This window comes from Rhizobium azibense (assembly GCF_004342325.1).
Classification (GTDB): Bacteria; Pseudomonadota; Alphaproteobacteria; order Rhizobiales; family Rhizobiaceae; genus Rhizobium; species Rhizobium etli_B.
Genome location: NZ_SMBJ01000007.1, coordinates 1 through 56,975 on the forward strand (window position 1 = coordinate 1; position 56,975 = coordinate 56,975).

Annotated in this window: 52 protein-coding genes (1 of these 52 running past the window's edge); 27 read left to right on the forward strand and 25 right to left on the reverse strand. The window is 59.2% G+C overall.

Annotation, left to right across the window (positions count from 1 at the left end):
* Positions 1-592: 592 nt before the first annotated feature.
* The 4 genes from lhpI (at position 593) to EV130_RS18140 (ending at position 5,982) form a co-directional block, all read left to right on the forward strand.
* Complete coding sequence (gene lhpI / locus EV130_RS18125; protein ID WP_132552231.1) at positions 593-1,540, forward strand: bifunctional Delta(1)-pyrroline-2-carboxylate/Delta(1)-piperideine-2-carboxylate reductase; 948 nt, start codon at positions 593-595, stop codon at positions 1,538-1,540.
* A 3-nt stretch (positions 1,541-1,543) separates the two neighbouring features.
* The gene (gene hrpB, locus EV130_RS18130) at positions 1,544-4,000 is read left to right on the forward strand and encodes an ATP-dependent helicase HrpB (RefSeq protein ID WP_132660966.1); all 2,457 of its coding nucleotides are present in this window, start codon (positions 1,544-1,546) and stop codon (positions 3,998-4,000) included.
* A gap of 23 nt (positions 4,001-4,023) precedes the next feature.
* Complete coding sequence (locus tag EV130_RS18135) at positions 4,024-5,334, forward strand: ActS/PrrB/RegB family redox-sensitive histidine kinase (RefSeq protein WP_074059683.1); 1,311 nt, start codon at positions 4,024-4,026, stop codon at positions 5,332-5,334.
* 72 nt (positions 5,335-5,406) lie between these two features.
* Entirely contained in the window at positions 5,407-5,982 is a 576-nt protein-coding gene (locus tag EV130_RS18140; protein ID WP_074062989.1) for an ActR/PrrA/RegA family redox response regulator transcription factor, read from the forward strand.
* Between the two features lie 6 nt (positions 5,983-5,988).
* On the opposite strand, the gene EV130_RS18145 is transcribed toward EV130_RS18140, so the two are convergent.
* A complete protein-coding gene (locus EV130_RS18145) occupies positions 5,989-6,483 on the reverse strand; it encodes an MmcB family DNA repair protein (RefSeq protein WP_074059682.1) in 495 nt (164 codons plus the stop codon).
* Positions 6,484-6,661: 178 nt separating this feature from the next.
* Here EV130_RS18145 and EV130_RS18150 point away from each other — a divergent pair, with 178 nt between their 5' ends.
* A complete protein-coding gene (locus EV130_RS18150) occupies positions 6,662-7,342 on the forward strand; it encodes a L,D-transpeptidase (RefSeq protein WP_074059681.1) in 681 nt (226 codons plus the stop codon).
* A 73-nt stretch (positions 7,343-7,415) separates the two neighbouring features.
* Here the strand turns inward: EV130_RS18150 and EV130_RS18155 are convergent, their stop codons facing one another.
* The 6 genes from EV130_RS18155 to hslV all read right to left on the reverse strand — a co-directional run bounded on the left by EV130_RS18155 (position 7,416) and on the right by hslV (position 14,616).
* Positions 7,416-9,587, reverse strand: a complete 2,172-nt coding sequence (locus tag EV130_RS18155; protein ID WP_074059680.1) for a malate synthase G — start codon at positions 9,585-9,587, stop codon at positions 7,416-7,418.
* Positions 9,588-9,688: 101 nt separating this feature from the next.
* Positions 9,689-11,089: a cytochrome P450 gene (locus tag EV130_RS18160; protein WP_132660969.1), complete on the reverse strand. Its 1,401-nt coding sequence runs from the start codon at positions 11,087-11,089 to the stop codon at positions 9,689-9,691.
* A gap of 47 nt (positions 11,090-11,136) precedes the next feature.
* A complete protein-coding gene (locus EV130_RS18165) occupies positions 11,137-12,084 on the reverse strand; it encodes a DUF1402 family protein (protein ID WP_074059678.1) in 948 nt (315 codons plus the stop codon).
* 189 nt (positions 12,085-12,273) lie between these two features.
* Positions 12,274-13,581, reverse strand: coding sequence for an ATP-dependent protease ATPase subunit HslU (gene hslU / locus EV130_RS18170; protein ID WP_074059677.1), 1,308 nt, complete (start codon positions 13,579-13,581; stop codon positions 12,274-12,276).
* Positions 13,578-14,102, reverse strand: coding sequence for a GNAT family N-acetyltransferase (locus EV130_RS18175; protein ID WP_074059676.1), 525 nt, complete (start codon positions 14,100-14,102; stop codon positions 13,578-13,580). The genes hslU and EV130_RS18175 overlap by 4 nt, the downstream gene beginning before the upstream one ends.
* Entirely contained in the window at positions 14,089-14,616 is a 528-nt protein-coding gene (hslV, locus tag EV130_RS18180) for an ATP-dependent protease subunit HslV (protein ID WP_132660971.1), read from the reverse strand. Before hslV ends, EV130_RS18175 begins: the two co-directional genes overlap by 14 nt.
* A gap of 176 nt (positions 14,617-14,792) precedes the next feature.
* Here hslV and hisB point away from each other — a divergent pair, with 176 nt between their 5' ends.
* Genes hisB through coaA form a run of 7 tightly spaced genes read left to right on the forward strand, consistent with a single transcriptional unit; the run spans position 14,793 to position 19,456 of the window.
* Positions 14,793-15,401 carry an imidazoleglycerol-phosphate dehydratase HisB gene (hisB, locus tag EV130_RS18185; RefSeq protein ID WP_132552237.1) on the forward strand — a complete coding sequence of 203 codons (609 nt, stop codon included), beginning with the start codon at positions 14,793-14,795 and terminating at the stop codon, positions 15,399-15,401.
* 24 nt (positions 15,402-15,425) lie between these two features.
* Positions 15,426-15,911: a DUF2628 domain-containing protein gene (locus EV130_RS18190; protein ID WP_074059673.1), complete on the forward strand. Its 486-nt coding sequence runs from the start codon at positions 15,426-15,428 to the stop codon at positions 15,909-15,911.
* Complete coding sequence (gene hisH / locus EV130_RS18195) at positions 15,911-16,561, forward strand: imidazole glycerol phosphate synthase subunit HisH (RefSeq protein ID WP_074059672.1); 651 nt, start codon at positions 15,911-15,913, stop codon at positions 16,559-16,561. Before EV130_RS18190 ends, hisH begins: the two co-directional genes overlap by 1 nt.
* A gap of 30 nt (positions 16,562-16,591) precedes the next feature.
* The gene (gene hisA / locus EV130_RS18200) at positions 16,592-17,341 is read left to right on the forward strand and encodes a 1-(5-phosphoribosyl)-5-[(5-phosphoribosylamino)methylideneamino]imidazole-4-carboxamide isomerase (RefSeq protein ID WP_074059671.1); all 750 of its coding nucleotides are present in this window, start codon (positions 16,592-16,594) and stop codon (positions 17,339-17,341) included.
* Positions 17,338-18,126, forward strand: a complete 789-nt coding sequence (gene hisF, locus EV130_RS18205) for an imidazole glycerol phosphate synthase subunit HisF (protein ID WP_132660974.1) — start codon at positions 17,338-17,340, stop codon at positions 18,124-18,126. The genes hisA and hisF overlap by 4 nt, the downstream gene beginning before the upstream one ends.
* Positions 18,127-18,140: 14 nt before the next feature.
* The gene (locus tag EV130_RS18210; protein WP_074059669.1) at positions 18,141-18,464 is read left to right on the forward strand and encodes a phosphoribosyl-ATP diphosphatase; all 324 of its coding nucleotides are present in this window, start codon (positions 18,141-18,143) and stop codon (positions 18,462-18,464) included.
* Positions 18,461-19,456 carry a type I pantothenate kinase gene (gene coaA / locus EV130_RS18215; RefSeq protein WP_074059668.1) on the forward strand — a complete coding sequence of 332 codons (996 nt, stop codon included), beginning with the start codon at positions 18,461-18,463 and terminating at the stop codon, positions 19,454-19,456. Before EV130_RS18210 ends, coaA begins: the two co-directional genes overlap by 4 nt.
* Positions 19,457-19,462: 6 nt before the next feature.
* Here the strand turns inward: coaA and EV130_RS18220 are convergent, their stop codons facing one another.
* The 3 genes from EV130_RS18220 to EV130_RS18230 all read right to left on the reverse strand — a co-directional run bounded on the left by EV130_RS18220 (position 19,463) and on the right by EV130_RS18230 (position 22,214).
* Positions 19,463-20,074, reverse strand: a complete 612-nt coding sequence (locus EV130_RS18220; RefSeq protein ID WP_132552240.1) for an alpha-ketoglutarate-dependent dioxygenase AlkB family protein — start codon at positions 20,072-20,074, stop codon at positions 19,463-19,465.
* Position 20,075: 1 nt separating this feature from the next.
* Positions 20,076-20,510 carry an alternative ribosome rescue aminoacyl-tRNA hydrolase ArfB gene (arfB, locus tag EV130_RS18225; RefSeq protein ID WP_074059666.1) on the reverse strand — a complete coding sequence of 145 codons (435 nt, stop codon included), beginning with the start codon at positions 20,508-20,510 and terminating at the stop codon, positions 20,076-20,078.
* A gap of 93 nt (positions 20,511-20,603) precedes the next feature.
* Positions 20,604-22,214, reverse strand: a complete 1,611-nt coding sequence (locus EV130_RS18230; protein WP_132660976.1) for a phosphoenolpyruvate carboxykinase — start codon at positions 22,212-22,214, stop codon at positions 20,604-20,606.
* A 342-nt stretch (positions 22,215-22,556) separates the two neighbouring features.
* Between EV130_RS18230 and EV130_RS18235 the strand changes: the two genes are divergently transcribed.
* From EV130_RS18235 to trxA, 12 genes are all read left to right on the forward strand, one after another.
* On the forward strand, positions 22,557-23,288 hold the full coding sequence (locus EV130_RS18235; RefSeq protein WP_207900888.1) for a response regulator transcription factor: 732 nt from the start codon (positions 22,557-22,559) through the stop codon (positions 23,286-23,288).
* Between the two features lie 76 nt (positions 23,289-23,364).
* Positions 23,365-25,158, forward strand: coding sequence for a sensor histidine kinase (locus EV130_RS18240; protein ID WP_074059663.1), 1,794 nt, complete (start codon positions 23,365-23,367; stop codon positions 25,156-25,158).
* Complete coding sequence (locus EV130_RS18245; protein WP_074059662.1) at positions 25,155-25,607, forward strand: HPr kinase/phosphorylase; 453 nt, start codon at positions 25,155-25,157, stop codon at positions 25,605-25,607. The genes EV130_RS18240 and EV130_RS18245 overlap by 4 nt, the downstream gene beginning before the upstream one ends.
* Before the next feature lie 153 nt (positions 25,608-25,760).
* Positions 25,761-26,162 (forward strand): PTS sugar transporter subunit IIA, encoded by a 402-nt coding sequence (locus EV130_RS18250; protein WP_074059661.1) that lies wholly within the window; start codon positions 25,761-25,763, stop codon positions 26,160-26,162.
* Complete coding sequence (locus EV130_RS18255; RefSeq protein WP_132660981.1) at positions 26,162-26,455, forward strand: HPr family phosphocarrier protein; 294 nt, start codon at positions 26,162-26,164, stop codon at positions 26,453-26,455. The genes EV130_RS18250 and EV130_RS18255 overlap by 1 nt, the downstream gene beginning before the upstream one ends.
* A 164-nt stretch (positions 26,456-26,619) precedes the next feature.
* A complete protein-coding gene (ahcY, locus tag EV130_RS18260; RefSeq protein WP_074059660.1) occupies positions 26,620-28,020 on the forward strand; it encodes an adenosylhomocysteinase in 1,401 nt (466 codons plus the stop codon).
* Between the two features lie 202 nt (positions 28,021-28,222).
* Positions 28,223-30,811 (forward strand): PAS domain-containing sensor histidine kinase, encoded by a 2,589-nt coding sequence (locus EV130_RS18265; RefSeq protein WP_074059659.1) that lies wholly within the window; start codon positions 28,223-28,225, stop codon positions 30,809-30,811.
* A complete protein-coding gene (gene tsaE / locus EV130_RS18270) occupies positions 30,808-32,310 on the forward strand; it encodes a tRNA (adenosine(37)-N6)-threonylcarbamoyltransferase complex ATPase subunit type 1 TsaE (protein WP_196776298.1) in 1,503 nt (500 codons plus the stop codon). Before EV130_RS18265 ends, tsaE begins: the two co-directional genes overlap by 4 nt.
* A 24-nt stretch (positions 32,311-32,334) precedes the next feature.
* The gene (locus EV130_RS18275) at positions 32,335-33,069 is read left to right on the forward strand and encodes a nucleotidyltransferase family protein (protein ID WP_074059658.1); all 735 of its coding nucleotides are present in this window, start codon (positions 32,335-32,337) and stop codon (positions 33,067-33,069) included.
* 3 nt (positions 33,070-33,072) lie between these two features.
* Positions 33,073-36,267 (forward strand): double-strand break repair protein AddB, encoded by a 3,195-nt coding sequence (addB, locus tag EV130_RS18280; protein ID WP_132660983.1) that lies wholly within the window; start codon positions 33,073-33,075, stop codon positions 36,265-36,267.
* Positions 36,260-39,811 carry a double-strand break repair helicase AddA gene (gene addA, locus EV130_RS18285; protein WP_132660985.1) on the forward strand — a complete coding sequence of 1,184 codons (3,552 nt, stop codon included), beginning with the start codon at positions 36,260-36,262 and terminating at the stop codon, positions 39,809-39,811. Before addB ends, addA begins: the two co-directional genes overlap by 8 nt.
* 75 nt (positions 39,812-39,886) lie before the next feature.
* A complete protein-coding gene (trxA, locus tag EV130_RS18290) occupies positions 39,887-40,207 on the forward strand; it encodes a thioredoxin (RefSeq protein ID WP_074059655.1) in 321 nt (106 codons plus the stop codon).
* 45 nt (positions 40,208-40,252) lie between these two features.
* Here trxA and EV130_RS18295 read toward each other — a convergent pair whose 3' ends face one another.
* The 9 genes from EV130_RS18295 to EV130_RS18335 all read right to left on the reverse strand — a co-directional run bounded on the left by EV130_RS18295 (position 40,253) and on the right by EV130_RS18335 (position 49,137).
* Positions 40,253-41,605, reverse strand: coding sequence for a bifunctional folylpolyglutamate synthase/dihydrofolate synthase (locus EV130_RS18295; protein WP_074059654.1), 1,353 nt, complete (start codon positions 41,603-41,605; stop codon positions 40,253-40,255).
* 31 nt (positions 41,606-41,636) lie between these two features.
* Positions 41,637-42,539, reverse strand: a complete 903-nt coding sequence (gene accD, locus EV130_RS18300) for an acetyl-CoA carboxylase, carboxyltransferase subunit beta (RefSeq protein WP_074059653.1) — start codon at positions 42,537-42,539, stop codon at positions 41,637-41,639.
* 39 nt (positions 42,540-42,578) lie between these two features.
* A complete protein-coding gene (gene trpA, locus EV130_RS18305) occupies positions 42,579-43,418 on the reverse strand; it encodes a tryptophan synthase subunit alpha (protein WP_132660988.1) in 840 nt (279 codons plus the stop codon).
* A gap of 3 nt (positions 43,419-43,421) precedes the next feature.
* Positions 43,422-44,642, reverse strand: coding sequence for a tryptophan synthase subunit beta (trpB, locus tag EV130_RS18310; RefSeq protein WP_132660992.1), 1,221 nt, complete (start codon positions 44,640-44,642; stop codon positions 43,422-43,424).
* 2 nt (positions 44,643-44,644) lie between these two features.
* Positions 44,645-45,313, reverse strand: a complete 669-nt coding sequence (locus EV130_RS18315) for a phosphoribosylanthranilate isomerase (RefSeq protein ID WP_074062986.1) — start codon at positions 45,311-45,313, stop codon at positions 44,645-44,647.
* Between the two features lie 76 nt (positions 45,314-45,389).
* Positions 45,390-46,154, reverse strand: coding sequence for a M48 family metallopeptidase (locus EV130_RS18320; RefSeq protein WP_074059650.1), 765 nt, complete (start codon positions 46,152-46,154; stop codon positions 45,390-45,392).
* Between the two features lie 89 nt (positions 46,155-46,243).
* The gene (locus tag EV130_RS18325) at positions 46,244-46,678 is read right to left on the reverse strand and encodes a DUF2852 domain-containing protein (protein WP_132552246.1); all 435 of its coding nucleotides are present in this window, start codon (positions 46,676-46,678) and stop codon (positions 46,244-46,246) included.
* Between the two features lie 144 nt (positions 46,679-46,822).
* Positions 46,823-48,094, reverse strand: a complete 1,272-nt coding sequence (locus EV130_RS18330) for a polyhydroxyalkanoate depolymerase (protein ID WP_074059648.1) — start codon at positions 48,092-48,094, stop codon at positions 46,823-46,825.
* Between the two features lie 200 nt (positions 48,095-48,294).
* Positions 48,295-49,137, reverse strand: coding sequence for a fumarylacetoacetate hydrolase family protein (locus tag EV130_RS18335; protein ID WP_132660995.1), 843 nt, complete (start codon positions 49,135-49,137; stop codon positions 48,295-48,297).
* A 233-nt stretch (positions 49,138-49,370) separates the two neighbouring features.
* Between EV130_RS18335 and EV130_RS18340 the strand changes: the two genes are divergently transcribed.
* Positions 49,371-49,964, forward strand: a complete 594-nt coding sequence (locus EV130_RS18340) for a nitroreductase family protein (protein WP_074059646.1) — start codon at positions 49,371-49,373, stop codon at positions 49,962-49,964.
* Positions 49,965-50,017: 53 nt separating this feature from the next.
* Here the strand turns inward: EV130_RS18340 and gyrB are convergent, their stop codons facing one another.
* The 5 genes from gyrB to EV130_RS18365 all read right to left on the reverse strand — a co-directional run bounded on the left by gyrB (position 50,018) and on the right by EV130_RS18365 (position 55,340).
* Positions 50,018-52,453 carry a DNA topoisomerase (ATP-hydrolyzing) subunit B gene (gene gyrB, locus EV130_RS18345; protein ID WP_074059645.1) on the reverse strand — a complete coding sequence of 812 codons (2,436 nt, stop codon included), beginning with the start codon at positions 52,451-52,453 and terminating at the stop codon, positions 50,018-50,020.
* A 133-nt stretch (positions 52,454-52,586) separates the two neighbouring features.
* Entirely contained in the window at positions 52,587-52,964 is a 378-nt protein-coding gene (locus EV130_RS18350; RefSeq protein ID WP_074059644.1) for a helix-turn-helix domain-containing protein, read from the reverse strand.
* Complete coding sequence (locus EV130_RS18355; protein ID WP_074059643.1) at positions 52,961-53,524, reverse strand: Smr/MutS family protein; 564 nt, start codon at positions 53,522-53,524, stop codon at positions 52,961-52,963. Before EV130_RS18355 ends, EV130_RS18350 begins: the two co-directional genes overlap by 4 nt.
* A complete protein-coding gene (gene mltA / locus EV130_RS18360; RefSeq protein ID WP_132660998.1) occupies positions 53,524-54,642 on the reverse strand; it encodes a murein transglycosylase A in 1,119 nt (372 codons plus the stop codon). Before mltA ends, EV130_RS18355 begins: the two co-directional genes overlap by 1 nt.
* Entirely contained in the window at positions 54,639-55,340 is a 702-nt protein-coding gene (locus tag EV130_RS18365) for a Tim44/TimA family putative adaptor protein (protein WP_074059641.1), read from the reverse strand. Before EV130_RS18365 ends, mltA begins: the two co-directional genes overlap by 4 nt.
* A gap of 126 nt (positions 55,341-55,466) precedes the next feature.
* Here EV130_RS18365 and EV130_RS18370 point away from each other — a divergent pair, with 126 nt between their 5' ends.
* Together EV130_RS18370 and secB are read left to right on the forward strand one after the other, a co-directional pair.
* On the forward strand, positions 55,467-55,976 hold the full coding sequence (locus EV130_RS18370; protein WP_132661001.1) for an FxsA family protein: 510 nt from the start codon (positions 55,467-55,469) through the stop codon (positions 55,974-55,976).
* 81 nt (positions 55,977-56,057) lie between these two features.
* Positions 56,058-56,534: a protein-export chaperone SecB gene (secB, locus tag EV130_RS18375; RefSeq protein WP_074059639.1), complete on the forward strand. Its 477-nt coding sequence runs from the start codon at positions 56,058-56,060 to the stop codon at positions 56,532-56,534.
* A 51-nt stretch (positions 56,535-56,585) separates the two neighbouring features.
* Here the strand turns inward: secB and dnaQ are convergent, their stop codons facing one another.
* Positions 56,586-56,975, reverse strand: partial view of a DNA polymerase III subunit epsilon gene (gene dnaQ, locus EV130_RS18380; RefSeq protein WP_132661004.1) — the 3' portion only. 324 nt of this gene lie beyond the right edge of the window; 390 of the gene's 714 nt are visible here — the last part of the coding sequence; its start codon lies off the right edge, out of view; it ends in the stop codon at positions 56,586-56,588.

The following is a 56,975-nucleotide window of genomic DNA, read 5'->3' on the forward strand; positions in this document are numbered from 1 at the left end:
CCTGTCTTCTAAACGCCATGCCATAAACACAGCGCCAAAAACCAGTGTAACTTCTCTTGATAAAACGTGACCGCCAAAGTCTCTTTCAAAGAACCGGTATCGCTACCAGTCCCCGCAAGCTCCGCCGCCCACGTTTCTCTTTCTTCTCATCTTCAATTGTCAAATAACCGACCAGAACAATCCAGTCACAAGCTCCGCCGAAACCCGAAAGTCCCAGCCCCAATCAGCAATGCAGCCAATCCGGAAACCCAAGAGCGAAGGACATCGTCGCCAGCAGCGCCGCCGCCCTCGTTCAGTGACGCGGCTTATACGGCTAACCCTCAGACATAGTCAACACCGACAATCCAACTTTTTTGACATTTTTGTAACACACTGTTTTCGCAGGTGATTTTGTGGCGATGTCAAAAGCTGGGCTGGTTTCCGTCCAATTTCGGACTGACGGGGGTTTTCGTTTTTCTATTCCGTCGTCTCGGCATCGGATTTCAGCGCTTAAGGTATATAGGAAGCGTCGTCGTCACTTTCCAGATCTGCTTGCGCAGCTTCGCTCAATCGCTAGTTTGGCGTCTCGGATGCTCGGTTTACGGAGATTGGAATGCTTGTCCTCGATGAAGCACAAACGCGCGCGGCACTTCCCTGGACAAAGCTCATCGAAGCGATCGCGGCGATGTTTGCCGGCGAATGCGTCATGCCGGTGCGCCATCATCACGACATGCATGTCCCCGGCGAGGAAAACGCGACCCTGCTTCTGATGCCTGCCTGGGTGCCCGGCCGCTATGCCGGCGTGAAGATGGTCTCGGTTTTTCCGGGGAACGCCAGGCGCGCGCTGCCGGCGATCTTCGGAACCTATCTGCTTTCGTCAGGCGCAACGGGCCAGATGCTTGCCGCGATCGACGGGGGCGAGCTGACGGCCCGGCGCACTGCTGCGACCTCGGCATTGGCTGCACGCTATCTGGCGCGGCCTGATGCAACCGAGCTCCTTGTCTGCGGAACCGGCCGCCTCTCGCTCAACCTGCTGCAGGCGCATGCGGCCATCCGGCCGCTCAAGCGCATCCATATCTGGGGGCGCAATCTTGCAGGCGCAGAAAAGGTGGCCGCCGAAGCCCGAAAGGTCGGGCTCGCCGCCGAGGCAGTCTCCGATATCGAAGCGGCGGCGCGAACCGCCGATATCGTCTCATGCGGCACACTTTCAAGCGAGCCGCTCATTTGCGGCGCATGGCTGAAACCGGGCGCGCATCTCGATCTCGTCGGCGGCTTCAAGCCAAGCATGCGCGAGACCGACGACGAGGCAATCCGCCGTGCGTCCGTCTTCGTCGATACGCGCGCGGGTGCGATGAAGGAAGCGGGTGATATCGTTCAGCCGCTCGAAAGCGGCGTGCTCAAGGAAGGCGCGATCAAGGCAGAACTCGCAGAACTCGTTCGCCGCACGCGAGGCGGCCGCAGCGGGCCAGATGAGATCACGCTTTTCAAATCCGTGGGCGCCGCGCTCGAAGATCTCGCCGGGGCAATTCTCGCCTATGAAACCGTCACCCGCGGGAAATAAGCGATGCCCGTTCTGCCGGAACTTCCGGTTTCTCACGTTCTGCCCAAGATCGCAACCGCACTTGCCGAAAGCGGACGAGCCGTTCTTTCCGCGCCACCCGGCGCCGGCAAAACCACGCTTGTGCCGCTCTTTCTGCTGGATCAACCATGGCGCAACGACGGCCGGATCATCCTGCTGGAGCCACGCCGGCTGGCAGCGCGGGCTGCGGCGAGCCGCATGGCCTTTCTGCTCGGCGAACAGGTGGGCGAAACGGTCGGTTATCGCATGCGTCTCGACAACCGCATTTCCGGCAGGACCCGGATCGAAGTGGTCACCGAAGGCGTCTTTGCGCGCATGATCCTCGATGATCCGGAACTTTCGGGGGTTTCTGCGGTCATTTTCGACGAGTTTCACGAGCGTTCGCTCGATGCGGATTTCGGATTGGCATTGGCGCTCGACGTGCGCTCGGCACTGCGTACCGATCTGCGGCTTCTGGTGATGTCGGCAACGCTCGATGTCGAGCGTGTCGCAGCACTCCTCGGCAATCCGCCGGTCATCGAAAGCATGGGCCGGAGCTTTCCGATCGACGTGCGCTATCGGGATCGTTCGGCCGGCGAACGCATTGAAGACGCCGCTACAAGGACAATCATCGAGGTCCATTCGAGCGAGACGGGATCGATCCTCGCTTTCCTGCCCGGACAGGCCGAGATCACCCGAACGGCGGAAAGGCTTGAAGGGCGGTTCGGGCCGGACACGCTGATCGCCCCGCTTTACGGAAACCTCGGCCAGAAGGAGCAGGATGCTGCGATCCGGCCGGCGGCGAAGGGCACGCGCAAGATCGTGCTTGCGACGTCGATCGCCGAGACCTCGATCACCATCGACGGCGTGCGCATCGTAGTCGACAGCGGGCTGCAGCGGCTGCCGGTGTTCGAGGCTTCGACAGGTATCACACGGCTGGAGACGGTGAGGGTGTCGCGGGCTTCGGCCGACCAGCGCGCCGGGCGCGCAGGCAGAACGGAACCTGGCATCGCGATCCGCCTTTGGCACCCGGGGCAGACGGCCGCCTTGCCTGCTTTCACACCGCCGCAGATCCTGGCGAGCGATCTTTCCGGACTCTTGCTCGATCTGGCCCATTGGGGCGTTCGAGATCCGGCATCGCTTGCCTTCGTCGATCAGCCCCCGGCGACGACGCAGAAGGAGGCGAGCGCGCTGCTGCAGGAACTCGGCGCAATTGACAAGAATGGAATCTTGACTGCGCGCGGACGGACGATGCGCGAGCTCGCGCTTCCTCCGCGTCTGGCAGCCATGGTTGTTTCGGCCGGGGAAAGCGGGCAGGCAAAGGAAGCTGCGATGCTTGCCGTTCTTTTGACGGAACAGGGCCTCGGCGGCAAGAGCATCGACATCGAGGACCGATTGCGGCGCTTCAAGGTGGAGAAAGGGGAAAGGCCGGATGCTGCGCGGCGCCTTGCCGCACGGCTCGCACGCGGGCTCGACAAGGTTTCCTCAAGCACGCCACGACCTGCCGGACAGCTGCTGCTGCACGCCTTTCCCGATCGGATTGCCCTGCAACGCGGCGGGCGGGGACGTTACGTGATGGCCAACGGCCGTGGCGCCGAACTGCCGGAGACGGAACGTCTGGCGGGCAGTCGGATGCTGGTGATCGCCGATCTGACCGGACGTGCGATGCAGGCACGCATCCTCGCGGCGGCGGAGATCTCGCGTAGCGATGTCGAAGTCGAGCTTCCTGGCTTGATCAAGACCGACGAGCAGACCTATTTCGACCTGCCGAGCCGGCAAGTCAGAGCCCGGCGAGCGACAAGGCTTGGGGCGATCATATTTGATGAAACGCCGCTGCCACGGCCGTCCGGCGAGCCTGTTGCCGCAGCGCTCGCCGACGGCATACGGCAATTGGGGCTTAGCGCCCTGCCCTTTTCCAAGGACGCCATCCAGCTGCGCGAACGGCTCGGCTTTCTGCATCGAACGATCGGCGCGCCATGGCCCGACGTCAGCGACGCGGCGTTATTCGAACGGCTGGACGACTGGTTCACACCCTATCAGAGCGATGCGCGCGGGCTTTCGGATATTTCCGCCGGATCGCTCACCAGCGGGCTGATGGCCCTCGTGTCGAACGAACTGCAACGTGACCTCAGCCGGCTTGCACCGACGCATTTCGAAGCGCCGACAGGCCAGCGGCATCCGATCCAGTATGACGGCGAGGAGCCGCTGCTGACGATCCGGGTACAGGAGCTCTTCGGATTGAAGCAGCATCCAACGATCGGCGGCGGACGGCTGCCGCTTCTTCTCGAGCTGACGTCGCCGGCGCACCGGCCGATCCAGACGACGCGCGACCTGCCAGGATTCTGGGCCGGTTCCTGGAAGGACGTGCGTGCCGAAATGCGGGGCCGCTATCCCCGGCATTCCTGGCCGGAGCGGCCAGAGGAAGCCTTGCCGACGACACGCGCCAAGCCGCGTGGTACATAAGCGCCCGGGCGAGGAGCTCACCAATGGCCGATGACGTCAACAACAAACCTCAGAACGACCGGCACAGCAGCCGCAGGCTGCGCCTGCAGACGCTCGTACGTTTGCGCTGGCTGGCGGTCGGCGGACAGGCGGCGACGGTTTTCATCGTGGCCTTCTGGCTGAAATTCCCGTTGCCGCTGCTCGCCAGCAGCTTGCTGATTGCAGCGCTTGCCTGGGTCAATTTCTTTCTGACGATGCGCTATCCACCGACGCATCGCCTGGAACCACCGGCTGCCTTGGCACTGCTTGGGCTGGATCTGCTGCAGCTCTGCGCGCTGCTATTCATCACCGGCGGCCTGGCGAACCCTTTTGCAGCGCTCGTCTGCGTGCCGGTCATCATTTCCTTTGCCTCCCAGCCGATCCGCTACAGCGTTGCACTCTTACTCTTTGCAATGGTCTGTATCACGATCCTCGCCTTCTCGCCCTTCCCGCTTCCATGGTTCAATGGTGCCGAGATCGATGTGCACAATGTCATGCAGTTCGGTGTCTGGTGCTCGATTGCTTCGACCATGGTCTTTGCAGCTTTTTATGCCTATCGCGTTTCGATGGAAGCGAGCCAGCTGGCCGATGCACTGGCGGCGACCGAACTCGTGCTGCAAAGGGAAAAGCACCTTTCGCAACTCGACGGTCTGGCCGCCGCGGCGGCACATGAGCTCGGAACCCCACTTGCGACGATCAGCGTCGTCGCAAAGGAGATGGAGCGCGAGCTGAAGGACGACGACCGGTTCCGAGAGGACGTGCAACTGCTGCGCAGCCAGAGCGAACGTTGCCGCGATATCCTGAAGCGACTGACGAGCCTTTCGGCAGAGGGCGATGCGCATATGCGGCGGCTGCCGCTGTCTTCGATGATCGAGGAGATCATTGCGCCCTATCGCGAATTCCCGATCGAAGTCGAGCTGATCGAGAAAAGCCCGCGCAAGGGTGAACCGGTGACGGAGCGCAATGCCGGGATCATGTATGGGCTTGGCAATCTCATCGAAAATGCCGTCGACTATGCTCGCGAGAAGGTGACGGTCACGGTCGAACATGACCACAACAAGGTGCTGATCGTCATCGAGGACGACGGCATCGGCTACGCACCCGATATTCTCACCCGTATCGGCGAGCCTTACGTCACCAAAAGGCAGAAGGAGGATACGGCAGGCGGGCTGGGGCTTGGACTTTTCATCGCCAAGACGCTGCTTGAACGTTCCGGTGCGGCGCTGATTTTCCAAAACCGCGATCCCGAAAGTGAAGGAGCCCGTATCCGTGTCGAATGGCCGCGCATGCTCATCGATGCAAATTCGACAAAATGACTTTATCGGCATAATGAAGATATGTGCGACTGGCACAATAAGGCGGGTTGCAAAACGCCAGGATCGAAGACCATGACCGAACAAAGCCACGAAACCCTTACTGCCGGCGAACACGACATCGGCCCCGACGCAAGCCTGTTGATCGTCGACGATGATGGGCCTTTCCTGCGACGCCTGGCACGCGCGATGGAGACACGAGGCTTCCAGGTCGAAACCGCCGAATCGGTTGCGGAAGGTGTCGCCAAGTCGAAGGGCCGTCCGCCGAAATATGCGGTGGTCGACCTGCGGCTCGGCGATGGAAACGGCCTCGACGTCATCGAGGCAATCCGCCAGCGCCGAGACGACACGCGCATCATCGTGCTGACGGGCTATGGCAATATCGCGACGGCGGTGACGGCCGTGAAGCTGGGAGCTGTCGACTATCTCGCGAAGCCTGCCGATGCGGACGACGTGTTCGCAGCCTTGACTCAGCGGCCAGGCGAAAAGGCGGAACTTCCCGAAAACCCGATGTCGGCCGACCGGGTTCGCTGGGAACATATCCAGCGTGTCTACGAAATGTGCGAGCGCAACGTGTCCGAAACAGCGCGACGGCTCAACATGCACCGCCGCACCCTGCAGCGAATTCTTGCCAAACGGGCTCCGAAATAACCGCTGCTAGATTTCGTCGGCGGCAAGCGGCTTGCCATTCGCCCATTCGGCCAGCATCAGTCTCTGCGCGGCGGCACGGCAGAAATTCAGCGTGACCGACTTGCGCGTTGCCGGTGCAAGGCGGTGTTCGGGCGCTTCGCGGATCATATGCGCACCATAGCCGTCCGATAGGAACAGACCGCATTCCTCCGGGAAGATATCAAGCGGCACGTCCTTGTGCGTCGCAAAGAAAAGCCGGTCGCAATGCAGCCGGTATTCCGGCCATTTGCGATCAACGCGAAAATCCTCGATCGAAGTCTTGATCTCGATAATCCAGATCTCGCCCTTTTCCGACATGGTGATCAAATCGGCGCGCCGACCGCTCGCCAGCGGCAGTTCAGGCAGAACCGCATGGCGCATGTCGTGAAGTAATATCTGAGTCCCCCGGCGCACGAGCATAGCTCTGTCCGATTGCCGACCGTCTATTAAGGGATTGTTATTGTAAACGCTCAAAATCGTCATGGATAACCGTTTGCGAACATCCTGCTCTGTTGCAAAAAAACCATGCGGTTCTACTTTGCCGCTGCGGGTAACTCTCGTCGCACTGCAACATCTTGCAAAGGCGAAGTTAATCGAAAATAAACCATAATCAAAGATGGTTCCAAGACCGTTTCCTCACTGCCAATCCTAAGAGATATTCATGCGCATTCGCAATGCATTTCCTGTGTTCGGCCTGATCGCAACCCTCGCTCTGGCCGGCTGCTCCACCAATTCCGATCGCGCTTCCCTCGAAAACAGGGCCGCCGGCCCGACTGTCCAGACGGCACAGATCTTCGATGACGCCTACGGCGTGAGGACCGATGCCGGATACGCGCTTCCCGCCATCCCGATCCAGCGCGTCAAGCCGGAGTTCCGCCGCCAGATCGTTTCCTACGAGACCAGCGAACGTCCGGGCACGATCATCGTCAACACCCGCGAACGCCACCTTTACTACATCCTGCCAGGTGGCAAGGCGATGCGCTACGGCATCGGAGTCGGCAAGCAGGGCTTTGCATGGGCCGGTACGGCTTACGTCGCCTGGAAGCAGGAATGGCCAACCTGGCATCCACCGAAGGAAATGGCTGTCCGCAAGCCCGACATTGCAAAATACGTCGAGGACGGCATGGGCCCGGGTCTCACGAATCCGCTGGGCGCACGCGCCATGTATCTCTTCAACGAAAAGGGTCAGGACACGCTTTTCCGCCTTCACGGCACGCCCGAATGGGCCTCCATCGGCACTGCGGCTTCCTCGGGCTGCATTCGCCTGATGAACCAGGACGTTATCGACCTCTACAGCCGCGTTCGCCCGGGCAAGGCGACCAAGGTCATCGTTATCCAGTAAGCGAACAAGCGGACCGGTATAGAAAAAGCCAGCGGAATTTACTTCCGCTGGCTTCTTTGTCAGATCATGGGCCTCATGCGGCCTGCCTGCCTTTGAGCTCAAGACGGCGGCGATGAAGAACCGGTTCCGTGTAGCCATTCGGCTGCTCCCTGCCCTTCAAGACAAGATCGACGGCAGCCTGAAAGGCGATCGAGCGCTCGAAATTCTCCGCCATCGGCATATAGGCAGGATCGCCGGCATTCTGCTGATCGACGACTGCGGCCATGCGCTTCATCGTTTCGATGATCTGCGCTTGGCTGACGACCTTGTGGTGCAGCCAGTTGGCCATGTGCTGGGCGGAAATGCGAAGCGTTGCGCGGTCTTCCATCAGCCCGACATTGTTGATGTCGGGGACCTTTGAGCAGCCGACACCCTGATCGACCCAACGGACGACGTAGCCGAGGATGCCCTGCGCATTATTGTCGAGCTCTCGCTGGATTTCTTCTGCTGTCCAGTTGGGCCGGGTGGCAACCGGGACAGAAAGGATATCGGAGAGCTTGGCGCGAGCACGATCCTTCAATGCGCGCTGAACATCGGCCACGTTGATCAGGTGATAATGCGTCGCATGCAGCGTTGCTGCAGTTGGCGAGGGAACCCAGGCGGTGTTGGCGCCGGCCTTCGGATGAGCGATCTTCTGCTCCAGCATGGCCGCCATCAGGTCAGGCATCGCCCACATGCCCTTGCCGATCTGCGCACGACCGGACAGACCGCATTCGAGGCCGATATCGACGTTCCAGTTCTCGTAGGCGGAAATCCAGGCCGCCTGCTTCATGTCACCCTTGCGGATCATCGGGCCGGCTTCCATCGAGGTATGGATCTCGTCTCCGGTGCGGTCGAGGAAGCCAGTATTGATGAAGACGACACGATCGCGGGCAGCACGGATGCACTCCTTGAGATTTACCGTCGTGCGGCGCTCCTCATCCATGATTCCCATCTTCATCGTATTCTTCGGCATGCCGAGCAGCTCTTCGACGCGGGAGAAAATCTCGACGGCGAAGGCTACTTCCTCAGGCCCATGCATCTTCGGTTTGACCACATACATCGATCCGGTGCGCGAGTTCTTGTGGAGGCCGCTGGGGCCGATATCGTGAAGCGCGATCAGGCCCGTAATGGCGGCATCCATGATGCCTTCGGGAACTTCCCGGCCGTCACGGTCGAGGATGGCCGGATTGCTCATAAGGTGGCCGACATTGCGCACGAGCATCAAGGAGCGGCGGTGCAAGTCAAAGGCAGAACCGTCAGGAGCCTGATAGGTGATGTCGGGATTGAGCGTGCGGACGAAAGTCGCGCCCCCCTTGCTCACCTCCTCCTGCAGGTCGCCCTTCATGAGGCCCAGCCAGTTGCGATAAACCACGACCTTGTCCTCGGCGTCGACGGCGGCAATCGAATCTTCACAGTCCATGATCGTCGTGATCGCAGATTCGAGCCAAACATCGCAGATCTGCGCTGGATCGCCCTTTCCGATCGGCGTCGAGCCATCGATGATGATCTCGATGTGAATGCCGTTGTTTTTCAAGAGAAGATGTGTCGGCATTTGCCCATCGCCTCGATAACCGGCGAAATGCCGATGATCCCTGAGGGCCAGGATTTCGCCGTCCGTCGAGGTCAGCGCAAGATTGCCACCGTCGACTTTGAAGGCAGCAACGTCCTTCCAGCTCGCGCCTTCGAGCGGCGCGGCGCTGTCCAGAAAATCGCGAACCCAGGAGATGACCTTCTCGCCGCGTTTCGGATTGTATCCCTTGCCTTTTTCCGCTCCGTCGCTTTCGGGAATGGCATCCGTGCCGTAGAGCGCATCATAAAGCGAGCCCCAGCGCGCATTTGCGGCGTTCAGCGCGTAACGCGCATTCATGACGGGAACGACGAGCTGCGGTCCTGCAATCGAAGCGATCTCGGGATCGACATTCTCGGTCGAAACCTGGAAATCCGAGCCTTCCGGCAGCAGGTAGCCGATTTCGCGCAGGAAGGCCTGATAGCTTTCCATGTTCGACGGGGCACCGTTCTGGCGATACCATTCGTCAATAAGCGCCTGCAGGTGATCGCGTTTGAGAAGCAGTTCGCGGTTCTTCGGCGCGAGGTCATGAACGATTGCCGAAAAGCCGGCGAAGAACGCATCCGCGTCAACCGAAAGGCCGGGAAGCACTTCGTTGACGATGAAGTCATGAAGGACGGTTTCGATGGAAAGACCGTTCTTTTCGATGCAGCTCATGCAATTCTCCTCCCCGCGAAAGGCGGCGTTTTCACATGCTGTCACTTTGCGCCGCCAACATTCATAGTCAATTCTGCAATAGTTCGAAAGATTTATGCCAATCAGGAACAGGTACGCCTTGTGACGCGCATCGGCAGACCGTTCTGCGGTTGGGTCGTCAGCTTTTGCACCGGCCAGGGATTGGTCTTTTCCGTCACATCGAATCGGAAACGGTTCATCAATATGGCCAGCGCGATGACCGCCTCCTGCAGGGCGAAGGTGGCGCCGATGCAGACGCGCGGACCCGCACCGAATGGCAGGAACTGGAACCGGCCGATCTTGGTGCGGTTTTCCGGCAAAAACCGCTCGGGCATATAGGCACGCGGTTTCTCCCAATAGAGCTCATGCCGGTGAAGCGTCCAGGGCATGATGAGCACCGTCATGCCGGCATGGATATCGACCTTCTCGCCCTTGGAATCTGTCCAGCTGTCGTCAGAGATCGCCGCCCGGTTGATCGACGGCGCCGGCGGATAGAGCCGCAGGGCCTCTTCGAAGGCGGCGCGGGTGAAGAACATCCGATCGAGCCATTCGACAGGCTCGGCGCCACTTGCGAGGACGCGGCCGATCTCTGCCTCCATCGCGTCACGGATATGCGGACTGTTCGCCACGCAATAGAGCGTCCATGCGAGCGCTCTTGCCGTCGTTTCGTGACCCGCGCCGATGAAGGTCAGGATATTGTCTTCGATTTCATCATTGGTGAGGCCACCCGTCGCTGCCCGGTCAAGCAACAGAGTCAGAAAATCTTCCGGCACCGAGCCCCGATCGGCAGCCATGCGCCGCAGCCTGGCATCCATCGTCTCGCGCACGATGTTGCGGAACTTGTCGAGAACCTTCCGGCCACCAATGCGTGTCAGCCGCGGCACCCATGACGGCGCTCTTAGGAGATCCATGGGATCGACACGGCCCATACGGTGCAAAAGCGCGTTCACATCGTCGGCAAAGCTGTCTGATGAGGTGACGATCTCACCCGAAAACAGCGTATCGGCGAGGATCGCAAAGGTGAGCTCGGTCATGTCGCTGGCAATTTCGAAGTCTTGTCCGTCGCCGGCCGCTTCGTATTTTTTTGCATAGGCTTCGGATTGCCTGAGCATCTGGCCTGCAAAACCGTGGGCGTGGCGAGGCGTGAAGACGGGAGAAACCGCCTTGCGCGATCGCTTCCAGACCTCCCCTTCAGCCGTCAGCAAACCATCGCGCAATATGGGTCGCAATATGAGCTGGCGGACATCCGACATGCGGTAGTTGGCGGCGTTGTCGACCAGCACATGTTTGATGAGACCCGGATCGTTGACGATGATCGTGCTGTCGTGGAAGAAGCAGGTCTTGACCCAGGGAAGCGTGTAGGACGGCTCGCCCCAGAGCTCCAGCGGATTGCGAAATATCGTGCGCATCATCTCCAACCGCGATGGCGGCACAGAGCGCGGCAGCGGTGCGGGTGGAACGAATGGTTCCGGTCGCATGTCCATGGAAACGACCTTTCGCGGAGGATTGCAGCCTTCCGCCAAGGCGAAGGTTAGAGCAGGCCCTCAAGCTCGTCCAGCTTGTCGTTGATCAGCCAGCCGTAATAATTCTCCTCCGGCCAGACGATCGCACCTGCGGCCCGATTTTTCGCGGCGAGAGCCATAGCGCGCTGGCGTGAATTGCCGACATTGTAGAGCGTCGCGGTCAGACCAGGATTCTTCGAAATATCCATCCCGGCAATCTGCTTGTAATCTTCGATGGATTCGCGGATCGAGGCTGCAACGAAGGCGAGCGAGATATCCGGCTCCATGATGGCGCGATAGACGGCGCCGGCGTCCTTTTCATCCAGTCTCGGATAGCCAGAAACACGGCTGACCAGATCCGAGAGCATCAATGCCGTCAGCGGATTCACCTGGCCAAGGCCAAAGGTCTGGCCGGCATAGAACGGTTGGAAGAACACCGCGCTGAAGCGATTGTCCGGGAAGCTCTTGCCGTCAACGGCCTTTCCACGGAAGTCGCGTTCCCACACATCCTCACGGCAGCTCCACAGCAGATACGAATCACGCTTGCCGTTGCACTCCGCAAACTGCGGACGATCGACGAAGGTGTCGACATCCTCGCCCTCATAGGCAAAGCGGAAGCTCTCGCCGGCATAGGAGGCAGCCTTCACGTAGTACGACTGAAGGCGGTCATAAGCATCGACGTTGTAAGTGTGCTCGCCGACGATGGCACCGATGATATGGATGGGATCGATGCTGTAGGCGGCGGCCACCTTCCTGATCTTGCCCATCAGTTCGCGATCGGTGGAGAGCAGTTCGTAAACCTTCTCGTACTTCCGGTCGAAGGTAGACTTCGTGCCCTTCGTGCGGCGGACGGATGCGCCGGGAACCGCCGGCTGCTCGATGTTGCGATTGCCCCCTGGCACGACCTCAACGGCATAGGCTGGCACGGATGTGAGCGCCGCAACGGCGATCAGGAGGCATGTCAAAAGGCGTCGCACGATCAGCTATTCCGTCTGGTTATAATCGTCTCATGGTGAAGCGCGCTGACTGGACCAGAATCTTGGCCGAATAAAGCCGCGTTCACAAACAAGCGGGCCTTCACTAGGAAGTAAAGGGCCCGCTGTCGAGAGTTCAGACTGTCGAAATCAGCTGCAGGACCTGTAAAGGTTGCAGCCGGTGCGGCAATATCACAGGATGAAGCGCGACAGATCCGTGTTCTGTGCCAGATCTCCGACGTGCTCACGCACATAGGCCGAGTCGATCTTTACCGCCGAACCACCGCGATCCGGTGCGTTGAAGGAAATATCGTCCAGCACACGTTCCATCACCGTCTGCAGCCGGCGAGCGCCGATGTTTTCGACCGAAGAGTTCAGATGGACTGCGACATCGGCCAAGGCATCGATCGCATCGTCGGTGAATTCCAGGTTCAGGTTCTCCGTGTCCATGAGGGCGCGATACTGCCGGATCAGGCTGGCCTCGGTTTCGGTCAGGATTCGGCGGAAATCTTCCTTGGTCAGCGGGCGAAGTTCGACACGGATCGGCAGGCGGCCCTGCAATTCCGGCAGAAGATCGGAAGGTTTCGAGACATGGAAAGCACCCGAGGCGATGAAGAGAACATGGTCGGTCTTCACCGGTCCATACTTCGTGGAGACGGTCGTTCCTTCAACAAGCGGCAGCAGATCGCGCTGCACGCCCTCGCGCGACACACCAGCCCCCATGCCGCCGTCACGTGCCGCGATCTTGTCGATCTCGTCGAGGAAGACGATGCCATCATTTTCGACCGCGCGCACGGCTTCGCGCTGGATGATTTCATTGTCGATCAGCTTGTCGGACTCGTCGCGGATGAGATCGGTGTAGGAGGCCTTTACCGTGGTGCGGACCTTCTTGGTGCGTCCGCCCAGCGCCTTGCCGAACATTTCCGAGATGTTGAGAACACCGATGTTGGCACCGGGCATGCCGGGAATTTCAAAACCGCCCATGCCCGCGCCGGTATCGGCAACCTCGATGTCGATTTCCTTGTCGTCGAGTTCACCGTTGCGCAACTTCTTGCGAAAACTGTCACGGGTGGCAGGAGAGGCGGTTGCACCGACAAGGGCATCAAGGACGCGCTCCTCGGCGCTCATATGAGCCTTGGACTCAACCTCGGCGCGCTTCTTGTCGCGCGCAAGGCCGATGCCGATTTCGACGAGGTCGCGGATGATTTGTTCGACATCGCGGCCGACATAACCGACCTCAGTGAACTTGGTCGCCTCGACCTTGATGAAAGGCGCACCGGCAAGCTTGGCAAGACGGCGGGAAATCTCCGTTTTGCCAACGCCGGTCGGACCGATCATCAGGATATTCTTGGGCATCACCTCATCACGCAGGCTCGGATCGAGCTGCTGGCGGCGCCAGCGGTTGCGCAGCGCAATCGCCACGGCGCGCTTGGCCTCATGCTGACCGATGATGTAACGGTCGAGTTCGGAAACGATCTCGCGGGGGGAAAAGGTGGTCATGGTAAATCCGTTTCTCCGGGTGCGTCCAGCGCCATGAAATGGGCCGGACCGTAAATGGAAGTCCTAGTATCGACGTAGCGGAAGCCCGCCTTCTCGTATGCCCTGATCGCCTGAAGATTTTCAGGATCCGGATCGATCACGATGCGCTTGGCGCCCTCTGCAAAGAGCTCGGAGGTAAACTGGCGGATGATCGCAGCACCATGGCCCTTGTCCGTCAGTTCCGGGATACCGATCGAGATGTCGATGCCGAGCGTACCCTTGGGTTGATCCTGATAGGGATGGCCCTCCTCAAGATGGGGATCGTAACTTTGCAGATAACCGATCGGCTTTCCGTCGAGTTCCACGATCATTGGTCGGGTTTCTTTGCTCGTCATTGCCTCTTCGATCGAACCAAGCTCGGCGGAAGGTTCGCCCCACCATCTGGCGACATGCGGCTCGGCAAGCCATTGCGCCAGAAGAGGAAGATCCTCACGGCAGACGTCGCGGAACCGGTATCGCGAGGCAGGATTAGTTTTCAGCATCCAGTGTTTCCACCACCATGTTGTGGTTCGTATAGACGCAGATATCGGCTGCGATATCCAGCGCGCGGCGGGCGATCTCCTCGGCAGACTTGTCCGTATCCATCAGAGCACGCGCCGCCGCCAGTGCGTAGTTGCCGCCAGATCCGATCGCCGTGACGCCATGCTCCGGTTCCAGAACATCACCGTTGCCGGTGACAGCCAGTGTTATCGACTTGTCAGCCACCAGCATCATGGCCTCGAGGTTGCGAAGATATTTGTCCGTGCGCCAGTCCTTGGCGAGCTCGACGGCTGCGCGCATCAACTGGCCGGGATACTGTTCGAGTTTCTTTTCCAGACGCTCGAGCAGCGTAAATGCGTCCGCGGTCGCACCAGCGAAGCCGACGATGACCTCACCCTTGCCAATACGGCGCACCTTGCGTGCATTGCCTTTCATGACGGTCTGACCGAGGCTGACCTGGCCGTCACCGGCAATCACCACCTTGCCGCCCTTTCGAATTGTAATAATCGTTGTCATCAAATCATCCTTGCCCGGATCTGCGGGCGCTACGCCGAGCCGCTCTCCGGCCCTGTGAGCCCTATGTAAGTTGGCCGATGCCGATTGCAAATGGGCCGGTTTTCTGGCGGTGCGCTTCTGGATATTTTACGGAACGCCTGATAAGGAACGGCCGTCATTCCTGATGGAGCAGCCATATGGCCGAGACTGCAGCAAGCCGCATGGGCAATGTTTCGCGCAAGACGAACGAGACTTCGGTTTCCGTTTCGGTCAATCTTGATGGTAGCGGCAATGCCAAGATCTCGACGGGCATCGGCTTCTTCGACCACATGCTCGATCAGCTTTCGCGACATTCCCTGATCGATATGGAGATCGAGACGAAGGGCGACCTGCATGTCGACGATCACCACACCGTTGAAGATACCGGGATTGCGATAGGCCAGGCGATTGCAAAAGCACTTGGCGACCGCCGCGGCATCACCCGCTATGCTTCGATCGACCTTGCCATGGACGAGACAATGACGAAAGCCGCCGTCGATCTTTCCGGCCGGCCGTTCCTTGTCTGGAACGTCGCCTTCAGCGCGCCGAAGATCGGTTCCTTCGACACCGAACTTGTGCGCGAATTCTTCCAGGCACTTGCACAGAACGCCGGCATCACCTTGCATGTCATGAATCATTATGGTGCCAACAATCACCATATTGCAGAGACCTGCTTCAAGGCCGTTGCCCGCGCTCTGCGCATGGCGACAGAGATCGATCCAAGACAGGCGGGCCGTGTTCCCTCGACGAAGGGCACGCTCGCCTGAGCCCCTTCAGGGAGCTTGAACGATATGACTTCCAGCTATCTGGTTCTGACGGCTCCGGGCGGAACGGATGTCACCCACGAGAAGACGCGTGTCATCCGCGACGGCTTCACGCTGCTCGGCTTTCTCTTTCCCTGGCTATGGCTTCTTGCACACCGGCTCTGGCTCCATGCAATTGCGGCATTCCTGCTTCAGGGGCTCGGCGGCGTCTTGATGGACCGGCCCGGACTCTGGCCGGCAGGATTTGCGATCACGCTCGGCATTTGCATCCTAGTCGGCCTCGAGGGCCAGAACCTGCGAATCCGAAATCTCGCTTCCAAAGGCTGGAACGAGGCGGCCGTGATTACGGCGGATTCGCTCGCGACAGCCGAGGAGGTCTATTTCTCGAATATCGAGACCAATGCCGATGGCGGGCGCATGCCGGCGCCGGAGTGGGAGAGACATCCGCAATCTCCCGGCCGCCATGGCAATACGACTTCGCTTGGTCTCTTTGGATTTAACGGAGGACGCTGATGCGCGTCGCAATTATCGATTACGGCTCGGGCAACCTGCGCTCGGCAACGAAGGCCTTCGAACGCGCCGCACGCGAGGCAGGCATCGATGCGGAAATCGACCTGACGGACAAGGCCGAGAATGTCGCGTCGGCCGACCGCGTCGTTCTGCCAGGCGTCGGTGCCTATGCCGATTGCCGCCACGGGCTCGATGCCGTGGCCGGCATGACCCAGGCGTTGATCGAAGCCGTTGAAAGGAAGGCAAGGCCGTTCCTTGGTATCTGCGTCGGTATGCAGCTGATGTCGTCGCGCGGCCTTGAAAAAACGGTGACGGAAGGTCTCGGCTGGATACCCGGCGACGTCGTTGAAATGACACCGGGCGATCCCGGCCTCAAGATTCCGCAAATCGGCTGGAACACGCTCGACCTTCACCACCCGCATCCCCTCTTCGAAGGCATTCCGACAGGGCCCGATGGCCTGCATGCCTATTTCGTGCATTCCTACCATCTGGCTGCCAAGAACGCCGGCGATGTCATCGCGACGACGGACTATGGCGGACCGATGACGGCCTTCGTTGGACGCGACAACATGGCGGGTGCGCAATTCCATCCGGAAAAGAGCCAGAAGCTCGGTCTCGCCCTGATCACCAATTTCCTGCGCTGGATGCCTTAGGCTCGCGCAGACCGCAAGGACTGAACAAAAATGATCCTATTTCCCGCCATCGACCTGAAGGACGGCCAATGCGTTCGCCTCAAGCTCGGCGATATGGAGCAGGCAACGGTCTACAACCCCGACCCCGCAGCACAGGCGAGGACCTTCGAGGAACAGGGCTTTGAATGGCTGCACGTTGTTGACCTCAACGGCGCCTTTGCCGGCGAAAGCGTCAACGGCGCGGCCGTCGACACGATCCTCAAGGCAACGAAGAACCCGGTGCAGCTCGGCGGCGGCATCCGTACGCTGTCGCATATCGAAAACTGGCTCTCCCGCGGCCTGACACGCGTGATCCTCGGTACGGTTGCCGTCCGCGACCCGGCGCTGGTCGTCGAAGCCTGCAAGCAGTTTCCAGGCTGCGTCGCCGTCGGCATCGATGCAAAGGGCGGCAAGGTGGCCGTGGAGGGCTGGGCAGAAGCCTCCGAGCTTGGCGTCGTCGAACTCGCCCGAAAATTCGAAGGTGCCGGCGTCGCGGCAATCATCTACACCGACATCGATCGTGATGGGATCCTGACCGGCATCAACTGGGCCTCGACACTGGAGCTTGCCGATGCCGTTTCGATCCCGGTGATCGCCTCGGGCGGGCTCGCTTCGATCGAGGATGTGAAGCGCATGCTTCAGCCCGACGCTCGCAAGCTGGAAGGTGCCATCTCCGGTCGTGCGCTGTATGATGGACGAATTGATCCTCAGGAAGCCTTGGCGCTGATCAAGGCGGCGCGGGAAAAGGAAGACACACAATGACCCTGAAAGCCCGCGTCATCCCCTGCCTCGACGTCAAAGACGGTCGTGTCGTCAAGGGCGTCAACTTCGTCAACCTGATCGATGCCGGAGATCCGGTCGAGGCTGCGAAAGCTTACGATGCTGCCGGCGCAGACGAGCTCTGCTTCCTTGACATCACGGCCTCATCGGACAATCGCGAGACGATATTCGATGTCGTTTCCCGCACGGCCGAACAGTGCTTCATGCCGCTGACTGTCGGCGGTGGCGTGCGCAGCATCGGCGATATCCGCAAGCTGCTGCTCTGCGGCGCCGACAAGGTTTCGATCAATTCGGCGGCCGTGAACAATCCGGACTTCGTCGCTGAAGCTGCCGACAAGTTCGGCGACCAATGCATCGTCGTTTCGATCGACGCCAAACGGCGGCGCACGCAGGCTGTTGGCCAGGACAACCTGAGTGCCTGGGAAATCTATACGCACGGCGGCCGCAACGCGACCGGCATCGACGCCGTGGAATTTGCACGGAAGATGGTTGCCCGCGGCGCTGGCGAACTGCTTGTCACCTCGATGGATCGGGACGGTACGAAAGCCGGCTACGATCTTGAGCTCACCAGGGCAATCGCCGATAGCGTGCGTGTCCCCGTCATCGCATCGGGAGGCGTCGGCGATCTCGACGATCTGCTCGCGGGTGTGAAGGACGGGCATGCAAATGCCGTGCTTGCTGCCTCCATCTTCCATTTCGGCACCTATTCCGTCGGCGAAGCGAAGCACTATATGTCTTCGCATGGCATCGCGATGCGCCTCGACTGATTGAAAGCGACAGTATGACCGGATTTTCCCTTTCCGATCTCGAAAAGATCGTCGACGAGCGGTCGAAGGCCTCCCCGGATGGTTCCTGGACGGCACGGCTTGTTGCCGCCGGGCAGCAGAAGGCGGCAAAAAAGCTTGGCGAAGAAGCCATTGAAGCCGTCATGGCCGCCGTCGCGGCCGATCGCCCCAATCTTACCTACGAGGCGGCCGACCTCCTCTATCACCTTTTGGTCGTATTGAAGATAGCAGGCATTCCGTTGCAGGATGTGATGGCGGAGCTTGAGCGGCGTACGGCTCAATCCGGCATCAAGGAAAAGGCCAGCCGGCAGAGTTCATGAGCATCGCGACGCAAATTCTCGGGGCCCCAGAAACCCTCGATCACTTCCAGGCGAATTCCTATTCGCCCTACAATTTCTTTTCTTCCGAGGAATGGGCGAAGTTCCGCGCCGACACCCCGCTCACGCTGACGGCCGAGGAGGTCGCGAGGCTGCGCTCGATGGGCGATCCGGTCGATCTCGACGAAGTCCGGCGCATCTACCTCTCGCTGTCGCGCCTGCTCTCCTCGCATGTCGAATCATCGCAGTTGCTCTTTGAGCAGCGCAACCGGTTCCTGAGCTTGTCCGACGTGACGAAAACGCCGTTCGTCATCGGCATCGCCGGCTCCGTCGCCGTCGGCAAATCAACGACCGCGCGTATCCTGAAGGAACTTTTGCGGCGCTGGCCGTCGAGCCCGAAGGTCGACCTGATCACCACCGACGGGTTTCTCCATCAAAACGCAGTCCTCGAGCGCGAGAACCTGATGCAGCGCAAGGGTTTTCCGGAAAGCTACGACACAGGCGCCATCTTGAAATTTCTGTCCGCGATCAAGGCCGGACAGCCAAATGTGAAGGCGCCTGTCTATTCTCATCTGGTCTACGACGTCGTTGCGAACGAATACACGATCATCGACCGGCCAGACATCCTGGTCTTCGAAGGCATCAACGTTCTGCAGTCGCGCGACCTTCCGGCCGACGGCAAGATCGTGCCTATGGTGTCCGACTTCTTCGATTTCTCGATCTACATCGATGCCGAAGAAGAACTGATCCACAACTGGTATGTCACACGCTTCATGCGACTGCGCGAAACCGCCTTCCGCGATCCGAATTCCTATTTCCATCGATACGCCTCCATCAGCGAGAACGAAGCGCTTTCGATCGCCGAAGGGCTCTGGGCCAACATCAACCTGAAGAATCTCCGGCAGAACATCCTGCCGACCCGCCCAAGGGCTGATCTGATCCTGCGTAAGGGCGAAAACCACCTCATCGAGCAGGTCGCCCTGAGGAAGCTTTAGCCGGATTCACGGGCCTACACGCCTTAACGTCAGATTGATCCGGCCGCCATTCTTGAGCAGCGTCGAAGTCGCCGGATAGATGCGGTCGACGCCGTGAAAGCATAGACGCCCTTCGCCCCCAAGCACCACGATATCGCCACTGGCAAGTTTGACGGACTGCGTGCGGTCTGTGCGGGAAAGCCCGCCGATGCGGAAAAGACAACTGTTGCCAAGGGAAATCGAGACCACCGGCGCCTTCAAATCCTGTTCGTCCCGGTCTTGATGCAGACCCATTCTCGCGTCGTCTGAATAGAAATTGATCAGGCAAGCCTGCGGCGGTTTTTCAAAGTGTGACACATCATTCCATATGTGGAGCAGGACGTCGGGCATTGCCGGCCATGGCCTGCCGGTGACGGGATGCGTCGATTGATAGCGGTAGCCGCGCTCCTTGTCGGTGACCCAGCCCAGTGGACCGCAATTGGTCATCCGGACAGACATGGGTTTGCCCGTCTTCGGCATCACTGGCACGAAAAGCGGAGCTTCAGCGACAATGGAGCGAGCCATTTCGACGAGCGCTTCCTGCTGGGCGCGGTCCAGATACTCAGAAAAGTGACGAACGCCGTTCGCAAGCTCCGGCATCTCATTCTCCACCGGGACGGCCGCGCATCTTCTTCACTTCGGAGCGACCGGATTTTTCCTTCAGACGGCGCTCGATCGAGCCTTTGGTCGGTCTCGTCTTCTTGCGCGGCGGCGGTGGGGGCTTTGCAGCCTCAAGAATCAGCTCCTTGAGGCGTTCTCGCGCATCCTCGCGGTTGCGATCCTGGCTGCGAAATCGGCTTGCCTCGATCATCAGCACGCCCTCTTTCGACATGCGTTTGCCAGCGAGCTTCATGGCATTGGTCTTGACGCGATCGGGAAGCGAAGGTGAATTCGCGATATTGAAGAACAGCTGGACGGCGGTCGAAACCTTGTTGACATTCTGACCGCCGGGACCGCCAGCCAGAACGAATTGTTCCGTCAATTCCCATCCAGCGATGGTGATCCCGTCGTTGATATAGAGCGCGTCGCTGGCCATGCGGCTTCTATCTCATATCCGGGGGAAATTTAAAACACGCAAAAACCCGGCGCAATGGGCCGGGTTTCACGTGAATCATCAATCTTTTAGAGTCTATTCGGCCGCAGCCCTGATGCCGGGTGCCGCATCGCGCACGCCGCCGTCCACATGGGCCTCAAACTTCGCGAAGTTCGAAATGAACATGGAGACGAGCTTTTCTGCCTGAATATCATAGGCTCCACCGTTGGCCCACGTAGAGCGCGGATCGAGAATACTGGTTTCGACGCCAGCGACGGTAACCGGCACCGCGAAACCGAAATTCGGATCAATGCGGAAATCTGCCTTGGCGAGCTCGCCGGAGAGCGCTGCCGACAGCAAAGCACGCGTGGCCTTGATCGGCATTCGCTTGCCAGTGCCATAGGCACCACCCGTCCAACCGGTATTGACAAGCCAGCATTCAACACCGTGGCGATGGATGAGTTCTTTCAGCAAGTTGCCGTATTCGGCCGGATGACGCGGCATGAACGGTGCACCGAAGCAGGTCGAGAATGTCGCTTCCGGTTCCGTCACTCCCTTTTCCGTGCCCGCGACCTTTGCGGTGTAGCCGGAAAGGAAGTGATACATGGCCTGATCCGGCGTCAGACGCGCGATCGGCGGCATAACGCCGAACGCATCGGCCGTCAGCATGATAATCGTCTTCGGATGAGCGGCAAGGCCCGTCTTGGAGGCATTGGGAATGAAATTGAGCGGATAGGCGCAGCGCGTGTTTTCCGTCAATGAGCCATCGTCGAAATCGGCCTGGCGCAATTCGTTGAGCACGACGTTTTCCAGCACCGTGCCGAAACGCTGCGTTGTCGCGTAGATTTCCGGCTCCGCATCCGCCGAAAGGCGGATCGTCTTGGCATAGCAGCCGCCTTCGAAGTTGAAGATGCCGTTTTCGCCCCAGCCATGCTCGTCGTCTCCGATCAGGGTGCGCGACGGGTCAGCCGACAGCGTCGTCTTGCCGGTGCCGGAGAGGCCGAAGAAAACCGCGGCATCACCATCCGGGCCGACGTTCGCCGAGCAATGCATCGGCATGACACCCTTTGCCGGCAGCAGGTAGTTGAGTACCGTGAAGACGGATTTCTTCATCTCGCCGGCATAGGATGTGCCGCCGATCAGCACGAGCCCGTTTGCGAGGTCGCATGCAATTACGGTCTCGCTGCGGCAGCCGTGACGCTGCGGATCGGCCTTGAAGCTCGGCAGATCGATGATCGTCAGTTTCGGCACGAAGGATGCAAGGGCAGAAAGCTCCGGACGGATCAGGAGATTGCGGATGAAAAGCGAGTGCCAGGCAAATTCCGTCACCACACGCGTCGGCAAAGAGTAGTTCTTGTCGGCGCCGCCGATCAGGTCCTGGGCGAAAAGCTCCTTGCCGGCGGCATGGGCCAGCATGTCTTGATGCAGCAAGCCAAAATGCTCCGGCGACATCGGCTTGTTGTTGTCCCACCAGATTTCGCCGTCGGTATTGGCGTCGCGAACGACGAATTTGTCGCGCGGCGATCGGCCGGTATGTTGTCCAGTCAATGCACGAAGGGCGCCTTCAGCCGTCAGTTCGGCTTCACCGCGGCGAATCGCTTCTTCATAAAGGGAGGCGGCGGTGAGGTTATAGCGGACGCTCTTTGCCCGTCCCAAACCAATCGTCGCCAGCGCTATCGCCGGGTTGTGAATTCCGAACGTCTCCATGGCTATTCCTTTCGTCCAAGGCTCCCGCCGTTAAAACCAAGAGCAAAACTAAAGTGGCCAATTTTAAAAAGCAATACCGCAGAATGGCGAAAATATAATGATATCAAACAATTAATCGATTTAAATTTCTTTGGTGTATTTTAAATCGTTTGAATTCAGCGTTCTGGAGCGGTTTTTTCCGCGCCACGTGCGACCACCATTGGCACATTGCAGCAAAGCCTGCCCTTTATCTTTGCCACAATTTGTTCCACCTTTATCCCCCATAAGCGCATCCGGTCGTAGGGCCGGCCTGGGGACATCGAACATTCCGGGAGATGCGCATAGATGACGGAGACGAATACAATGGCGACAATCGCGCTCGTTGACGACGACCGCAACATCCTCACTTCCGTGTCGATCGCACTGGAAGCCGAAGGATACAAGGTCGAAACCTATACGGATGGCGCCTCGGCCCTCGATGGCCTTATCGCCCGCCCGCCGCAACTGGCTATCTTCGATATCAAGATGCCGCGCATGGATGGAATGGAGCTCTTGCGCCGTTTGCGGCAGAAATCCGACATGCCGGTGATTTTCCTCACCTCAAAGGACGAGGAGATCGACGAACTCTTCGGCCTGAAGATGGGCGCAGATGACTTCATCACGAAGCCATTCTCCCAGCGACTGCTCGTCGAACGGGTGCGCGCCGTCCTTCGCCGCGCTTCCAGCCGGGAAACAACAACGGTTTCCGGTGCTGGCGCCGCGCCAAAAACGGGCGCTGCCCAGCTTGCGCGCTCACTCGAACGCGGCCAGCTTGTCATGGACCAGGAACGCCATACCTGCACATGGAAGGGCGAACCTGTAACGCTGACGGTAACCGAGTTCCTGATCCTTCACTCGCTCGCACAGCGGCCGGGCGTTGTGAAAAGCCGAGACGCGCTGATGGACGCGGCCTATGACGAACAGGTCTATGTCGACGACCGGACCATCGACAGCCACATCAAGCGGCTTCGCAAGAAATTCAAGATGGTCGATACCGACTTTGATATGATTGAAACGCTTTACGGAGTGGGATACCGCTTCCGCGAAGCAGCCTGACGCCTGTCGGCGCGGCGCATGAGTGTTGTCGAGGGCTGAGGCGGGATACCGCCACGCCCTCCGAAAGGGCCTGTCGTTGGCACAGTTGGTGCAGGAAAGGGATCTGGACGATGCGGAAGGCTTGAGCGGCCGCCGTGTCAGGGGAAGGCGCTGGTCGCATCCCTTCACCATCATTCGCCGCATCTTCGGCAATGCGGTCTTTTCGAGCCTGACGCGCCGCATCCTCTTCTTCAATCTCGCAGCACTGCTCGTCCTCGTCGGCGGCATTCTTTACCTCAACCAGTTTCGTGAGGGCCTGATCGACGCCCGCGTCGAAAGCTTGCTCACGCAGGGCGAAATCATCGCCGGTGCGGTTTCGGCATCAGCCTCCGTCGATACGAACTCGATCACCATCGATCCGCAGAAGCTTCTCGAGCTGCAGGCCGGGCAGAGCATTACGCCCGTGCCCAATGACGAGGATCTCGAGTTCCCGATCGATCCGGAAAAGGTGGCACCGGTTCTCAGGCGGCTGATTTCGCCCACGCGTACGCGCGCCCGCATCTTTGATGCCGATGCCAACTTGCTTCTCGATTCCCGCCATCTCTACTCGCGAGGCCAGGTCTTGCGCTTCGATCTGCCGCCGGTGGAGGAAGAGAAGCAGACTTGGGCTGAATGGCTTACAACGCTTTTCAACAAAGCACTCCAGCCTGGGAATCTGCCGGTCTACAAGGAAGCGCCAGGTGGCGACGGTTCGATCTATCCTGAAGTCATGAATGCGTTGACGGGAGTGCGCGGCGCCGTCGTACGCACGACTGACAAGGGCGCGCTCATCGTCTCCGTCGCTGTCCCGATCCAGCGTTTTCGCGCCGTTCTCGGCGTTCTGCTGCTTTCGACCCAGGCCGGCGACATCGACAACATCGTCCATGCCGAACGCTTGGCGATCATGCGAGTCTTCGGTGTGGCGACACTCGTCAACGTTCTGTTGTCACTGGTTCTTTCATCGACCATCGCCAATCCGCTTCGCCGTCTCTCGGCAGCGGCGATCCGCGTCCGGCGCGGCGCAAAGGAGCGCGAGGAAATTCCGGATTTCTCCGCTCGCCAGGACGAGATCGGCAACCTTTCGATCGCGCTCCGCGAGATGACCACCGCACTTTACGACAGGATCGATGCGATCGAGAGTTTTGCCGCCGATGTCAGCCACGAACTCAAGAACCCGCTGACTTCGCTTCGCAGCGCGGTGGAAACGCTGCCGCTTGCCAAGTCGGACGATTCAAAGAGGCGACTGATGGATGTGATCCAGCATGACGTCCGCCGCCTCGATCGTCTCATCAGCGATATCTCCGACGCCTCGCGCCTCGATGCCGAACTTGCCCGTGTCGACGCCCGGTCGGTCGATCTCGAGCTATTCCTCAGCGATCTCGTCGAGGTTTCGAGGCAGATTCGCCACAAGAACAAAGAGGTGCAGATCGAGCTCGCGATCGAACGCAAGCCCGGCGTCAAGACGCGCTTCGTCGTCAATGGTCATGACCTGCGCATCGGCCAGATCATCACCAACCTGATCGAGAATGCTCGCTCGTTCGTTCCCGATGAAGGCGGCAAGATCACCGTGCGGCTGTTCCGCACACGATCGCGCTGCATCGTCTACATCGAAGACAATGGTCCAGGCATCCAGGCTGAAAATATCGACCGCATCTTCGAGCGCTTCTACACCGACCGGCCCGAGTCAGAAGGGTTCGGGCAAAATTCCGGTCTTGGCCTGTCGATCAGCCGGCAGATCGCGGAAGCGCACGGCGGCTCGTTGCGTGCCGAAAACATCATCGACGCAGAAACGGCAGAAGTGCTTGGCGCCCGCTTCATCCTCGCCCTGCCCGCAGTCTCGGTGTCATCATGACGGGCGCAGCCTTCAACATCAATGCCACGGCGATCGTCGTCAACAAGACCGGCCTGCTCTTTGTTGGCCCCTCCGGCTGGGGTAAATCCATGCTGGCATTCACCTGTCTCACGGAAGCCGAACGAATGGGGCTGCCCGCCTCACTCGTCGCCGACGATCAGGTATTCCTGTCGAAACGCGACGGACAGATGATCGCTGAACGTCCTTCCGCAATCTCTGGTTTGATCGAGCTGCGCGGTACCGGCATCGTAAAGTGCAGGAGCGTTCCGTTCGCCCCGATGCACTATGCCGTGCTGCCCGGCAGCCCGTCGGGCGAAAACCGTCTGCCGCCTGACCACGACGTCGCGCAATTCGCAGAAGGCTTTCTGCTGCCGGCTCTGCGCTTGCTGCCAAACGCTCCCGTGCCTCTCGCGATTTTGATGGCAAAGGCGCCGGACATCGGCCGATAATGCCTGCTGCACAGGCGGATTCGCCCCATATGACTGCATTTTTATCTTGCACTTCGGCTTTTGATGGCCAAGATGTGCCCCCACCGGTGGACGCGATTGCTGCGTTGCGATATTGGGGCCACCGTTTTATATGCCATTGGGAGCAGTTAAATCATGATCGGACTTGTGCTTGTCACTCATGGCAAGCTGGCTGAAGAGTTTCGTCATGCTGTAGAGCATGTCGTCGGTCCTCAGAAATTTATCGAGACGGTCTGCATCGGCCCCGAAGACGATATGGATCAGAGACGGCAGGATATCCTGCAGGCGGTCTCTGGCGCCGACGATGGTCACGGCGTCGTCATCCTGACCGATATGTTCGGGGGTACTCCTTCCAATCTCGCTATTTCGGTCATGAGCAGCGGTCATACCGAAGTGATTGCGGGTATGAACTTGCCGATGCTGATCAAGCTTGCCGGCGTGCGTGGCGAAAACAACATGGAAAAGGCGCTCATCGAAGCGTCGGAGGCCGGTCGGAAATACATCAATGTCGCCAGCCGCGTTCTGAGTGGCAAATGATGAACACCAGTTCCGCCACGACCTCGTTTTCCCGGGAACTGCTCATCGTCAACAAGCGCGGCCTTCACGCGCGCGCCTCCGCCAAATTCGTCCAGATGGTCGAAAAATTCGACGCTGCCGTTACCGTGTCCAAGGACGGAATGACGGTCGGCGGCACTTCGATCATGGGCCTGATGATGCTTGCCGCGAGCCCGGGCACGACCGTTCTCGTTTCCGCGAGCGGCAACCAGGCCGCCGAAGCGCTGAATGCATTGGATCGGTTGGTCCAGGACAAGTTCGGCGAGGAAATCTAAGCCTTCCGGGCCTCATATAAACATATAAAGACTTCTTTATATCCTTGTTGCCATCGGCTGCGAAGCCTGCTACACGGCGGCATGGCCGTGCGTCAATGCACGCGTTCGAGCTATCGCGCCAACTGCGCGCTGATTAATGAGACGCTTTTCAGCTGGAGACCTCAATGAGCACTGAAAAAGATTATGTCGTCGCCGATATCGGTCTGGCGGATTTCGGCCGCAAGGAAATTTCGATCGCCGAAACCGAAATGCCGGGCCTCATGTCTTGTCGTTCCGAATTCGGCGCGTCAAAGCCATTGAAGGGCGCGCGCATCACCGGCTCGCTGCACATGACGATCCAGACGGCAGTTCTGATCGAAACGCTCGCGGCGCTTGGCGCAGAAGTACGCTGGGCTTCGTGCAACATCTTTTCGACCCAGGATCATGCCGCTGCCGCAATCGCCGCATCCGGCGTACCGGTTTTTGCCGTCAAGGGCGAGTCGCTCGAGGACTACTGGGTCTACACCGATAAGATCTTTCAATGGGCCGATGGCGGCCTTTCGAACATGATCCTCGACGATGGCGGCGATGCCACCATGTACATCCTGCTCGGCGCGCGCGCCGAAGCCGGCGAAGACGTGCTCTCGCACCCGCATTCCGAAGAAGAAGAGATCCTCTTCGCACAGATCAAGAAGCGGCTTGCCGCTTCACCAGGCTGGTTCACCAAGCAGCGTGATGCGATCAAGGGTGTCACCGAAGAAACCACCACCGGGGTAAACCGCCTCTATCAGCTCAGCCAGAAGGGTCTGCTTCCCTTCCCGGCGATCAACGTCAACGATTCGGTCACCAAGTCGAAATTCGACAACAAGTATGGCTGCAAGGAATCGCTGGTTGACGGCATCCGTCGCGCCACCGATGTCATGATGGCCGGCAAAGTTGCCGTCGTCTGCGGCTATGGCGACGTCGGCAAGGGTTCGGCGGCATCGCTTTCCGGCGCCGGCGCCCGCGTCAAGGTCACGGAAGCCGACCCGATCTGCGCGCTGCAGGCAGCAATGGACGGTTACGAAGTCGTGCTGCTCGAGGACGTCGTCTCGTCGGCTGATATCTTCGTCACCACGACCGGGAACAAGGACGTCATCCGCATCGATCATATGCGTCAGATGAAGGACATGGCGATCGTCGGCAATATCGGCCACTTCGACAACGAAATCGAAGTCGCGGCACTGCGTAACCTCAAGTGGACGAATGTAAAGCCGCAGGTCGATCTGATCGAGTTTCCGAAGGGCAATCGCATTATTCTTCTCTCGGAGGGCCGCCTGCTCAACCTCGGCAACGCAACGGGCCATCCATCCTTCGTGATGTCGGCCTCCTTCACCAACCAGACGCTGGCGCAGATCGAGCTCTTCACCAAGCCTGGCCAGTATGAAAACAAGGTCTATATTCTGCCGAAGCATCTCGACGAAAAGGTCGCGCGCCTGCACCTCGACAAGCTTGGCGTGAAACTGACGCAGCTTTCTGAAGAACAGGCCGCCTATATCGGCGTTTCGCCGAAGGGTCCTTTCAAGTCCGACCACTACAGATATTAATCTCGGCAACAATATCCACAACATCTTGGGGGTGCCGCATTGACAAATGCTGCATCCCTATTTTTTGGCGCCCACCTTCCCGCCGATTCCCTTCCGAAGTATTGTTCTAGAACTCGATTCGTGGCGCGGAGTCCTCCGGTTTGCCCGAAAATGGGATGTCTTGTCGTAATGCGGCACATTGAAGGACGGAGACATACCGCTGATGTCGGAAATGAATCACAGCCTGCCGGGACAGGCGGACGAGGGCGCTTGGCCCGATATCCGTTCTAACGAGGCAGGCCAAGAACATGCTCTTGCGCCGAAGGGGAAAGGCGCGAAGCAGAGCGCTGGGTCACTGACACGGCTCGCAAGAATTTGCGCAGGCGGAACTGCAATCGCGGCGCTGGCGCAGCCGGTCCTCGCCCAGGTCGAATCCGAAGCTGCGGCATCCGCACATCTTTTCACGTCGTCGCAGGTCGTCGGCTTTTCCGTCGTGATCGGCGTCATTTCCGCGGCCCTGCTTTCGACACTCTGGCTCGTGCGCCAGCGCGGCAATCTTGAAAGCGAAAGCCGTGAAATCCGCTCCGCCCTCTCCGACGCCCATCAGCGTATTTCGCAATACCAGGCGCTGATCGCCGACAAGAACCGCCGCATCGTCGTCTGGGACGGCAATGAGCGGCCGGAACTGCTTGGCCAGCTCCCGGCCGAAACCGGTGCGCCCCAGGACAGCGAATTCCTGGCGTTCGGCCTCTGGCTGAAACCCCGTTCCGCCACAGAGCTTGAAAGAGCGATTGATCGTCTGCGTGGCGCTGCTCAAAGCTTCGACATGGTTGTCGAAACCGCTCGCGAAGAGATCCTCGAGGCGCAAGGCCGGGTTTCCGGTGGCCGCGCCTTCGTGCGTTTCGTGGCGCTCAACAATCTCCGTGCCGAGCTTGCCGAGTTGAAGATCGAGCGCGACCGGCTGATGTCTTCGATCTCGGCCTTCCAGAACCTGCTCGATGCGATCGACCTGCCCGCCTGGCAGCGCGATACCGAAGGTCGCCTCACCTGGGTCAATCAGGCCTATGGCGATGCGGTCGAGGCGAAGTCGCCGCAGCACGCGGTCAACGAAGGGCGGGAATTCCTCACGACGGTCGCTCGCGAACACATTCGCGTTGCGGCGACGCCCGAATCACCTTTCCACGACAAGATTTCGACGGTCGTGCGTGGCAATCGCACCTTCTTCGACGTCGTTGACGTGAAGCTGCCAAGCGGTTCGGCGGGCATCGCGATCGACGTTTCTGAAGCAGCCTCCGTCCGCGCCGAGCTCGAGCGGACCCTGAAGAGCCATGCCGAGACACTGGACCATCTTGCGACGCCTGTTGCAATCTTCGATGGCGAGCGGCGTTTGCAGTTTTATAATCAGGCCTTCGTCGCGCTGTGGGAGCTCGATATCGCTTTTCTCGAAAGCAAGCCCGACAACGCCGAGTTGCTGGAGCGTTTGCGCGCCGCAAAAAAACTTCCCGATCAGCTCAATTGGAAAAGCTGGAAGGAAACAGCACTTTCCGTCTATCGGGCACTCGATACGCAAACGGACCTCTGGCATTTGCCGAACGGTCAGACGCTGCGGGTCTTTGCGACCGCACATCCACAAGGCGGCGCAACCTGGGTTTTCGAGAACTTGACCGAACAGGTCGCTCTCGAAACGAGATACAACACGCTGGTCAGGGTCCAAGGCGAAACGATCGACCATCTGTCCGAAGGCGTCGCCGTTTTCGGCGCAGACGGCCGTATTCGCCTTTCCAACCCGGCCTTCCGTATGCTTTGGGGAATTACCGAAGCCGAGGCCAAGCCAGGAACGCATATTCGTGCGATTGCCGAAACGTGCCTACCGTCCTATGACCGGCCTGACGGCTGGAAGACCTTTGCGGAGCTGATTACCAGCTTCGATGACGAACGCCGTTCCAGCCAAGGAACACTGGAATTGCTCTCTGGCCTTGTGCTGGACTACGCCGTCATTCCGCTGCCGAACGCCCAGACGATGCTGACGTTCGTCAACATGACCGACAGCGTCCGCGCAGAGCGTGCGCTGACCGAGAAGAACGAGGCGCTGCGCAAGGCCGACGAGCTGAAAAACGATTTCGTCCAGCATGTCTCCTACGAGCTGCGCTCACCACTGACCAATATCATCGGTTTTGCCGATCTTTTGCGCAGCCCCAGTGTCGGACCCCTGAACGAGCGTCAGGCCGAGTATATCGACCACATTTCGACCTCCTCGTCCGTACTGCTGACGCTGGTCAACGATATTCTCGATCTCGCCACCGTCGATGCCGGCATTATGAGGCTCAACTATTCGGAAATCGATCTCAACGATCTTCTCGATGATGTCTCCATCGACATCGCCAACCGGCTGCAGGAAAGCGGCGTGACGCTGGAGATCACAGCGCCTGCCTATCTTGGCTCGATCGTCGCCGATCCCCAGCGTTTGAAACAGATCCTGCTGAAGCTGCTTTCCAATGCTGCGAATTTCTCGCCGGAAGGTGCGGCGATTTCACTCGAATGCCATCGCGAGGACACCGACTTCGTCTTCTCCGTCAGCGACCGCGGCCCCGGCATTCCGCAGGAAATGATCTCGACGGTCTTCGATCGTTTTGCGACGGGAGCAAAGAGCGGCAAGCGCGGCGGTGCAGGCCTTGGCCTTTCGATCGTTGACAGTTTCGTCAGCCTACATAACGGCAGGGTTTCGATCGATAGCCAGCCTGGCAAAGGCACGAAGGTTATTTGCCGGATTCCCTCGGTCGACCTGCCGCATTCCGTCGCAGCAGCAGAATGATCACGAAGGACGGCACAATCTCGCTTTTCCTGGAAGACGAGGCGGCAACGATCCGCCTTGGAGAAGATTTGGCGCTCGCGCTGAAGACTGGCGATTGTTTGGCACTTTCCGGAGATCTCGGCGCTGGAAAATCATCCCTTGCCCGTGCGTTCCTGCGCGCCATGGCGGATGACGAGCTTCTTGAGGTCCCGAGCCCGACCTTTACGCTGGTTCAATCCTACGATTTGCGGATTCCGGTCTCGCATTTCGATCTCTACCGCCTCGCTGATGGTGCGGAGTTGGAGGAACTCGGCTTCGACGAAGCGCTTCAAAATGGTATTTGCCTTGTCGAATGGCCCGAAATGGCAGGAGACGAATTGCCTGCCGATCGCATCGTGATGAAGCTTGAGCACGAAGGCAGTGGCCGGCTCGCAACGATTGTCGCGCCGCCAAGACAGATGCACAGGATCCGCCGCGTTGTCGCAATCCGCGAGTTTCTGGCGAAAGCCGGGCATCCGACTGCAAAACGCCGCTTCCTGACGGGTGATGCCTCGCTTCGCGCCTACGAAGCGGTCTATCCGCATGGCCAGGACCGCAAGATACTGATGGATTGGCCGCCGCTTCCCGAGGGACCGGCGGTACTTGATGGAAAGCCCTATCCCAAGGTTGCCCATATTGCCGAGAATGCCTATCCCTTCGTTGCAATTGCCAACATGCTGCGTCAAAGAGGCTTTGCAGCGCCAGAGATCTACGAGGTCGACTATGGACAGGGCATTCTGCTGATCGAAGATCTCGGCAGCGATGGCGTTCTCGATGAGGGCTTCAACCCCATCGCCTCGCGTTACCGGCAGAGTGTCGCCTGTCTTGCGCACCTGCACGGGATGAAGATTCCGCAGGATATCCGCGTCACCGATAGCCACATCCACCACATTCCCGATTTTGACCGCACAGCCATGAAGATGGAAGTGCGCCTTGTTCTCGACTGGTATCTCCTATGGAAGCGCGGTGAAGCTCCAGGCGATGGCGAGCGTGAGGAATATCTGGCGATCTGGGACAGGCTCATCGATGAACTCGCATCGGCGGAACAGAATCTGTTGCTCCGCGACTTCCATTCCCCAAACATCATCTGGCGCGAGAAAGAGAAAGGCATCCAGAAGGTCGGCCTCATCGATTTTCAGGACGCCATGATTGGCCCGACCGCCTATGATCTTGCATCCATCGTGCAGGATGCCCGCGTCACCATCGAACCTGACCTGTTCAGGCAGCTCATGGACGACTACCTGGCTTGTCGCCGCGCACAGGGTAACTTTGACGAAGCCGGTTTCCTGAAAAGCTTTGCGATCATGTCGGCTCAGCGTAACTGCAAGCTTGCCGGTCTCTGGGTGCGGCTGTTGCAGCGCGACGGAAAGCCCGGCTATACGAAACACATGCCCCGCACGCTCTCCTATCTCAAAGTGGCGCTTGAACATGAAGCGCTTGCCCCCTTGCGCGATTGGTGCGCAAGGGCTGGAATAGATTAGAGCGAATCATAAGTTCGGGATGAGATGACCATCAAACAAGCTATGGTGCTTGCCGCCGGCCTTGGCACCCGCATGCGCCCAATTACCGATACAATCCCGAAGCCGCTGGTGAAAATCGACGGTAAACCGATGATCGACTATGCACTGGATTCGCTTGCGGAGGCAGGCGTTGAGAAGGCGGTCGTCAACGTCCATCATTTCGCTGACCAGATGCTCGCACATCTCAATTCCTACAGGGCGCTCGATGTCATCATTTCCGACGAACGCGATCAACTGATGAACAGTGGCGGCGGCCTGGCAAAAGGGCTCAAGCTCCTCGCTCGCGGTACGGTTTTCGTTACCAATGCCGATCTTTTCTGGATCGGTGAACGGCCCGACCGGCCGAGCAATCTTCGACGATTAGCCGGCTTCTTCGATTCGAACCGCATGGATATGGCTATGCTGTGCGTCAGACTCGCGGATACGACAGGCCACAATGGCAAGAACGATTTCAACCTCGCCCCGGATGGCAGGCTTACCCGCTATCGTGAAAAGGGGCCGAATCCCGTCGTCTATGCGGGCGCAATCGTCATGGACACATCGTTTCTGGACGATGCTCCCGCCGATGACCCGTTCAATTTCAACATCTATTTCGACAAGGCGATCGAGCGCGGACGGCTTTTCGGCATGATGCTCGAGGGCCATTGGCTCACGGTCGGCACGCCGGAGGCGATCGGCCAAGCGGAGGAAACGATCCGGCGCTTCCGGACGTTTGTGTAGCGGATGGCAATAAGGCACGAGCCTCGCGTTCTGACGATCCCGGCAGGTCTGCCTTTTCTCAAGACGCTTGCCGCAACACTCTGCCATGGGGAACTGACGCCGCTCTTCCGGCACGATCCGAACGATCCGCTTTCGCTCTCCAAAGTAACCATCTACCTGCCAACGCGACGCGCCGCCCGCGTGCTGCGTTCGGAGTTCGTCGACCTTCTCGGCGGCCGTTCGGCGATCCTACCGGTTATCCGGCCGCTCGGCGAGACGGATGACGACAGCGGCTATTTCGAGGAGGCGCTGCCTGCAACGCTCGATCTCGCGCAGCCGCTGTCGAATACCGCGCGTCTGCTCGAGCTTGCCCGCCTCATCCTCGCCTGGCGCAACAGGCTGCCGGAGATCGTGCGGCGTATCCACGCCGATTCGCCATTGGCTGCGCCGGCGAGCCCGGCAGACGCGATCTGGCTCGCACGCAATCTTGCCGAACTGATCGATTCCATCGAGACCGAGGATCGCGAGTGGTCGGAACTCACGAAACTCGATGCCGAAGATTATGCTCTGTGGTGGCAGTTGACGGCCGAATTTCTGCAGATCGCCATCGCCTTCTGGCCGGAACGGCTTGCCGAACTCGGAAAATCGTCGCCGGCACGGCATCGCAATGCGATCCTGCGTGCGGAAGCCAACCGGCTCGCAACGGCAAAACCTGCCGGACCGATTATTATTGCCGGGTCCACCGGCTCGATGCCGGCAACCGCCGACCTCATCGCCGCCGTCGCCAACCTGCCTGAGGGCGTGATCGTGCTTCCGGGCCTCGATCTATCGATGCCGGAGGCGCATTGGCAGATGGTCGCGCCGGAGATCACCGCTTTTGAGCGGGCCAACGCCGCCAGCCGAAGCCACCCGCAATACGGTCTTTCGTCCCTCCTCAAACGGCTGAACCTCACGCGCGGCGACGTCGTTGCAATTGGGCAGGTGGAACAAGATCTGCATCGCCGCGCAGACATTCTTTCCCGTGCGCTCGCTGCAGCGGAAGCGACGAGCGATTGGGGCGAATGGAAGACAGGACTGCCGGACGATGCACTGGCGGCTGCCTTTGCCGATGTCTCGCTGATCGAAGCCGCAAACGAGCGCGAAGAAGCGACGGCGATCGCCATAGCCTTGCGGCTGGCACTGGATCGGCCGGGACGAACCGGCGACAGCCAGACAGCGCTCATCACACCCGACCGCAATCTCGCCCGGCGCGTGATGGCAGAGCTTTCCCGTTTCGGCATCCTGGCCGACGATTCGGCCGGTACGCCCCTTGCGGCTATGTTGCAGGGAACGCTCCTTCAACTGCTCCTCGAGGCAACACTGCGGCCCGGCGATCCGGTCACAATCGTAGCATTGCTCAAGCATCCCCTGGCTCGCTTCGGCCTCGAACGAGGCACGCTCATGCAAGCTGCCGAGGCACTAGAACTGCTCGCCCTGCGTGGCGGTGTTGCCGAAGTCGATATCAGCGCGTTGGAGCCCCTGCTGGAGCATCAACTTTCAGAGCAGGCAAGGGACAGACACGCGCCGAATTGGCGCAGGTCGCTGCCGGCAGAAGCGGTGGAGCAGGCGCGCAATCTTGCCCGGCGGATTTCGAACGCCACCGAACCCCTGGCATCCGCGCTCGTGCGCCATCGGCCGGATGGCCGTGGACTGACGGCCTGCTTCAGGCTTTGCGATTGGGCGGAGCGGACTGGACGCGCGCTCGAAGCCGTGGCAGTCGATGAATGCGGCAACCTCGCCAATCTCTGGGCCGGTGAAGCGGGCGATTCGCTTGCAAGCCTGCTCGGAGAGGTGATCGAGACGGAGGGCCAGATCGAAGCCGATGGACCGCAATGGATCGATATCATGGCGGCGCTTTCGGCCGGGCAGGCGGTCAAGCCTCGTGCTCTCAGCCATCCAAGGGTCTTCATCTTCGGCACGCTGGAGGCGCGTCTGCAAAGCGTCGACACGCTGATCCTGGGCGGACTGAATGAAGGCTCCTGGCCGGGCCAAACGGCCAACAATCCCTTCATCTCGCGCACGATGAAGACGGAAATCGGCCTCGAGCCGCCGGAGCGGCGCATCGGCCAACTGGCCCATGACTTCGTGATGGCGAGCGGAACACGGCATCTGATCTATTCGCGCTCGCTGCGGCAAGGCTCGACGCCGACGGTCGCATCGCGCTGGCTCCAGAGGCTGCTGGCGCTGGGCGGCGAGGCATTCGAAAGGGAACTGAAAGCACGCGGCGAGCGCTTCGTGCATTGGGTAAGCCTGCTGGACGAGAGCAAGAGCCAAGCACCAGCCCAACGCCCATCGCCTGCACCGCCCCTCGAATTGCAGCCGAAATCCTATTCCTTCAGCGAAGTTGGGCGCCTGCGGCGCGATCCTTATGCCATCTATGCCCGGCGCATCTTGCGCCTTGACCCTGTGGACCCCTTCAATCGCGATCCAGGTGCTGCCGAACGCGGGACGCTCTATCACACGATCATCGACCGCTTTGTTCGTGAAGGACATGCTGCAGGTACACCGGAAGCCGCCCAAGCAATGGAAACCATTGTGATGGAGCTCTTCGACATGGAGCACCTGCCCTCGCACATTGATGCCGTATGGCGTCCGCGTTTCAGGGAGGTGGCGCGCGCGTTCCTCGAATGGGAAGCCGAACGCCGACCGGCGATCCGCAAGACGTATACGGAAGTGCGTGGCGGCGTGGAACTCGAACCGATCAATATCCGGTTGACAGGGGTTGCCGACCGCATCGATGTGACGGGGCCAAACGCTGCCGACATCATCGACTACAAGACCGGCTCCAATCCATCGCCCGCACAGGCGCGCACGCTTCTCGATCCGCAATTGGCGCTTGAGGCCGCGGCGCTCAGCGCCGGCGCCTTCCGAGACGTCGGAAGCCTGATACCGCAGGATCTCATCTATGTACGCCTTCGACCCGGCAGCCGTTTCGACACCGATGTAGTCAACAATGAAACTTCCACTCGAAGCGACAAAGCAAAATCGGCCCTCGATCTGGCAGAAGAATCAATCGATCAACTGGTCAAGTTCGTGTCGCTTCTGCAATCCGGAGAACGTGGCTTCACTTCACGGTTGATTCCGGCACAGCAGTTCGATTTCGGTGGTGATTACGATCACCTTGCGCGCGTTTCCGAATGGTCGACGGCCGAAAACGAGGAAGCGGGCGGCGATGAGTGATCCGACCGCACTTCCGCAGGGCGACGATCCTGGCATGTGGATCAGCTGGACGACGATCCAGCAGTCTATTGCCTCCGACCCGTCGCGGTCAGCCTGGGTTTCGGCCAACGCCGGTTCCGGCAAGACGCATGTGCTGACGCAGCGCGTCATCCGCCTTCTGCTTTCCGGTGCGCGGCCCTCGGCCATCCTCTGCCTCACTTATACCAAGGCGGCCGCATCCGAAATGTCGAATCGTGTCTTTGCACGTTTGGCCGAGTGGGCGGTGCTTCCGGACGAGGAACTGACAAACCGGATAACTCAGATCGAAGGCGAAACACCCGACCGGCACAAACTTGCCGAAGCGAGACGGCTTTTTGCCAAGGCGCTGGAAACGCCGGGCGGGCTGAAGATCCAGACCATCCATGCCTTTTGCGAAGCCTTGCTGCATCAGTTTCCGCTGGAGGCCAATGTAGCAGGACACTTCTCGGTTCTCGACGATCGTGCCGCAGCGACGTTGCTCGCTGATGCGCGCCGCTCGCTGTTGACTGCCACCACACCCCAAGAGGATTGCGAGCTTGCCGATGCCTTCTCCTATATTCTCAATCTCGGTGACGAAACCGGGTTGGAAACACTGCTTGGCGAAATCGTCGCCAACCGTAACGCCATTCGCCGCTTCATTTCCGCCGCTGAGCAACAAGACGGGATTGCGGCCACGCTGCGTAGGCAACTGCAACTTTCGGCCGACGAGACAGAGGCACAGGTCACCTTGCGATACTGGCCGGTGCCGGGTCTCTTCGGCCTGACGCTCGATCTTTACCTGACATTGGCAGCCCAGAAAGGCGGCTCGAAAGCGCAGGAAGTCGCCTATGGCTTGCGCCAGGCTTCCAACGAGCTGAACGCAACAAAACGTGCCGAATTGCTTGAAAAGATTTTCCTGACGGCGAAGGGCGAACCTAAGTCGGATTCGCAATTCACCGTCAAGGCCATGCTTTCCGATGCACCTGAGCTTGCAGATGCAATCGCCGAAGCGCGCGCGCATATCGTCGCGTGCCGCGACCGCCTCAAGATCATGCGAATGTTCAATGCCACGCATGCAGCCCTTATCCTCGCCGACCGGCTGAACCGCGATTATGAGGACTTGAAAAAGCAGCGCAGTCAGCTGGATTTCGAAGATCTCATCACGCGCACTGCGGATCTGCTGACGAAAAGCGGCGTCGGGCCCTGGATACACTATAAACTCGACCAGGGTATCGATCATATCCTCGTCGATGAAGCGCAGGATACGAGCCCGATTCAATGGAGCGTGATCCAGTCGCTGGCGGAAGATTTCTTTTCCGGCGAAAGCGCACGGCCCGTCGTGCGAACACTGTTTGCCGTCGGCGACGAGAAACAATCGATCTATTCCTTCCAGGGCGCGCGCCCGGAGCGTTTCTCCGAGGAAAGCGAACGTACGAGGAGGCGGGTTTCGGCAAGCGGTCAACTGTTTTCGTCCGTACGTCTGCCCCTTTCCTTTCGCTCGACATCCGACGTTCTCGCTGCGGTCGACCATATCTTCACGTCATCCGAAAACGCCAGAGGCCTCAGCGCCGTCGAAGAGCCGGTCGTTCACCGCTCTAGCCGCATCGGTCACCCAGGTGCCGTCGATCTGTGGGAGATGATCTCCCCCGAAGCCACCGTCAAGGACGAAGACTGGACGGCGCCCTTTGACGCAACGCCCGAAAGCGCGCCAGCTGCGATCCTGGCAAAGCGCATGGCCCATACCATCGAGCGGCTTGTCGGCCACGAGACGATCGTCGAAAAGGGCAAGGAGCGTCTTATCCGAGCCGGTGATATCCTGGTGCTGGTGCGCAAGCGCGATACCTTTGTCAACGCGCTGACCCGTGCACTGAAACGGCGCAACAATATTCCGGTGGCGGGCGCAGACCGCCTCAGGCTGACCAGCCACATCGCCGTACAGGACTTGCTGGCGCTTGGCCGTTTCCTCTTGTTGCCCCAGGATGATCTTTCACTTGCAGCAGTGCTCAAGAGCCCGCTGTTCGACCTATCGGAAGACGATATCTTCGCACTCGCTGCGCTGCGCAGCGACAATGCAAGCGTGTGGGCTCACCTGCGGCAATTTGCAGTCGACGGTAACGAGCGATTTGCGAGCGTGGCAGAAAAGCTCACGCTCCTTCTTCATCAATCGCAAAACCTGTCCGTCCACGATTTCTACTCGCGTCTGCTTGGCGTTCACGGCGGCCGGCGCCAGTTTCTCGCGCGTCTCGGCACCGAGGTCAGCGATATTCTGGACGAGTTCCTCAATTTTACGTTCGATCACGAAAGTTCGGGACTGCCCGGCCTGCAGTCCTTTATCTCAACGCTGGAACTCGAAGCGCCCGAGGTGAAGCGTGAGCAGGACAAGGGCCGCAACGAGGTCCGGATCATGACGGTGCATGCTTCCAAGGGATTGGAAGCACCGATCGTTTTTCTTGTCGACGGCGGCTCGAAAGCTTTCACGCATACCCACATGCCAAAACTGCGCCTGCTCGAAACAGATGCGGAAACCCCTCCAATACCTGTCTGGGTTCCAGTCAGCGACCTTGCCAATTCGATGACGCAAGCCGATGCCGCAAGAATTCAGAAACTGGCGGAAGAAGAATACCGGCGGCTGCTCTATGTGGCGATGACACGCGCCGCCGACCGTTTGATTGTCTGCGGTTATCGCGGTGTCAGGGCAAACAGCGATACTTGGCACATGATGATTACATCAGCGATGGCAGACAGCCACCCGCATGTTACACCGGCAACCTTCGAAGGACCGGACGGTGACTGGCACGGCGTGAAATGGCGTCTGCCGCAAGCAGGCCGCATATTCGAGCGCGCCGATAAGCTGGAAGAGCGGAACGAAGGCGAGCCGCTGCCCTCCAGCATCCTCAGGCCGCTTTCGCCGCCACCGCAGTTGCCGAGACCTCTCAGCCCATCCGGGGTCGGAACCATCATCGATGAGGAGGCGGATGATCTCTTGATCCATTCGCCACTCTTTGCTGAAACACCACGCTCCGACCGATCGTTGGAAAAGGGGCGTCTGATCCATCGCATGCTGCAGACTCTACCGGACATCGTTCCGGCCGAGAGAGCGGACGCGGCGGCCCGTTACGCAAGCCGTGCTGCACGTTTCTGGTCGGAAACCGAACGGCAGCGACTGGTCGATCTGGTGCTGAAACTACTTTCGGAGGACAGCCTTCAGGAAGTCTTTGCAGTACACACGCAGCCCGAAGTCTCGATCATGGGGACGCTCATCTTGAAGGGGCGCCACTATGCCGTTTCCGGTCGTGTCGATCGCTTGGCCGTTTTCGATGACCGTGTCGTCGTTCTCGACTATAAGACCAATCGTGTGCCGCCCGCCACCGCCACGGATATTCCCTTTGCGCATCAGGCGCAGCTTGCGATCTACCGCGAAATCCTGGCGCCGCTCTATCCAGGCAAGCGCATCGACTGCATGCTGGTCTATACCGAGAGTGCCGCTGTTCATACTTTGAGCGAGCGCGCGCTCGAAATGGCGCTTGCAGGACTCAAAACAAAGTGAAATACCGGACATTGAAAATTCGGCGCCGCACCATCACATGTGGATCAACAGTCAATTCCGCTAAAGGAGCAGCCTATGGCTACCGTGAAAGTCGATATCAACAACTTCCGGTCGGAAGTTCTGGAATCTGCAGAACCCGTCGTCGTTGATTTTTGGGCCGAGTGGTGCGGTCCGTGCAAGATGATCGCTCCGAGCCTTGAGGAAATTGCAACCGAGCTCGCCGGCAAGGTTAAGGTCGCTAAGCTTAATATCGATGAAAACCCGGAACTGGCAGCCCAGTTCGGCGTCCGCTCAATTCCAACGCTTGCCATTTTCAAGGCTGGTGAAGTTGCCGATATCAAGGTTGGCGCTGCTCCGAAGACGGCCCTTTCGAGCTGGATTTCGAACGCCGCTTAATTCATTGCATATTCACAGAAAGGCCCGGTTCCGACCGGGCTTTTTTCATTTCGGAGGTGTCTCGTTGTCGGCAAGAACATCGCCGACGAGATAGAGCGACCCGCCGATCAGTATTCTTGGCGCCGGAGCCTGCGGATCAAGGATCTCCTTGATCGCGTCCAACGCTTCGCCGACGGTGGCCATCGGCTCTGCGACAAGGCCTGCATCATAGGCAGAATTTGACAGGATCACGGGATCGATCATCGCATCGCTGCCACGGATCGGCACGCAGAAGACCTTTTCCGCAAGCCCGACGAAAGCCCTGAAATAGCCGACCGGATCCTTGGTATTGATCATGCCGGTTATGAGGTAGAGCGGCCGCGGCTGTTTTTCCTCGAAGTTTGCCATGGCCTCGGCGATAACTTCGCCAGCACCGGGATTATGGCCACCATCGACCCAGATTTCGGCACCGGCCGGGGCGTGTGGGATAAGGCGGCCATCGGTCAGCCGTTGAAGACGGCCGGGCCATTCCACGGAATTCATGGCCTTTTCCATCATCGCTTCGGTGACGACAAAACCTGCTGCCTTGACGGCGCGGATCGCTGCCGCCGCGTTTGCATATTGATGGCGGCCGGGAAGGCGCGGCAACGGCAGATCGGCGAGACCGAATTCGTCCTGATAGACAAGTCGGCCATATTCCTCATGCGCCATGTAATCCTGGCCGAAGACAGCGGTTGGGCAATGCAAGCGCTCGGCAGTCGACATCAGGACATCCAGGACTGCGTCATATTCCTGATGGCCGATCACCACGGCATGCCCGCTCTTCATGATGCCGGCCTTTTCAGCCGCAATCAGTTCGACGCGGTCGCCGAGATAGGGCTGATGATCGAGCGAGATCGGCATGATGACCGAAACGGCCGGATCGGAGATGACGTTTGTCGCATCGAACCGTCCGCCGAGGCCGACCTCGATGATTGCCGCATCGGCCGGATGCTCGGAAAAGAGCAGGAAAGTTACCGCCGTCAGGATTTCGAAGACCGTGATTTTCTGGCCGGCGTTCGCTTCAGCAACACGCCGAAGCGCTTCTGCAAAAACCGCATCATCGACAAACTGGCCCCGACCGCCCTTAAGTCCGATCCGATAACGCTCATGCCAGTTGACCAGATGTGGCGAGGTGTGGACATGGACGCCGTAGCCACCGGCTTCCAGCAATGCCCTGCAAAAGGCCGTGACCGAACCTTTGCCATTCGTTCCGGCAACGTGAATGACCCGCGGCAGCCGGTGGTGCGGGTTGCCGAGAACGTCGAGAAGGCGGGTGATGCGATCGAGGGAAAGATCGAAGCCCTTGGGATGCAATCCCATGAGCTTGTCGATCTCCTGCGCTGCTTCACTCACTGCAGTCTGGCCCCTGGGTATCATTCACCACCCTGCCCAAGCAGGCTCATTTCTATCAGGCGCTTGCTGCGATTGCGATCGCACCGCCATTCGCCGTAACCGAGTTGGCGGGCTTCCTGGTCAAGATGCTCAGCACACGCGCAAGCGTTTCCGGAATATCATGCCGCTTGACGACCATGTCGACCATTCCATGTTCGAGCAGGTATTCCGAGGTCTGGAAGCCTTCCGGGAGCTTCTCGCGGATCGTCTGCTCGATGACGCGCTTGCCGGCGAAGCAGATTTCAGCGCCCGGCTCTGCCAGATGAAGATCGCCCAGCATCGCGTAGGACGCCGTTACGCCGCCCGTGGTCGGGTTAGTGAGAACGACGATATACGGCTGGCCAGCTTCCTTCAGCATATCAACGGCAACGGTCGTGCGCGGCAGTTGCATCAGCGAAAGGATGCCTTCCTGCATGCGCGCGCCGCCGGAAGCCGGGAACATGACGAGCGGGCACTTTTCGGAAATCGCACGCTCGAAAGCTCTGACGATCGCCTCACCGGCAGCAATGCCGAGCGAACCTCCCATGAAGTTGAACTCGTGCACGACGGCGACGAGCTTCAGGCCACGAACCTTGCCGACGCCAGCAAGGATCGTGTCTTCCTGTTCTGTCTTGAGGCGGCTGTCCTTGAGGCGATCCGTGTATTTCTTGGAATCACGGAATTTCAGCGGATCCTGCGCGACCTTCGGCTGCGGCAGCGACTCGTATTCACCGTTGTCGAAAAGGTCGGCAAGACGTGCCTTTGCCGGCATTTTCATGTGATAGCCCGAAGCCGGAATAACCCACTTGTTGTCTTCCAAATCCTTGTGGAAGACCATCTCGCCCGTTTCCGGGCACTTGATCCAGAGGTTCTCCGGCACTTCGCGACGGCCCAGCATTGAATTGATGCGCGGGCGAACGTAGTTGGTGATCCAGTTCAAGTCGAAAACTCCTGATTGACTACAGCCAATGTGGGAACACTATTCGGCAGCAACAAGGCGCGCCGAACGCGTTCCGGATGAAAGACCGCGAACGAGGGTGGCCACCGCCTGGACTGTATCTGCCGTGGCCTTTCCGTCGCTGCTCAGGCTCGTCGCCACCTGGTTGACGATGGCCGTACCAACCACGACGCCATCGGCGGAGCTGCCGATGACCTTGGCGTGATCGGCGGTCTTGACGCCGAAACCGACGCAAACGGGCAGATTGGTATGCTGCTTGATCCGCTTCACGGCCCCTGAAACGAGCGAAGGATCAGGCAGAGCCGAACCGGTGATGCCGTTCATGGAAACGTAGTAGACAAAGCCAGACGTGTTCTTAAGAACCGTCGGAAGGCGCTTGTCATCGGTCGTCGGCGTTGCCAGACGGATGAAATTGATGCCCTTCCTGATCGCTGGAATGCAAAGCTCGTCATCCATTTCCGGCGGAAGATCGACGACGATCAAGCCGTCGATGCCCGATGCGAGCGCATCGTCGAGGAACTTTTCGACCCCGTAGATGTAGATGGGATTGTAATAGCCCATCATCACGATCGGCGTCGAGTTGTCGCTCTTACGAAAATCGGCTGCCAGCTGCAGCGTCTTCTTGAGCGTCTGTCCGCCCTTTAGCGCGCGCTGGCCAGCCATCTGGATTGCCGGACCATCGGCCATCGGATCGGAAAACGGCATGCCGAGTTCGATGACATCGGAACCGGCTTCCGGCAACGCCTTCATGATGCCGAGCGAGGTCTCGTAGTCCGGGTCGCCGCCCATGAAATAGGTTACGAGCGCCGGGCGGCCTTCGGTCTTCAGATCGGCAAAGCGTTTATCCATACGTGCGGTCATGACTTACACACCCATTCCCAGAATCTTGCCGACAGTGAAGATGTCCTTGTCGCCGCGGCCGGAGAGGTTCATCAGGATGATCTCGTCCTTGCCCATTTTCGGCGCGCGCTTGATGACTTCGGCCAGTGCATGCGACGGCTCAAGCGCCGGAATGATGCCCTCGAGGCGGGTCAGCGTCTGGAAAGCATCGAGCGCCTCGTGATCCATGATCGGCACGTATTCGACGCGGCCAATGTCGTTCAGATAGGAATGCTCCGGGCCGATGCCGGGATAATCGAGGCCGGCCGAAATCGAGTGACCCTCCTTGATCTGACCATCGCCGTCCTGCAGCAGATACGTGCGATTGCCGTGAAGGACGCCCGGCGAGCCGGCCGTGATAGAAGCGCAATGCTCATCGCCTTGCAGACCCTTGCCGCCGGCTTCGACGCCGACGATCTTTACGCATTCGTCGTCCAGGAACGGATGGAAGATGCCAATTGCATTGGAACCGCCACCAACTGCAGCGATGACGAGATCCGGTAGTCGTCCTTCGGCTTCCAGCATCTGCTCCTTGGCTTCCGTGCCGATAACCGCCTGGAAATCGCGAACCATCTCCGGATAGGGATGCGGGCCGGCTGCGGTGCCGATCAGATAGTAGGTGTCATCGACATTGGTGACCCAGTCGCGCAGCGCTTCGTTCATCGCATCCTTCAGCGTGCCGTGACCTGCCGTCACCGGCTTCACCTCGGCGCCAAGCAGCTTCATGCGGAAAACGTTCGGTGCCTGACGCTCGACGTCCGTCGCACCCATATAGACGACGCAGGGAAGGCCAAAGCGAGCGGCGACCGTCGCAGAGGCGACACCATGCTGGCCCGCACCGGTTTCAGCGATGATGCGCGTTTTGCCCATGCGCTTGGCAAGCAGGATCTGGCCGATGCAGTTGTTGATCTTGTGCGAACCCGTATGGTTCAGTTCTTCGCGCTTGAAATAGATCTTCGCGCCGCCAAGCTCCGCCGTCAGGCGCTCAGCGAAATAAAGCGGACTCGGGCGGCCGATGTAGTGGCGGCCAAGATGCTTCAATTCCGCCTGGAATTCTGCATCGTCCTTCGCCTTGTTCCATTCCTCCTGCAGGTCGAGGATCAGCGGCATCAGCGTTTCGGCGACGAAACGGCCGCCGTAGATGCCGAAACGGCCATCCTCATCGGGACCGGAACGGAAGGAATTCGGTTTTAGCGTCTGGTTCACTCTCAACTCCCTGAGACCGTTTCAGGCTCGCAAGCCTTCGCGACCGCATCGAAAAAATCATCGATCATGGCAACGCTCTTCACGCCAGGTGCACTTTCGACGCCGGAAGACACGTCGAGACCGGGCGCCTTGGAGATCGCCAGCGCTTCGGCGACGTTGTCCTTGTTCAACCCACCGGAAAGCATGTAATTCAGGCCATCGTCAAGCCGGCCGAGGAGGCTCCAATCGAAGGAAATCCCGTTGCCGCCGGGCAGTTCCGATCCTTTCGGCGGCTTGGCGTCGAACAGAAACCGGTCGGCTATCCCAATATAAGCGTCAACCCGCTTCAGATCATCGGCGCTGCGAACGCAGAAGACCTTCATGATCGCCACACCGTAGACGGCCTTTATCGTCAAGGCGCGCTCCGGGCTCTCGTTGCCGTGAAGCTGGATGATGTCCGGCTTCAAAAGCGAAACGATTTCATCGAGTTCGTCATTGGTCGGATCGACCGTGACGGCGACGATCTTCGCTTTCCCGCGGATCGGATCGGCAAGCTTTCCGGCAACGTCCGGCTCGACATATCGAGGGCTTTTCTCGAAGAAGATAAATCCGATATGGCTTGCGCCGCGGCTCACCGCGCGCTCGATCGCTTCAGCGCTCTTCAGGCCGCAGATTTTGATATCGGGTTTCATGGCAGCGAAGTGACACGAAAAGGCAAAAGAGTCGAGCCAATTTGCGACCAAGGCTTAATTTCCCGCGGCTGAAGGCTCAATCAAAGTCGATTGCGTGTAACTGGCTTCCGTAGCGTTTCAGCCAGGATTTCGCGTCCTCCATATGCGGGCAGAGCTTTTCGCAAAGCGCCCAAAAATGCGGGCCGTGATTCATTTCTCTGAGATGCGCCACCTCGTGGGCCGCCAGATAATCGATCACCGAGGCCGGCGCCATGACGATGCGCCAGGAAAAGCTCAAGTTTCCTTCCGACGAGCACGATCCCCAACGGCTGCGCGTGTCCTTCATGGAAATCGACTTGATCGGCGCCTTGATCGAACGTGCGTGGAAGTGGGCAAGGCGCTCGAGATCGGAGCGCGCCTCCTTCTTCAGAAAGGCTGCGATCCGGCGGCCAAGATGTTCCGGCAGGCCACTGACCTTCAGCACATGACGGTCGCCGACCATGAGTGCCTCGGTCAGGCCGCGCAGACTGCCGGTATGCTCGATCCTGTGCTTGATGCCGCGCAGCAGGATCTCGCCGCCATCGTGCAGTGTGTTGTCGACCGAGAACTTTGCCAGTTTCGTCAACAGCCATCCCTGATGACGGTCGAGAAAGGCGTTGACCTCGCGCTGGGCAAGGCCCTTCGGAACCGTCATTTTCAGCGCCCGGCCGCCCGGCTCGATTCGCAACGTGATACGGGTTGCGCGATCATGTTGCTTGATCGTGAGCGGCATCAGCCTGCCCGCGACGTCCAGCGTCCGCCTTTCGGGCGGAGCAGGTTTTCTCGCGGCAGTACGTCGCGGCTTGGAAAGGAGCGGAAACATCAACGCTTTTTCTATACGATTCGCAACAAATCCGGGCAAAGAAAAACCGGCATCGCCGATGCCGGTCTGCTGATCATCTGGCTGACACGCTAAGGCGCCTGAAATTCGGCAACCGGGCCATTGTCATCGCGCTTTGTATTCTTTCGGTCGCGCATGAAACGGTCGAATTCTTCCTGATCCTTGGCGCGGCGAAGCTCGCGCATATAGGTGTCGAATTCCTCGCGCATTTCATCGAGCTTACGGCGCTCTTCCTCGAGGCGGTCAAGCTCGGCCTTCCGCCAATCGTCAAAGGCGACGTTGCCGGTCGAAAAATGCGGGCGGTAGCGGCCATGCGAACGGCGGCAGCCGGCAAAGAAGCCGTCAGTCGCCTTATTCGCTTCGCGCTTGAAACCGCGAAGGCGCTCGCCGAAGATGATGTAGGCAAGCATGGCCAGGCCCAGAGGCCAGAAGACCACGAAGCCGAGCACCATCAACGCAACGGTAGCCGGAGTCCAATCCGGGCGAAGCAATGCTGACTGGTTCATCGTGCGGTATCCTCGCTTTCTGCGCCCGGCAAAATGCCGAACGCTGAAAATCGATGTGGTTACCGCCGGCCAACCCTTCAAGACGATTGCCCGCGAAATCGGACAAGGCCTTGAACAGGAAAGGTTAAATCAGCATTCCCTAACTCAGGCGGATTTGCCGCCCCGGATGACGCGCTTTACGCTCAGTTTTCCTGAACGAGAGTGTTCACGGACGAAGTTGACGATACGCGGCGCGATCTCGCGGCGGAAGCGGGATCCGTTGAAGACGCCGTAGTGGCCGACGTCGGGCTGAAGGTAGTGCATGCGCATGTCGTCGGGGATGTTGACACAGATCGTCTGCGCCGCCTTCGTCTGGCCCACACCGGATATGTCGTCGTTCTCACCCTCCACCGTCAGCAGCGCGACATTGCGGATTGCGGCCGGATCGACGCGCTTGCCACGATGAACCAACTCGCCCTTCGGCAACGAGTGCTTCATGAACACCTGGTCGACCGTCTGCAGGTAGAATTCAGCGGTCAGGTCCATCACGGCAAGATACTCGTCGTAGAAATCGCGGTGCTTTTCAGGCTCCCCATCGTTCTTCACAAGATGCATGAAGAACTCCTTGTGAGCGACCACGTGCCGGTCGAGGTTCATCGACATGAAGCCCGAAAGCTGCAGGAAACCCGGATAGACGGGGCGCATGAAGCCTGGTTGCGGCCAGGGCACATTCATGATGACGTTTTCGGCAAACCACGTAAGCGGTCTTTCTTCCGCGAGTTTATTGACCGCTGTCGGATTGATGCGGGTATCGATTGGTCCGCCCATCAGCGTCATCGACGATGGCGACAACGGGTCGTTTGCCTCTTCCATGACGGCGGCGGCAGCCAGCACAGGCACGGAAGGCTGGCACACGGCAATGACATGCGTGTCGGGGCCGAGAAAGTGCAGCATCTCGATGACATAGTCGACATAGTCATCGAAATCGAAGGTGCCTTCCGTCATCGGCACCATGCGGGCATCGACCCAGTCGGTGATGTAGATATCGGCGCTTGGAAGCAGCGCTTCGACCGTACCGCGAAGCAGCGTTGCATAGTGACCGGACATCGGTGCAACGATCAAGATTCGGGGGTCGCGGTGGGCCGAAGGCGTGGTGCGCGCAAAATGCAGGAGATTGCAGAAAGCACGCGACCAGACGATCTCTTCACGCACTTTGGTCTTGTTGCCGCCAACGACCGTTTCCTTCAGTCCAAACTCCGGCTTGCCGTAGCGACGCGTCGTGCGTTCGAACATCTCGAGACTGGCGGCGAACGTGCGGCCAAACGGCGTCTGCGAAAAAGGATTGAGCGGATTGGCATAAACAAGCCTCATCGCATCAGCGGCAGCGCGGAACGGCGCCATCGCTGCATGGTTCAATTCATAGAGCTGATAAAACATGAGTTGCGCCACCTTTCTTTTGCCGGAAAGGACAGCGCCGTCAGGCAGGCCATCTACTTCTTTCCATCGTTTGCGGGCACTTCAATTGAGGTTAATTTATTATTGCAAGGCAGCATAGGCATCCGCGACGCAAAAAGAAATGCCGGAAAATCTGATTCCCGGCAAATGATACGCTCACAATCGTTAAAGATCGGGCCGCTTCAGCGATCCGCGACAAAGGTCTGCTTCTGCGTGCCGAGGCCTTCGATTCCCAGTTCGACGACATCGCCAGCCTTAAGATAACGCGGCGGCTTCAAGCCCATGCCGACGCCCGGCGGCGTGCCGGTGGAAATGAAATCGCCCGGGTGCAGCGACATGAACTGGCTGAGATAAGACACCAGATATGCGACCCCGTAGACCATGGTCCTCGACGAGCCGTTCTGCATCGTCTGGCCGTTCACCTTCAGCCACATGGCGAGGTTTTGCGGATCGGCGATCTCGTCCTTGGTCACGAGCCATGGCCCAATCGGACCGAAGGTGTCGCAGGATTTGCCCTTGGTCCACTGGCCAGAGCGTTCCGTCTGGAATCCGCGCTCCGAGACATCGTTGGAGACACAATAGCCGGCAACGCAGTCCAGCGCTTCAGCCTCGGTGACATATTTTGCGGTCTTTCCGATCACGACGCCGAGCTCGACCTCCCAATCAGTCTTTTCGGAGCCGCGCGGGATGACGACGTTGTCGTTGGGTCCGACAATCGCGGAGGTGGCCTTCATGAAAATGATCGGTTCCGGCGGGACTGTTGCGCCAGTTTCGGCAGCGTGATCAGAGAAATTCAGGCCAATACAGATGAATTTGCCCGTGCCTGCAACACAGGCACCAATGCGGCCGGGAGCCAGTTCCGGCAGGCTTTTGGCGTCGAGCGCTGCGATTTTTGCCAGGCCGGCCGGCGAAATTGCCTCACCACCGATGTCGGAAACATGCGCCGAAAGGTCGCGAATCCTGCCATCTGAATCGAGTAGCGCCGGTTTTTCACGGCCCGGTTCGCCAACGCGCATCAGCTTCATAAAATCTCCTCCTCATCGAAAACGGACTGATATCACCTATGGACCAGTCGACTAAGCGTGTCATTACGGCTTTTTGCTGAAGCGGTACGCATTGTCAAAAATTTCGCCGGGGCTGAATTGGCGGGCGGCATTGAATGAAGTGATAACGAGCTGCGGCAATGGGTTTGCTTGCAAAGTTCTGTTGACAGGCAATATCATTTGCTCCAGCCCCTCAACCGTTATCCGGAAACAATATGACCGAAGCCAATTGCCGCACATCCGAATATCCGATCGATGCGATGTTTCTCGATCGCTGGTCGCCGCGTGCTTTCACCGGCGAAATCATGACCGAGGAGCAATTGCTGACGATCCTGGACGCAGCCCACTGGGCGCCGTCTTCCGGCAATCAGCAGCCTTGGCGCTTCATTTACGCCCTTAAGGGTACGGACCATTTCGAGAAGCATCTTGGCCTGCTTGTCGAATCGAACCAGGAATGGGCAAAGAATGCCTGCGCATTGATCTTTGTTGTCTCACGCAGCTTCAGTGGCGCTTTTTCAGAGAACAAACCGCGTTATACGCATTCGTTCGACGCTGGCGCCGCCTGGGGGCATCTCGCCCTGCAGGCACGCTTTTCAGGCTTCTACGCCCATGGCATGGGCGGAATCAAACATGATGAAATCAGGCTAGCCTTCGCCATTCCGGAAGGCTATCGCGTCGAGGCCGGGATAGCCGTCGGCCGCCTTGGCGACAAGAGCGTCCTGTCCGAGCGAAATCAAGCACGCGAAGTGCCAAGCCAGCGCATGCCGCTTTCGGAGGTGGCTTTCAACGGAAAATTCATTGCCAATTGATCCTGCCGAAACAAAAAGGCGCCATGAACGCGCCTTTTTGGACAAGAAATCGATCAGATATCGAGGTTTGCAACGCTGAGCGCGTTATCCTGAATGAATTCGCGGCGCGGCTCGACTTCGTCGCCCATCAGCCGGGCGAACAGGCCGTCGGCATCCGTTGCGTCGTTCACCTTGACCTGCAGCAACGAACGGGCGTTCGGATCCAGCGTCGTCTCCCAGAGCTGCTCCGCATTCATTTCGCCAAGGCCCTTGTAGCGCTGCATCGTCAGTCCCTTGCGGCCGCTGGCAAAAATTGCATCGAGCAGTGCGCGCGGGCCGGAAATCTCGCTATCTCCGTCGCGGCGCGAAAGCGCCGGTGGGCTCTGGTAGATTTCCTTGAGGCGCGACGATAGCTGATCGATGTGACGCGCGTCCTGCGAGCCGATCAGCGCCATGTCGAGCACGACGACTTCCTTGACGCCCCGCACCATTCGCTCCAGCCGCAACCCACCTTCACTGGTCAGCCCGCCTTCCCAACCGCGCTCGGTTTCCTCGGCGATGATGTCGAGTCGCTTGGCGACATCGGCCGCGAGCTGTTCGGCCCTGGCACGATCACTAACCGCTTCGGCGTTCAATGCCCCGGCGATTGCTGCCTGCTCAACGACAGCGCGATTGTAACGGGAATGCAGGTTTTCGAGCAACGCGCGCAGCCGCAATGCATCGAGGATCACTTCTCGCAGATCTTGGCCGGTGCGCACTTCACCGCTTGCGAGCCTCAGCGCCGCATCCTCAAGGCCCTGGCCGATCAGATAATCTTCCAGCGCCTTTTCGTCTTTCACGTATTGGACGGACTTGCCGCGCGAAACCTTGTAGAGCGGCGGCTGGGCGATGTAGAGATGACCGCGCTCGATCAGTTCCGGCATCTGGCGGAAGAAGAATGTCAGCAGAAGCGTGCGGATGTGGGCGCCGTCGACATCGGCATCCGTCATGATGATAATCTTGTGGTAGCGAAGCTTGTCGGCGCTGAACTCGTCCTTGCCGATGCCGGTGCCAAGCGCGGTAATCAACGTGCCGATTTCCTGGCTGGAGAGCATCTTGTCGAAGCGGGCACGCTCGACATTGAGAATCTTGCCTCGCAGAGGCAGGATCGCCTGATTTTCACGAGAACGTCCCTGTTTTGCAGAGCCGCCCGCCGAGTCACCCTCGACGAGAAAGACTTCGGACTTCGCAGGATCGCGCTCGGAGCAATCGGCGAGCTTGCCGGGCAGCGAGGCGATATCGAGCGCACCCTTGCGGCGTGTCAGTTCGCGGGCCTTACGAGCCGCTTCGCGGGCCGCGGCGGCCTCTACGACCTTGCCGACCAGCACCTTGGCCTCGCTCGGATGCTCCTCAAACCATGTGCTGAGCGCTTCATTGACGAGGCTTTCGACGACGGGGCGAACTTCCGACGAAACCAGCTTGTCCTTCGTTTGCGACGAGAACTTCGGATCCGGCACCTTCACCGATAGGACAGCCGTCAGACCTTCGCGGCAGTCTTCGCCCTGGAGTGTGACTTTCTCCTTCTTGGTGATACCGGAGCTATCTGCATAGGACACAACTTGGCGCGTCAGCGCGGCGCGGAAGCCGGCCATATGCGTGCCGCCGTCGCGTTGTGGAATATTGTTGGTAAAGCAGAGTACATTCTCGTGGTAGCTGTCGTTCCACCACATCGCGACTTCGACGGTAATTCCATCCTTTTCGCCGCGAATAGAGACCGGCTTGTCGACCAGAGGCTTCTTGGCACGATCGAGATAGGAAACGAAGGCCTCAAGGCCGCCGTCATAACGCATTTCTTCCTGCTTGATGTCCGAATGGCGCTTGTCGGTCAGCAGAATGCGGACACCGGAATTCAAGAAGGCAAGCTCGCGAAGGCGGTGCTCCAGCGTGCCGTAATCGAAATCCGTCATCGTGAAGGTTCCGGTGCTCGGCATGAAGCTGACTTCCGTGCCCGTGTCGCTGCCCGCGTCGCCTGTCACCTTGAGAGGCGCATCGGCAACGCCATGCGTGAAGCTCATTTCATGAATCCTGCCCTGCCGGCGGATCTTCAGTTTCAGCCACACCGAAAGGGCGTTGACGACCGAAACGCCGACGCCATGCAGGCCGCCGGAAACTTTGTAGGAATTCTGGTCGAACTTACCGCCGGCATGAAGCTGCGTCATGATGACTTCGGCTGCGGAAACACCTTCTCCAGTGTGTATATCCGTTGGAATACCGCGGCCGTTGTCCGTTACCGTGACCGAGCCGTCGGGGTTAAGCGTTACGGTGACGATGTCGGCATGGCCGGCCAGCGCCTCGTCAATCGCGTTGTCGACGACTTCGTAAACCATGTGATGCAGGCCGGAGCCGTCGTCAGTGTCACCGATATACATGCCGGGGCGTTTACGCACGGCATCAAGTCCCTTGAGGACCTTGATGGAATCCGCGCCATATTCGGTGTTAACGCCGTTTTCCGTCGCTGGTGTATCGGTCATGCTGTCTTTGAATTTCCCTGTTGTAGGAGCCCGGAGAGCCTTGCGAATCACCGGCCTTTTTCATTTCGGAATATAGGGTTTTTGGGCGCCGTTCCCAATGGCAGAGCCCGGGAATCCGGCATAAAGCAGGGGATTATGACGCTTTTCCGTCAGCTTTCCCGAGATTTTCAAGCGTAGCCGCGAGCTCGGCCAAAGCTGCACTGTCAAGGTGTCGAATCCGGCCCGCCAAACGATTGGCAAAAGCCGTATATTCGGGAGGCAGACCTGCGGTATCGATCACCACGCGCGGGTCCGAAGCGCGGGCGAGCAGGAAGAGTTCCTCAGCTTCGTCCCAGATGATGTTGAAATAGCCGGCGATCCGCTGAAGCAGGTCGAAGGTCGGCAAGCCGCGTCTTCCATGTTCGAGTGCAGAGAGATAGGCAGGCGAGACGTTGAGCGCCGCTGCCATCTGCTTCTGCGACACGCCTTTGCGCGCCCTAAGCTTTCGAACAGCCTCGCCGAACGGTGTCATGACCTGTCCCCCTGTCGCCGGGAGAGCCTGATATAGAGCGCGCCCTCGCCGCCGTGGTGGTGCGCAGCCGCCTCGTAAGACGAGATCAGGTAGCGGAATTCCGGTTTCGAAAACCAAAGTGGTACAGCCCGCTTCAACGCACCTTCGCTCCCCATCGAACTGCCCTTGCCGGTGATCACCAGCACATGACGCATGCCGCGCTCATGCGCACGGATGAGGAAATCGAGAAGCATGACATGGGCTTCGCTTTGTACGAGGCCATGCAGATCGATACGCGCCTCTAGCGCCAGCCTGCCTTTAGCGATCTTGCGTCTGACTGGCCGCTCCAGTGGATGGTGGGTGCCGGAAGGCTGTTTGGCTGTCGCGGGAAGCGCTGCAGCTTGCATTTTTGATTCGGAAGACGATTTCTGTTCGCCATTCCCGAGTTCGGCTTCGGTTTCCACAAGAAAGGCATCGAGTTCAGTGAACTCGCCTTTCTTGCCAGCGAGCGGCCGCGTACTGCGCGCAACCTTGCCCCACAGAATTCTCTCGTCCGTGCTGAGCTTGCGGTCTCTCGTCATCAGCCGAATCTTCCAGCCGCAGCGTTCGGAATGAGGATGGCAAAGTCCGCATCGTTACGGACCGTACCCGCCAGTTCGCCCGCTTCATCGCCGGAACCCGTAAAAATGTCGCCACGCGCCGGGCCGATGATCGCCGAGCCGGTGTCCAGGGCAAGCATCAAGCGCTGGAACGGCCTGCCCTTATCAAGATGGGTCAGGCTTTCGGAACGGATGAAGAAGGGAAAACCAAAGGTGTGTATGAGGCGGTCGACCGCAAGCGAACGTCCAGCGACCAACGGCACTTTCGCGGCAGCAACTGGTCCAGCTTCAGAAGCGTCAACCGGCGCCTCGCGGAAGAAGATATAGGACCGATTGTGCCAGAGAACCTCATCCACCTGCTCCGGATGCGCTGCGAGCCAGGCGCGAATCGACTGCATGGAAATGTTCGCCCGGTTGATTTCACCGCGATCGACCAACAGCTTGCCGATAGCGGAGAAAGGATGCCCGGCTTTTGCCGTATATGTGATACGCGCCGTGCGTCCATCCGGGTAACGCAGTCGCGCCGCGCCCTGCACATGCACGAAGAAGACATCGACCTTCGATTTCGCCCAGGCGATTTCAAGGCCGCGACCGTCAAGAAAGCCTTGGTCGATCGCCTGCCGGTCGGGATAGGCGCTTATCTCTTTATCCTTGAGGCGACCAAAGGCATAGGATGAATCGAGGCCTGCAGGGCGGTTGCTGTTGTCGAGGTCGACCAGATCATCGGGTCGGCGGTAGAAGGGGAAGCGATAGGTGGAATCGAGCCTGTCTGAAACGGCGATTTCCGGTTCGTAGAAGGCGGTGACGAAGCCCGGGCTGCCGTCCGCTTTCCTGATGAAATATGGCCGACAGTTCTTCTCGAAGAAGGATCGTGCTTCAAAAGCAGATGCGGGTTTTCGATTTCGGGCTGCATCGAGCAGAGGCAAAAGATCCTCGGTGCTCAGACCAAGCGATCCGGTGCGGTAGGGTTTCGTACCGGTAATTTGGCGGCGGCACGCTTCCATGACTTCAAAAAGGCTGGAGGGATCATCATCCTTCCAGCCCTTGAGATCATCGAAACCGACAGCTTGCAGAACGAAGCCCGCTTTATCGTCACTCATGTTTCCGATTCGGTTGCCACGAGTTTCCAATTGGGATCGCGCGATCGCGTATCGCGGGCAAAGGTCCAGATGTCGTTGACTTCGGCAACGTTTTCGACATCGCCTTCTATCAGCTTGTCAGCTTTGTCGTAGGTGGCCGAGATCAGCTGGCTGGCAATGCGGATCGTAATCTGTGCCTCGCTGCCTTTGACTTCCACCTGTGTGATGTCAGCCTTGTCAATGCCAACAAAGGTGGATTTCACCTTTTCGCCCTTTGCCTCGCGATCTGCGATCGCCGCGTCGAAACCTTCATAAACCTCGCGGGACAGAAGATTTTTCAACGTCTTTCTGTCGCCGTCGGCATAAGCCATGACGATCATTTCGTAAGCCATCTTCGCGCCGTTCAAAAATTCCTTAGGTGCGAAGGATGGATCGGCTTTACTGAGCGCACGCAAAGGCTCATTGAGCGGCGTGCCAGGGGGCGCAAAGGCGTCGACCACTGCAAAGCGACCTTCTTCTTCTGCAGGCGTATCGCGGCGGGGGAGCGTCACGACCTTGCCGGCTTCGGTATGCTCAGGACCGGCGGCATCGCGCGGCGTAAAGAGATCGCGCGGCGGCTTCTCATTTCCCGTGCGGCGTCCCAGAACACTGCGGAGCTGGAAAAAAATCAGCACCGCCGCCACAAGGAAAAACAAAGTGATGAAGTCGTTTGAACTCATATCGTGCCGCAGCCACCGTTAACATCTATGATTTGTACTCCCATATAGTCCGCATAGACAGATGATTCAAATAGCCGCAATCTTGCGATTGCAATCGAGGCCCGGCGAGTGCCGGTTGGAGAGACCATGCGACTTGCAATGCTTCCAGGTTTTGTGCTGCTGCTGCCCTTGGCGGAGATAGCGGGCTTGGTGATCGTCGGGCGCGCGGTCGGCCTGCTGGCGACCCTTGGTCTCGTCGTCTTGAGTGTTGTGATCGGTATGGCACTGCTTCGCCGCCAGGGAATAGGCATCCTGCAGCGCATGTCGAGCGAGGGGCGAAACGGCGCAGTTCCGGGCCGGGAGCTTCTGCGGCCGGCCATGTTCGTCATCGCGTCGCTGCTTCTCATCATCCCGGGATTCATTTCAGACATAATCGCAATCGCGCTTTTCATCCCGGCGGTTCGTGATCTTGCCTGGAACTACATCCGCAAGCGATTCGTTATCGTTGACGCAAAGAGGGGCTTTACCGGCTCGCAATCTTCCGGATTCAGCGACAAATCCAAGCCGGATTCGAAAGTCGTTGATCTTGACGAGGACGACTATAGCCGCGAGCCTAACAAAGAATCTCCCTGGGCAGGCAAGCGGCTCGGCGAGTAGAGACCGATTCGCCCAGGGTTGTAAGCCTTTTGCCGAAATGATAGATGGCGGCACCATCCAATGCCCCTCGAGGAAAATCCAATGGCTGATGAAAACAACGGCAGCGGCACGACAAGCCCGAGCCTCACCATTCTCGCTCAGTACACGAAGGACCTTTCCTTCGAAAATCCGGGTGCGCCGCGTTCGCTTCAAGCGCGCGACAAGGCGCCGGCGATCAATATCAACGTCAACGTCAACGCCAATCCGCTTTCCGATACGGATTTCGACGTTGTGCTGTCGCTCAACGCCGAAGCCAAGGATGGCGAAAAGACGGTCTTTCATGCCGAGCTCGTTTACGGCGGCGTCTTCCGCGTTGCCGGCTTCCCGCAAGAACACATGCTGCCGGTCCTCTTCATCGAATGCCCGCGCATGCTCTTTCCGTTTGCCCGCCAGATCATTGCCGATGTTACGCGCAATGGCGGTTTCCCGCCGCTGATGATCGACCCGATCGACTTCGCACAGATGTTTGCGCAACGCGTCGCCGAAGAGCAGACGCGCGCAAAGGTGCAGACCAACTGATTCGAAATACCTGACTTGACTGCGGTGCCCGGGTCAAAAGCCCGGGCATTTTTAGTTTGGACGATCGTATCTGGCCCAGATGCCTTTGTTGCCGAGCGCGGCAACCAACGCATCGTGAGCCTGAGCTTCCGCTTCGCTCAGGCGCGGTGCAAGTGGCCGGGGCCGCTCCAAACCGATGTCTAGGGCCTCTTCCAGAACAATCTCGGCGTCACCTGCCCCGCTTGTTGCCGCAATGCTCAAACCGAGTGCGGTCTGACGCCCGCCGATCATCTCAATATACACTTCGGCAAGTAGTTCGGAGTCGAGCAGTGCACCGTGTTTTGTACGGTGTGAGTTGTCTATACCGTAGCGGCGGCAGAGGGCATCGAGGGAATTCGGTCCCATTGGATGTTTGCGCCGAGCGAGAGAAAGCGTATCGACCACCCTTTCTGGCAGAATCGG

What these genes read in the sequence shown, in the direction of transcription:
- EV130_RS18220 (WP_132552240.1), bottom strand. Translation starts at nt 20,074, where the DNA reads ATGCCGGAGCTTGCGAACGGCGTTCGTCACTTTTCTGAGTATCTGGAC.
- EV130_RS18145 (WP_074059682.1), bottom strand. Translation starts at nt 6,483, where the DNA reads ATGACGATTTTGAGCGTTTACAATAACAATCCCTTAATAGACGGTCGG.
- hisA (WP_074059671.1), top strand. Translation starts at nt 16,592, where the DNA reads ATGATCCTATTTCCCGCCATCGACCTGAAGGACGGCCAATGCGTTCGC.
- arfB (WP_074059666.1), bottom strand. Translation starts at nt 20,510, where the DNA reads ATGGCCAGCGACGCGCTCTATATCAACGACGGGATCACCATCGCTGGA.
- EV130_RS18245 (WP_074059662.1), top strand. Translation starts at nt 25,155, where the DNA reads ATGACGGGCGCAGCCTTCAACATCAATGCCACGGCGATCGTCGTCAAC.
- EV130_RS18235 (WP_207900888.1), top strand. Translation starts at nt 22,557, where the DNA reads ATGGCGACAATCGCGCTCGTTGACGACGACCGCAACATCCTCACTTCC.
- lhpI (WP_132552231.1), top strand. Translation starts at nt 593, where the DNA reads ATGCTTGTCCTCGATGAAGCACAAACGCGCGCGGCACTTCCCTGGACA.
- EV130_RS18265 (WP_074059659.1), top strand. Translation starts at nt 28,223, where the DNA reads ATGTCGGAAATGAATCACAGCCTGCCGGGACAGGCGGACGAGGGCGCT.
- hslV (WP_132660971.1), bottom strand. Translation starts at nt 14,616, where the DNA reads ATGACAACGATTATTACAATTCGAAAGGGCGGCAAGGTGGTGATTGCC.
- hisB (WP_132552237.1), top strand. Translation starts at nt 14,793, where the DNA reads ATGGCCGAGACTGCAGCAAGCCGCATGGGCAATGTTTCGCGCAAGACG.
- tsaE (WP_196776298.1), top strand. Translation starts at nt 30,808, where the DNA reads ATGATCACGAAGGACGGCACAATCTCGCTTTTCCTGGAAGACGAGGCG.
- EV130_RS18155 (WP_074059680.1), bottom strand. Translation starts at nt 9,587, where the DNA reads ATGAGCTGCATCGAAAAGAACGGTCTTTCCATCGAAACCGTCCTTCAT.
- EV130_RS18295 (WP_074059654.1), bottom strand. Translation starts at nt 41,605, where the DNA reads ATGATACCCAGGGGCCAGACTGCAGTGAGTGAAGCAGCGCAGGAGATC.
- EV130_RS18340 (WP_074059646.1), top strand. Translation starts at nt 49,371, where the DNA reads ATGACCGAAGCCAATTGCCGCACATCCGAATATCCGATCGATGCGATG.
- addA (WP_132660985.1), top strand. Translation starts at nt 36,260, where the DNA reads ATGAGTGATCCGACCGCACTTCCGCAGGGCGACGATCCTGGCATGTGG.
- EV130_RS18370 (WP_132661001.1), top strand. Translation starts at nt 55,467, where the DNA reads ATGCGACTTGCAATGCTTCCAGGTTTTGTGCTGCTGCTGCCCTTGGCG.
- EV130_RS18250 (WP_074059661.1), top strand. Translation starts at nt 25,761, where the DNA reads ATGATCGGACTTGTGCTTGTCACTCATGGCAAGCTGGCTGAAGAGTTT.
- hslU (WP_074059677.1), bottom strand. Translation starts at nt 13,581, where the DNA reads ATGACCACCTTTTCCCCCCGCGAGATCGTTTCCGAACTCGACCGTTAC.
- EV130_RS18190 (WP_074059673.1), top strand. Translation starts at nt 15,426, where the DNA reads ATGACTTCCAGCTATCTGGTTCTGACGGCTCCGGGCGGAACGGATGTC.
- ahcY (WP_074059660.1), top strand. Translation starts at nt 26,620, where the DNA reads ATGAGCACTGAAAAAGATTATGTCGTCGCCGATATCGGTCTGGCGGAT.
- hisF (WP_132660974.1), top strand. Translation starts at nt 17,338, where the DNA reads ATGACCCTGAAAGCCCGCGTCATCCCCTGCCTCGACGTCAAAGACGGT.
- EV130_RS18330 (WP_074059648.1), bottom strand. Translation starts at nt 48,094, where the DNA reads ATGTTTTATCAGCTCTATGAATTGAACCATGCAGCGATGGCGCCGTTC.
- EV130_RS18355 (WP_074059643.1), bottom strand. Translation starts at nt 53,524, where the DNA reads ATGACGAGAGACCGCAAGCTCAGCACGGACGAGAGAATTCTGTGGGGC.
- EV130_RS18135 (WP_074059683.1), top strand. Translation starts at nt 4,024, where the DNA reads ATGGCCGATGACGTCAACAACAAACCTCAGAACGACCGGCACAGCAGC.
- addB (WP_132660983.1), top strand. Translation starts at nt 33,073, where the DNA reads ATGGCAATAAGGCACGAGCCTCGCGTTCTGACGATCCCGGCAGGTCTG.
- secB (WP_074059639.1), top strand. Translation starts at nt 56,058, where the DNA reads ATGGCTGATGAAAACAACGGCAGCGGCACGACAAGCCCGAGCCTCACC.
- EV130_RS18210 (WP_074059669.1), top strand. Translation starts at nt 18,141, where the DNA reads ATGACCGGATTTTCCCTTTCCGATCTCGAAAAGATCGTCGACGAGCGG.
- EV130_RS18350 (WP_074059644.1), bottom strand. Translation starts at nt 52,964, where the DNA reads ATGACACCGTTCGGCGAGGCTGTTCGAAAGCTTAGGGCGCGCAAAGGC.
- EV130_RS18320 (WP_074059650.1), bottom strand. Translation starts at nt 46,154, where the DNA reads ATGTTTCCGCTCCTTTCCAAGCCGCGACGTACTGCCGCGAGAAAACCT.
- EV130_RS18315 (WP_074062986.1), bottom strand. Translation starts at nt 45,313, where the DNA reads ATGAAACCCGATATCAAAATCTGCGGCCTGAAGAGCGCTGAAGCGATC.
- EV130_RS18150 (WP_074059681.1), top strand. Translation starts at nt 6,662, where the DNA reads ATGCGCATTCGCAATGCATTTCCTGTGTTCGGCCTGATCGCAACCCTC.
- EV130_RS18175 (WP_074059676.1), bottom strand. Translation starts at nt 14,102, where the DNA reads ATGCTGAAAACTAATCCTGCCTCGCGATACCGGTTCCGCGACGTCTGC.
- trxA (WP_074059655.1), top strand. Translation starts at nt 39,887, where the DNA reads ATGGCTACCGTGAAAGTCGATATCAACAACTTCCGGTCGGAAGTTCTG.
- EV130_RS18365 (WP_074059641.1), bottom strand. Translation starts at nt 55,340, where the DNA reads ATGAGTTCAAACGACTTCATCACTTTGTTTTTCCTTGTGGCGGCGGTG.
- EV130_RS18275 (WP_074059658.1), top strand. Translation starts at nt 32,335, where the DNA reads ATGACCATCAAACAAGCTATGGTGCTTGCCGCCGGCCTTGGCACCCGC.
- EV130_RS18230 (WP_132660976.1), bottom strand. Translation starts at nt 22,214, where the DNA reads ATGGAGACGTTCGGAATTCACAACCCGGCGATAGCGCTGGCGACGATT.
- EV130_RS18335 (WP_132660995.1), bottom strand. Translation starts at nt 49,137, where the DNA reads ATGAAGCTGATGCGCGTTGGCGAACCGGGCCGTGAAAAACCGGCGCTA.
- EV130_RS18255 (WP_132660981.1), top strand. Translation starts at nt 26,162, where the DNA reads ATGAACACCAGTTCCGCCACGACCTCGTTTTCCCGGGAACTGCTCATC.
- EV130_RS18325 (WP_132552246.1), bottom strand. Translation starts at nt 46,678, where the DNA reads ATGAACCAGTCAGCATTGCTTCGCCCGGATTGGACTCCGGCTACCGTT.
- hrpB (WP_132660966.1), top strand. Translation starts at nt 1,544, where the DNA reads ATGCCCGTTCTGCCGGAACTTCCGGTTTCTCACGTTCTGCCCAAGATC.
- coaA (WP_074059668.1), top strand. Translation starts at nt 18,461, where the DNA reads ATGAGCATCGCGACGCAAATTCTCGGGGCCCCAGAAACCCTCGATCAC.
- EV130_RS18160 (WP_132660969.1), bottom strand. Translation starts at nt 11,089, where the DNA reads ATGGACATGCGACCGGAACCATTCGTTCCACCCGCACCGCTGCCGCGC.
- mltA (WP_132660998.1), bottom strand. Translation starts at nt 54,642, where the DNA reads ATGAGTGACGATAAAGCGGGCTTCGTTCTGCAAGCTGTCGGTTTCGAT.
- trpA (WP_132660988.1), bottom strand. Translation starts at nt 43,418, where the DNA reads ATGACCGCACGTATGGATAAACGCTTTGCCGATCTGAAGACCGAAGGC.
- hisH (WP_074059672.1), top strand. Translation starts at nt 15,911, where the DNA reads ATGCGCGTCGCAATTATCGATTACGGCTCGGGCAACCTGCGCTCGGCA.
- EV130_RS18140 (WP_074062989.1), top strand. Translation starts at nt 5,407, where the DNA reads ATGACCGAACAAAGCCACGAAACCCTTACTGCCGGCGAACACGACATC.
- gyrB (WP_074059645.1), bottom strand. Translation starts at nt 52,453, where the DNA reads ATGACCGATACACCAGCGACGGAAAACGGCGTTAACACCGAATATGGC.